The sequence below is a fragment of the Rheinheimera mesophila genome (assembly GCF_000986865.1).
Taxonomy (GTDB): Bacteria; Pseudomonadota; Gammaproteobacteria; order Enterobacterales; family Alteromonadaceae; genus Pararheinheimera; species Pararheinheimera mesophila.
This window is the reverse complement of sequence record NZ_LAVS01000003.1, coordinates 1-57,671: the sequence shown is the minus strand read 5'-3', so window position 1 is coordinate 57,671 and position 57,671 is coordinate 1. Positions and strand designations below refer to the sequence as shown.

General features: G+C 47.8%; 46 protein-coding genes (1 of these 46 running past the window's edge). 13 read left to right on the top strand and 33 right to left on the bottom strand.

Features of this window, described 5'->3' with window-relative positions:
* The 9 genes from SD53_RS02265 to metB all read right to left on the bottom strand — a co-directional run.
* Positions 1-382, bottom strand: partial view of an argininosuccinate synthase gene (locus tag SD53_RS02265; RefSeq protein ID WP_221621808.1) — the 5' end (the start) only. The gene continues 833 nt to the left of window position 1, outside the view; the window shows 382 of its 1,215 coding nt (coding positions 1-382); it begins with the start codon at positions 380-382; the stop codon falls past the left edge of the window.
* Positions 383-384: 2 nt separating this feature from the next.
* Complete coding sequence (locus SD53_RS02260; RefSeq protein ID WP_046518601.1) at positions 385-1,299, bottom strand: ornithine carbamoyltransferase; 915 nt, start codon at positions 1,297-1,299, stop codon at positions 385-387.
* Between the two features lie 274 nt (positions 1,300-1,573).
* On the bottom strand, positions 1,574-2,356 hold the full coding sequence (argB, locus tag SD53_RS02255) for an acetylglutamate kinase (RefSeq protein ID WP_046518600.1): 783 nt from the start codon (positions 2,354-2,356) through the stop codon (positions 1,574-1,576).
* Entirely contained in the window at positions 2,353-3,393 is a 1,041-nt protein-coding gene (gene argC, locus SD53_RS02250) for an N-acetyl-gamma-glutamyl-phosphate reductase (RefSeq protein WP_046518692.1), read from the bottom strand. The genes argB and argC overlap by 4 nt, the downstream gene beginning before the upstream one ends.
* A gap of 228 nt (positions 3,394-3,621) precedes the next feature.
* Entirely contained in the window at positions 3,622-5,376 is a 1,755-nt protein-coding gene (dauA, locus tag SD53_RS02245) for a C4-dicarboxylic acid transporter DauA (RefSeq protein WP_046518599.1), read from the bottom strand.
* 77 nt (positions 5,377-5,453) lie between these two features.
* A complete protein-coding gene (thpR, locus tag SD53_RS02240; RefSeq protein ID WP_068226331.1) occupies positions 5,454-5,984 on the bottom strand; it encodes an RNA 2',3'-cyclic phosphodiesterase in 531 nt (176 codons plus the stop codon).
* A 13-nt stretch (positions 5,985-5,997) separates the two neighbouring features.
* The gene (gene metF / locus SD53_RS02235) at positions 5,998-6,900 is read right to left on the bottom strand and encodes a methylenetetrahydrofolate reductase (protein ID WP_046518598.1); all 903 of its coding nucleotides are present in this window, start codon (positions 6,898-6,900) and stop codon (positions 5,998-6,000) included.
* Between the two features lie 8 nt (positions 6,901-6,908).
* Positions 6,909-9,296 carry a bifunctional aspartate kinase/homoserine dehydrogenase II gene (metL, locus tag SD53_RS02230; RefSeq protein WP_046518597.1) on the bottom strand — a complete coding sequence of 796 codons (2,388 nt, stop codon included), beginning with the start codon at positions 9,294-9,296 and terminating at the stop codon, positions 6,909-6,911.
* A 10-nt stretch (positions 9,297-9,306) separates the two neighbouring features.
* Positions 9,307-10,578: a cystathionine gamma-synthase gene (metB, locus tag SD53_RS02225; RefSeq protein WP_046518596.1), complete on the bottom strand. Its 1,272-nt coding sequence runs from the start codon at positions 10,576-10,578 to the stop codon at positions 9,307-9,309.
* A 211-nt stretch (positions 10,579-10,789) separates the two neighbouring features.
* Between metB and metJ the strand changes: the two genes are divergently transcribed.
* A complete protein-coding gene (gene metJ, locus SD53_RS02220; protein ID WP_046518595.1) occupies positions 10,790-11,125 on the top strand; it encodes a met regulon transcriptional regulator MetJ in 336 nt (111 codons plus the stop codon).
* 96 nt (positions 11,126-11,221) lie between these two features.
* Here the strand turns inward: metJ and SD53_RS02215 are convergent, their stop codons facing one another.
* Complete coding sequence (locus SD53_RS02215) at positions 11,222-12,472, bottom strand: malic enzyme-like NAD(P)-binding protein (RefSeq protein WP_046518594.1); 1,251 nt, start codon at positions 12,470-12,472, stop codon at positions 11,222-11,224.
* A 764-nt stretch (positions 12,473-13,236) separates the two neighbouring features.
* Between SD53_RS02215 and SD53_RS02210 the strand changes: the two genes are divergently transcribed.
* The gene (locus SD53_RS02210) at positions 13,237-14,949 is read left to right on the top strand and encodes a cation:proton antiporter domain-containing protein (RefSeq protein ID WP_046518593.1); all 1,713 of its coding nucleotides are present in this window, start codon (positions 13,237-13,239) and stop codon (positions 14,947-14,949) included.
* A 61-nt stretch (positions 14,950-15,010) separates the two neighbouring features.
* Here the strand turns inward: SD53_RS02210 and secF are convergent, their stop codons facing one another.
* From secF to queA, 5 genes are all read right to left on the bottom strand, one after another.
* Complete coding sequence (gene secF / locus SD53_RS02205; RefSeq protein WP_046518592.1) at positions 15,011-15,946, bottom strand: protein translocase subunit SecF; 936 nt, start codon at positions 15,944-15,946, stop codon at positions 15,011-15,013.
* Between the two features lie 9 nt (positions 15,947-15,955).
* Complete coding sequence (secD, locus tag SD53_RS02200) at positions 15,956-17,806, bottom strand: protein translocase subunit SecD (RefSeq protein WP_046518591.1); 1,851 nt, start codon at positions 17,804-17,806, stop codon at positions 15,956-15,958.
* Between the two features lie 12 nt (positions 17,807-17,818).
* Positions 17,819-18,157: a preprotein translocase subunit YajC gene (yajC, locus tag SD53_RS02195; protein ID WP_046518590.1), complete on the bottom strand. Its 339-nt coding sequence runs from the start codon at positions 18,155-18,157 to the stop codon at positions 17,819-17,821.
* A 52-nt stretch (positions 18,158-18,209) separates the two neighbouring features.
* Entirely contained in the window at positions 18,210-19,343 is a 1,134-nt protein-coding gene (gene tgt / locus SD53_RS02190; protein ID WP_046518589.1) for a tRNA guanosine(34) transglycosylase Tgt, read from the bottom strand.
* 109 nt (positions 19,344-19,452) lie between these two features.
* Positions 19,453-20,487 carry a tRNA preQ1(34) S-adenosylmethionine ribosyltransferase-isomerase QueA gene (gene queA, locus SD53_RS02185; RefSeq protein ID WP_046518588.1) on the bottom strand — a complete coding sequence of 345 codons (1,035 nt, stop codon included), beginning with the start codon at positions 20,485-20,487 and terminating at the stop codon, positions 19,453-19,455.
* 185 nt (positions 20,488-20,672) lie between these two features.
* Here queA and SD53_RS02180 point away from each other — a divergent pair, with 185 nt between their 5' ends.
* Positions 20,673-21,428, top strand: coding sequence for a substrate-binding periplasmic protein (locus SD53_RS02180; RefSeq protein WP_046518587.1), 756 nt, complete (start codon positions 20,673-20,675; stop codon positions 21,426-21,428).
* On the opposite strand, the gene SD53_RS02175 is transcribed toward SD53_RS02180, so the two are convergent.
* From SD53_RS02175 to SD53_RS02140, 8 genes are all read right to left on the bottom strand, one after another.
* The gene (locus tag SD53_RS02175) at positions 21,425-22,345 is read right to left on the bottom strand and encodes a hydrogen peroxide-inducible genes activator (protein WP_046518586.1); all 921 of its coding nucleotides are present in this window, start codon (positions 22,343-22,345) and stop codon (positions 21,425-21,427) included. The two genes, SD53_RS02180 and SD53_RS02175, sit on opposite strands and share 4 nt — an antisense overlap.
* A 136-nt stretch (positions 22,346-22,481) precedes the next feature.
* Positions 22,482-23,750, bottom strand: coding sequence for an inorganic phosphate transporter (locus tag SD53_RS02170; RefSeq protein WP_046518585.1), 1,269 nt, complete (start codon positions 23,748-23,750; stop codon positions 22,482-22,484).
* Positions 23,751-23,769: 19 nt separating this feature from the next.
* The gene (locus tag SD53_RS02165) at positions 23,770-24,444 is read right to left on the bottom strand and encodes a TIGR00153 family protein (RefSeq protein ID WP_046518584.1); all 675 of its coding nucleotides are present in this window, start codon (positions 24,442-24,444) and stop codon (positions 23,770-23,772) included.
* 151 nt (positions 24,445-24,595) lie between these two features.
* On the bottom strand, positions 24,596-25,306 hold the full coding sequence (phoU, locus tag SD53_RS02160) for a phosphate signaling complex protein PhoU (RefSeq protein WP_046518583.1): 711 nt from the start codon (positions 25,304-25,306) through the stop codon (positions 24,596-24,598).
* A gap of 151 nt (positions 25,307-25,457) precedes the next feature.
* A complete protein-coding gene (gene pstB, locus SD53_RS02155) occupies positions 25,458-26,270 on the bottom strand; it encodes a phosphate ABC transporter ATP-binding protein PstB (protein WP_206539884.1) in 813 nt (270 codons plus the stop codon).
* 55 nt (positions 26,271-26,325) lie between these two features.
* Complete coding sequence (pstA, locus tag SD53_RS02150; protein ID WP_046518581.1) at positions 26,326-28,005, bottom strand: phosphate ABC transporter permease PstA; 1,680 nt, start codon at positions 28,003-28,005, stop codon at positions 26,326-26,328.
* A gap of 15 nt (positions 28,006-28,020) precedes the next feature.
* Entirely contained in the window at positions 28,021-30,309 is a 2,289-nt protein-coding gene (locus tag SD53_RS02145) for an ABC transporter permease subunit (RefSeq protein WP_241481739.1), read from the bottom strand.
* Positions 30,310-30,497: 188 nt separating this feature from the next.
* Complete coding sequence (locus SD53_RS02140) at positions 30,498-31,478, bottom strand: PstS family phosphate ABC transporter substrate-binding protein (RefSeq protein ID WP_046518580.1); 981 nt, start codon at positions 31,476-31,478, stop codon at positions 30,498-30,500.
* A gap of 281 nt (positions 31,479-31,759) precedes the next feature.
* On the opposite strand from SD53_RS02140, the gene SD53_RS02135 reads away from it, so the two are divergent.
* The 5 genes from SD53_RS02135 to SD53_RS02115 all read left to right on the top strand — a co-directional run bounded on the left by SD53_RS02135 (position 31,760) and on the right by SD53_RS02115 (position 38,609).
* Entirely contained in the window at positions 31,760-32,260 is a 501-nt protein-coding gene (locus SD53_RS02135) for a glycine cleavage system transcriptional repressor (protein WP_046518579.1), read from the top strand.
* A gap of 114 nt (positions 32,261-32,374) precedes the next feature.
* Positions 32,375-34,495 (top strand): polyphosphate kinase 1, encoded by a 2,121-nt coding sequence (gene ppk1, locus SD53_RS02130; protein ID WP_046518578.1) that lies wholly within the window; start codon positions 32,375-32,377, stop codon positions 34,493-34,495.
* The gene (locus SD53_RS02125) at positions 34,492-36,072 is read left to right on the top strand and encodes a Ppx/GppA phosphatase family protein (protein ID WP_046518577.1); all 1,581 of its coding nucleotides are present in this window, start codon (positions 34,492-34,494) and stop codon (positions 36,070-36,072) included. The genes ppk1 and SD53_RS02125 overlap by 4 nt, the downstream gene beginning before the upstream one ends.
* A gap of 38 nt (positions 36,073-36,110) precedes the next feature.
* A complete protein-coding gene (locus SD53_RS02120) occupies positions 36,111-37,208 on the top strand; it encodes an AI-2E family transporter (protein ID WP_046518576.1) in 1,098 nt (365 codons plus the stop codon).
* Between the two features lie 90 nt (positions 37,209-37,298).
* On the top strand, positions 37,299-38,609 hold the full coding sequence (locus tag SD53_RS02115; RefSeq protein WP_046518689.1) for an amidohydrolase: 1,311 nt from the start codon (positions 37,299-37,301) through the stop codon (positions 38,607-38,609).
* Here SD53_RS02115 and SD53_RS02110 read toward each other — a convergent pair.
* Positions 38,578-39,537 (bottom strand): YeiH family protein, encoded by a 960-nt coding sequence (locus SD53_RS02110; RefSeq protein WP_046518575.1) that lies wholly within the window; start codon positions 39,535-39,537, stop codon positions 38,578-38,580. The genes SD53_RS02115 and SD53_RS02110 overlap by 32 nt on opposite strands.
* Before the next feature lie 95 nt (positions 39,538-39,632).
* On the opposite strand from SD53_RS02110, the gene SD53_RS02105 reads away from it, so the two are divergent.
* Entirely contained in the window at positions 39,633-40,490 is an 858-nt protein-coding gene (locus SD53_RS02105) for a LysR family transcriptional regulator (protein ID WP_046518574.1), read from the top strand.
* Positions 40,491-40,495: 5 nt separating this feature from the next.
* Here the strand turns inward: SD53_RS02105 and phoR are convergent, their stop codons facing one another.
* Both phoR and phoB read right to left on the bottom strand, forming a co-directional pair.
* The gene (gene phoR, locus SD53_RS02100; RefSeq protein WP_046518573.1) at positions 40,496-41,815 is read right to left on the bottom strand and encodes a phosphate regulon sensor histidine kinase PhoR; all 1,320 of its coding nucleotides are present in this window, start codon (positions 41,813-41,815) and stop codon (positions 40,496-40,498) included.
* Positions 41,816-41,963: 148 nt separating this feature from the next.
* Positions 41,964-42,650: a phosphate regulon transcriptional regulator PhoB gene (phoB, locus tag SD53_RS02095; protein WP_046518572.1), complete on the bottom strand. Its 687-nt coding sequence runs from the start codon at positions 42,648-42,650 to the stop codon at positions 41,964-41,966.
* A 390-nt stretch (positions 42,651-43,040) separates the two neighbouring features.
* Between phoB and SD53_RS02090 the strand changes: the two genes are divergently transcribed.
* Positions 43,041-45,719, top strand: coding sequence for a beta-helix domain-containing protein (locus SD53_RS02090; protein WP_046518571.1), 2,679 nt, complete (start codon positions 43,041-43,043; stop codon positions 45,717-45,719).
* A 110-nt stretch (positions 45,720-45,829) separates the two neighbouring features.
* The gene (locus SD53_RS02085) at positions 45,830-48,481 is read left to right on the top strand and encodes a TonB-dependent receptor domain-containing protein (protein ID WP_046518570.1); all 2,652 of its coding nucleotides are present in this window, start codon (positions 45,830-45,832) and stop codon (positions 48,479-48,481) included.
* 163 nt (positions 48,482-48,644) lie between these two features.
* Here the strand turns inward: SD53_RS02085 and soxR are convergent, their stop codons facing one another.
* Positions 48,645-49,127, bottom strand: a complete 483-nt coding sequence (soxR, locus tag SD53_RS02080) for a redox-sensitive transcriptional activator SoxR (RefSeq protein WP_046518569.1) — start codon at positions 49,125-49,127, stop codon at positions 48,645-48,647.
* 71 nt (positions 49,128-49,198) lie between these two features.
* Here soxR and SD53_RS02075 point away from each other — a divergent pair, with 71 nt between their 5' ends.
* Positions 49,199-49,609 (top strand): DUF4440 domain-containing protein, encoded by a 411-nt coding sequence (locus tag SD53_RS02075; RefSeq protein WP_046518568.1) that lies wholly within the window; start codon positions 49,199-49,201, stop codon positions 49,607-49,609.
* On the opposite strand, the gene SD53_RS02070 is transcribed toward SD53_RS02075, so the two are convergent.
* From SD53_RS02070 to SD53_RS02055, 4 genes are all read right to left on the bottom strand, one after another.
* A complete protein-coding gene (locus SD53_RS02070; protein WP_046518567.1) occupies positions 49,606-50,343 on the bottom strand; it encodes a substrate-binding periplasmic protein in 738 nt (245 codons plus the stop codon). The two genes, SD53_RS02075 and SD53_RS02070, sit on opposite strands and share 4 nt — an antisense overlap.
* Positions 50,344-50,504: 161 nt before the next feature.
* The gene (locus tag SD53_RS02065) at positions 50,505-51,206 is read right to left on the bottom strand and encodes an OmpW/AlkL family protein (protein ID WP_046518566.1); all 702 of its coding nucleotides are present in this window, start codon (positions 51,204-51,206) and stop codon (positions 50,505-50,507) included.
* 377 nt (positions 51,207-51,583) lie between these two features.
* Complete coding sequence (locus SD53_RS02060) at positions 51,584-52,264, bottom strand: response regulator transcription factor (protein ID WP_046518565.1); 681 nt, start codon at positions 52,262-52,264, stop codon at positions 51,584-51,586.
* Between the two features lie 2 nt (positions 52,265-52,266).
* Positions 52,267-53,847, bottom strand: coding sequence for a sensor histidine kinase (locus SD53_RS02055; protein WP_046518564.1), 1,581 nt, complete (start codon positions 53,845-53,847; stop codon positions 52,267-52,269).
* Between the two features lie 161 nt (positions 53,848-54,008).
* Here SD53_RS02055 and SD53_RS02050 point away from each other — a divergent pair, with 161 nt between their 5' ends.
* Positions 54,009-54,563, top strand: a complete 555-nt coding sequence (locus SD53_RS02050) for a metal-independent carbonic anhydrase family protein (RefSeq protein WP_046518563.1) — start codon at positions 54,009-54,011, stop codon at positions 54,561-54,563.
* A 76-nt stretch (positions 54,564-54,639) separates the two neighbouring features.
* Here SD53_RS02050 and SD53_RS02045 read toward each other — a convergent pair whose 3' ends face one another.
* Both SD53_RS02045 and SD53_RS02040 read right to left on the bottom strand, forming a co-directional pair.
* Positions 54,640-55,749 (bottom strand): OprO/OprP family phosphate-selective porin, encoded by a 1,110-nt coding sequence (locus tag SD53_RS02045; protein WP_106693122.1) that lies wholly within the window; start codon positions 55,747-55,749, stop codon positions 54,640-54,642.
* A 199-nt stretch (positions 55,750-55,948) separates the two neighbouring features.
* Positions 55,949-57,671: phosphoethanolamine transferase family protein (locus tag SD53_RS02040; RefSeq protein WP_046518562.1), on the bottom strand; the 1,723-nt coding region annotated here is incomplete at its 5' end.

Sequence of the window (57,671 nt, the reverse complement as noted above, 5' to 3'; positions counted from 1 at the left end):
GATCGTTACCTTTACCAGTACAACCATGGCATAACGCATCAGCACCTAATTTCAGCGCCAGCTCCACCTGAGCACGGGCAATTACAGGGCGTGCCATTGAAGTACCCAGTAAATACTGGCCTTCATACACTGCACCTGTTTTTAAGGTGGGGTAAATCACTTCTTTGATCAGTTCTTCACGCAGGTCGACCACATAACAGGAGCTGGCGCCTGACTTAATGGCTTTTTCTTCCACACCAGCCAGTTCTTCATCACCCTGACCTACGTTGGCGACAAAAGCTATGACTTCACAGTCATAGTTGTCTTTTAACCAAGGCACAATCGCTGATGTGTCCAAACCACCTGAATACGCTAACACTACTTTTTTGATACTCATGTCCAACCTCAACTAAATAAACTGACTAATACGGCATTCTGAGCGTGCATACGGTTTTCTGCCTGTTGCAACACTAAGGAATTATCACTGTCCAGCACTTCGCTGGTCACTTCATGCCCACGATGTGCTGGCAGGCAGTGCATAAAATGTTTGACGGCTAAACGCTGCATCACTGCAGTATTGATCTGGTAAGGCGCAAACAGGTTTTCCACCAGTTTAGGGTCGGCCTTCGCCCCCATCGACAACCAGGTGTCGGTGTAAATCGCATCAGCACCGGCGGCTGCTGAGACGTGCTGACTTAACGTCAGTTTAGCGCCGCTTTTTTCTGCGATGGCCTGAGCACGTAACAATACATGAGCATCAGGACCAAAGCCCTGTGGTGTGACCACAGTCAGCGTCATGCCCATAATGGCAGCACCTAACATCAGCGAGTGGCAGACATTGTTACCGTCGCCAACAAAAGCCAGATGCACCTTGCTTAAATCGCCATAATGCTCTTTTAAGGTCAGTAAATCGGCCAGCGCCTGACAAGGATGGTACAAATCACTCAGTGCGTTAATCACTGGTTTTTTGCTGCTTTGTGCCAGTTGCACTAATGTTTTCTGAGAATAAACCCGCGCCACTATGGCATCACACCAACAGGCCAGATTACTGCCAAAATCTTCTACGGATTCGCGTACGCCCATAGCTCCGTTTTGCTGATCCAGATAGACACTGTGACCACCTAATTTATTGATCCCTACATCAAAGCTGACTCGGGTTCGCAACGAAGGTTTTTCAAACAACAAGGCAATGCTTTTGCCTTTGAGTGCAGAGCTGTACTGCTCTGGGTTTTGTTTGATCTGAAGCCCAAGCTCCAGCAGGTCGGATAATTGTTTCTGGTCTAATTCAGCTAAACATAAAAGCTGGGTTAATTTACTCATAAAAACACACTGCATGTCCGCTAAGCGGCATCCTTATCGTTGCAACACACCCTTATGGTGTGTTTTGTTTCGGGATCAATAGACTCATCAAATCAATTGATGTGGCTATATACCCAAAGTAATTGAAGTTGCAGCGAGGCGACAAGGGCGTGAGACCCCAGGAGCATAGTGACCTATGCGCAATTGGATTGAAGCGAGAACTCTCAATTCAAACCAACCATCATAGACCCACAAACAACTGGGGCGAGAGCACGCAGTCTACAAAGCTGCAGCTTCAAGAACGAAGGGTATACACGATGCAAGTACCTACTGCTTCTTGTTGCATCAACTTTAATAAATCGTCCGGATGCTGCCATCCTGCCACTGTAATATTACGTTTCAGTGCCTGCGCGGTTTCGAGCGCGGCATCCAGTTTTACTTTCATGCCGCCTTTAATCACACCATCATGCACCAGTTGCTCTGCTTCTGCGGCAGTTAAAGTGGGGATAAGCTGCATATTGGCGTCGAGAATACCTGGCACATCGGTCAGTAAAACCAGTTGGCCCTGCACCAGCTGACAAATAGCAGCGGCTGCAATATCTGCGTTTACATTTAACAGCTGGCCTTCGGCACTTAAACCAATGGAGCTGAACACTGGAGTAAAACCCTGAGCTAACAAAGTAGTCAATAACAGTGGGTTGCCTGCTTTGGCTATACCCACAGCACCCAATTTATGATTAATGTCAAACTCCAGACTGCCACCTGCAGCCAGGCTTAAACCTACAGGATTTAATCCCTGCAACGTGGCGCGGGCCACCATATCTGCGTTGACAGCACCGTCTAAAGCACCGGTGATCACCGGCATTTGTTCGGCTGGTGATACCCGTTGGCCATCAATTTTCTGCGTCTCGAAGCCAAATTTAGCCAGCCACTGATCGACCTGATCACCACCGCCATGCACCAGTACGATCGGATACTGAGTTTTCAGCTCGGCACAAACTTTTAATAAGGCATCTAAAGCGGCCTGATCCTGTAATAAACGGCCACCCATTTTAAGAACTAAAGGTGTCTGGCTCATTCTGCTGCTCCTGCAAATAAACCTGCGGTTTCAGGTGCACCAAATTTAATATTGGCTGCCTGCATCGCCTGAGCAGCAGCACCTTTGAGCAAGTTATCAATAGCGGACACAATCACCAGTTGCTCACCGTCCTGTTGCCAGTGGATATCACAAAATGGTGTGCCAGCCACATCAGCCACATTGGGCGAATGATTGACTAAACGTACTAATGGCTTGGCAGCGTAAGCCTGCTGGAAAGCAGCAGCGACCTGCTCTGCATTAACACCAGATTTTAAGGTCACCACGCTGGTGGCCAGAATGCCACGCTTAAAGTTGCCTAAATGAGGCGTAAACACTACTTTGCGGCCCAAATTCTGTTCGATTTCAGGTCTGTGTCTGTGTTGAAAGAAACCATAAGCATTCAAGCCCACTTCACAAAATGAGGTGTTTAACGCTGCTTTACGGCCAGCCCCTGACACACCACTGGTGGCGTTAATCACAGGAATACAACCATCGGCCACTAAACCTGCTTTTAACAAGGGCAATAAGGCCAGCGAGCAAGCCGTTGGGTAACAACCCGGCACGGAAACCAACTGTGGTAACGGCTTATCTAACCATTCCATTAATGAATACACAGCTTGATCCAGCAGCTCCGGATGCTGATGCTCATAACCATAATACTTCGGGTACAAAGCCGGGTCTTTTAACCGGAAAGCGCCGGATAAATCGAACACAGCTATGCCTTTGGCCAATAATAAAGGCGTCACCGCTTCGCTGGCTTCGTGCGGTAAAGCTAAAAACGCCACATCCAGTTTGTCAGCTAAGTCTTCCACTAAATCGTCTGTCCACGGCTGAACCTGGATATCTACAACGCCCTGATAACGTGGATATAAATTAGAAAAAGGCTCAGCAGCGCGGCCAGCGGATGCAAAAGCGTAACTCAACTCAAAATACGGGTTCCGTGCCAACATCACGGCCAATTCAGCGCCGCTGTAGCCGGCAGCACCTAAGACAGCACTGCGCAGTTTGGTGGTAGAGGAAGTGGATTGAGTGGACATAGGTCGCTGAGTCTCCGAAAACAAAAATAATAAATGAAGGCCACGCCAAAAAAGTGTGGCCAGTGTAGTGGCTTCGCCATGCAGTTTCAAGAATTATTATGCTGAATTAGTGAATTTTTATTTTATTTGATTCATAAACTCAAACAAAGCTGGTCGAAACTGCACAAAGAGCACAGCTTAGACCAAAATAGTTAAAGGCAGAAGTCATACATAGCTGTACAGCTCACCTCATAAACCTACAGCTTCGCCCTGAGGGTCAATGCTCTGGCCGGGCAGACTGCTGAGTGCATCAGCTAAGCTTGAATAAAAACTCAAAATACCGGGTAAAGGTTGCACCCTGGCTTTGGCCAGCGTTTTGAGCGGTTGAAAGCTTAAATCTGTCACCAGTAAATGAATGCCCTGCTTTTCCGCCAGACTGACCAGCTTGGTAAAGGCTGAGAGCCCGCCCGCATCCATCAAAGTCACAGCATCCATCACTAAAATAGCGCCTTGCTGCTGTTTGAGTTTGAGCGACAACTCGCCAAAAACCCGGTCTGCTGCGGCAAAAAACAAAGGGCCGCTAATGCGAAATGCTTTCCAGCCTTCAGGCAAAGGTTCAGAAAGATATTTTCTGTTATGGCTGATATCAGCAACGCGGGTCATATCCGCCACTTGTTTCACAAAGAAAAAGGCCGCGATCACCATGCCACAGCTAATGGCAATGACCATATCAAACAGCACAGTACAACCAAAACAAATCAGGAAAATAATAATATCGTTACGGGGTGCCGTTTTTAACAGATGCACAGCTTTGGGCGCTTCACTCATATTCCAGGCCACCACCAACAGTAACGCCGCCATAGCCGCCATAGGCAAATAAGCCAAAACAGGGGCCAGCATCAGCAAAGCCAATAACACCACCAAGGCATGAACCATAGCTGCGACCGGCGATTGGGCCCCTGCCCTTACATTGGCTGCGGAGCGGGCTAAAGCAGCCGTCGCAGTAAAACCTCCTAAAAATGGCGCTACTATATTGCCAATACCCTGACCTAATAATTCACTGTTGGCGCTGTGCCTGCGTCCTGTCATCCCATCCAGTACCACGGCACACAGCAAAGATTCAATGGCCCCCAGCATGGCCATAGCAAAAGCTGCTGCCAATAAGTCTTTCACCAGTTGAGTGCTGAATTCTAACGCCTGACCATCAGGGCCTGGCTGTAACCAGGGCCAGCTGAATTCAGGCAGTACAGCCGGAATGCCCTGTCCTAAAGAACCATCAGGCAACAGATAACTAAATCGGCTGCCTATGGTATCCAGCTCCAAACCAAAGTGGGCCAACGCCATGGCTAAACAGGTCGCTACCACAATAGCAGGTAAATGCGGCGGTAAAGGCAGTTTGAGTTTAGGCCAGAGCAGCATCACAGTTAAAGTGACAGCAGCCACCAGCAAGGACGGCCAATGCAGATCAGGCAAAGCCAAAGATAATTGCTGCAGTTTTTCCAGATAGTGTTCAGATAGTTTGTCTATCGGTAAACCAAACACATCTTTAATTTGTAAAGTGGCAATCACCACAGCAATGCCGCTGGTAAAACCTAAGGTGACAGCTTCGGGGATGTATTCAATAAAACGGCCAAACCGCAAAGTGGCCATGATAATCAGCATCACCCCAGACAAAATGGTGGCCAGCAGCAGCCCTGCCAGGCCATAACTTTGTGCCACAGGGTACAAGATCACCACAAAAGCCGCGGTAGGCCCGCTAATGCTGTAACGCGAACCACCAGTCAAGGCTATCAAAAAACCTGCGATCACAGCGGTATACAAACCATATTGCGGCGCTACACCACTGGCTATCGCCAGTGCCATCGCCAGTGGAATGGCAATGATGCCTACAGTGATCCCCGCCAGCAGATCCAGTTTAAAAGTGCCAAAGCTATAGCCTTCGGCAAGGCACTCCCGCAGCGCATGACCAATACGCAAAGAAAACAAATAAGAGCGGTGCGACATCTGAATCTATCCGGTAGCCAAATACCAATTCAGTGTAACTAAGTTTGGCGACTAAGGTATTGATGCCGAACAAAGATTTAGTTGTTTGGGACTAAAGTATAAGTACACACTGGCTGATAGCTGACGCCAGAGTTTGTGCTGATGGAGTGATACAAAGCCACTTCAGTGCAAAGCAGGTGCAATGGCTCAACAGTTAAAGGAAAAGCATAGCCAGACTGAAACTTACGGGCAAGGGTCACATGAGGTACAAAAACTTCCGGCACAGGCGCATTCAGATAGGGCAAAGCCAGTTGCTGCAACTGCTGTTGCAATAGCAGCAAAGCAGCAGGCTCAGACAACCCCAGATACAACACTTTGGCCTTACTAAACTGATTTAACTGGTTAAAACAAAGTTCAATTGGACGGACATGTCGCAGCAGCTCAAGGCTTTGTGTCCATAATTGCTGCTGTACTGAGGCCGCTTGCTGGCCTAAAAACACCAGGGTTAAATGCAGATTATCGGCTGGATGCCATTTGGCATCCGGACACAGTTCATGCCGCTGATAAGCCCGCAATAGCTCCTTTTGTTGCGGGCTGAACTTCAAACTTAAAAAGCATCTGTCGTTCATCAGTTTAATGGCTTCATGCCACAGCAGCTTGTGGCCTGACACCTAACAAGTGGCAAATGGCGTAGGTCAGTTCACTGCGGTTTAAGGTGTAGAAATGAAAGTGATTCACCCCTTCACGGCTTAATACTTTGACCATTTCCATGGCTATATTGGCAGCGACCAGATTACGGGTGGTGGCGTCCTGATCCAAGCCTTCATAGGCTTTATTCATCCAGCCCGGTATAGCCACATTGGTCATTGCAGCGAATTTTTGCAACTGCTGGAAATTAGTCACAGGTAAAATGCCCGGTACTATTTCTACATCTATACCGACAGCAGCGCAGCGGTCGCGGTAACGTAAATATTTTTCCGGTTCAAAAAAGAACTGGGTGATAGCACGGGAAGCACCAGCATCGACTTTGCGCTTTAAGTTCAGTAAATCAAACTGAGCATTGGGCGATTCAGGGTGCACCTCAGGGTAAGCCGCCACTGAAATATCAAAGTCGGCCACTGAACGTAAAATTTCGACTAAATCCGCCGCATACAAAGCTGGTTTTTCTTTGTTGCCCGGCGGTAAATCACCGCGCAAAGCAACAATATGCCGAATGCCATTGTCCCAGTAGTCTTTGGCAATTCGCTCAAGTTCGCTGCGGCTGGCATCGACACAAGTTAAATGTGGTGCAGCTATTAAGCCGGTGCGTTGTTTAATCGACTTAATAATGTCGTGGGTACGGTCGCGTTCACCTGAATTGGCGCCATAAGTTACAGAAACAAAAGACGGTGCCAAAGGGGCTAAGCGTTCAATCGACTGCCATAAGGTGTTTTCCATTTGCTCGGTTTTTGGCGGGAAAAACTCAAAACTGACGTTGACCTTACCTGCTACATCCTGCAGGTTGCGATTGATGGACTCTAAATACTGTGCGCTGACAAAAGACATATTATTTCTCACTTTACCCAGGCTGCGGCCTGAGCCTGACTATGTTTAGCTGCTTTGGCAGCGGCAATTTTTTGTTTGGCTAAAATGGCTAAGTCGGCATGCACACCGCCAGCCGTGACCTGACGACCAGCGCCCGGGCCTTTTAATACCAAAGGATTCTGTTGATACCAGTCGGACTCAATGACAAAAATATTGTCACAAGGCAAAATGGCCGCCAGCGCATCCGTCTGTTCTACCGCCACTAAAGACACCCTGGCCTTAGCCTTGCCTGCTTCAATCTTTAAATCGGCGACATAACGTAACACTTTACCCGCCGCCTTGGCTTGTTGTTGCAGCGCGGCCAGTTGCTGATCCAGCACCTCGCGTCCAGCCCAAAATTCTTCTATGCTGCCAGTGCTTAACGACGCTGGTAATAAAGGCTCAAGTTCAATCTGGTCAATATCCAAAGCTAAATCCAGCTCACGGGCCAGTACCAGTAATTTACGTTGTACATCTTTGCCTGATAAATCATCGCGAGGGTCTGGTTCAGTCAGGCCTAATTGCTGCGCTTCCAACACAAAATCGGAAAAGGCTTTGCTGCCGTCAAATTTCGCCAGTAACCAAGACAAAGTACCGGAGAAAATACCGCTGATGCGCTGTACTGTATCGCCACTGCTTTTTAATTCCTGCAATACACGTTGTACCGGTAAACCTGCACCTACAGTGGTATTACTCAGCCACTGCACCTGTTGCTGTTCAGCCGCTAGTTTAATCTGTTGATACTGCGCCAGTGGCAAAGTCACCCCTTGCTTATTGGCGCTGATGAGGTCTAAACCTGCGTTGATAAACTGCGGATAACGCTCAGCAAAAGCACGGCTTGGCGTTAAATCCACCAACACTTTAGGTTCAGGTAACTGCTGCAGTGCCAGCTCCAACTGAGCTTCTGTATAAGCAGGAGCCAGAGCCAGCGCCTGTTGCCAGTGGTGAATATCAATGTTTTCAGCAAACAGCGCTTGACGGGAATTCAATACCCCCGCCAGTTTTAACTCAATTTGGCCAGCAAAGGCCTGTTGCTGTTTTGCCAATAAAGCTAAAAACTCAGCGCCTACATTACCTGTACCAGCGACGACCAGATTCAGTTGTACTTGAGTGGGCAGCAATAACTGATGCAGCTCGGTCAGTTCTAATGAGGTTAAGGCAGGTTGAAATAACCATAAAGCCAGTTGCTCATCTTCAAAATGAAAAGCGGCTTGCTGACGGTCTAGCCAACGCCCTGCTGCCGCATTGACTTGTTTCTGCTGACGAGCTGCAGGCTTAACCCAAACTACAGCATGAAAAGCCTGCGGATTGACCCGGGCAAACACTTGCTGTCCCGCCAGATAACTTAATAAGCTGTCGACCTGATGGCTGGCGACTATCCATTGATCCGCAGCTTTAGGCGCTGCAAACACGGTAATGTGTAAAGCTGAAGCCACAGTTGCAGCAGTTAACTTGCAACTTGCAGGCACAGTCACTAATGCCGCCTGGGGTAAGTCTGTTAGAAACTGCACTTCAATAGCGGCCTTTTGGCTAACTTTGCAGCCAGGGTGATTCGGCTCAAAACTGCTACGCACTATGAGATCCGCAGGTGCATCCAATAAAGGACTTAAAGTTTTGGCATGCAATACCGGGTTACCCAGTTGAGCCAAAGTGAAAGCCTGTTGCCATGGTACCTGACGGTAAGCCCGGGCAGACGGCACTTTGCGTGGGTCAGCGCTGTAAATAGCATCCACATCAGTCCAGATATGAATCGCCTGAGCTTTGACTAAACGACCCAGAATAGTGGCAGAATAGTCACTGCCATTACGGCCCAAAGTGATGCTATTGCCTTTTAAATCACGGGCTATATAGCCTGTTACTACCTTAATGCCACTGGTTTCAAAAGGCGCCAGCCATGACGAAGACACCTCGTATTGCACTTCACTGCCATCCAGACGCAAAAAATCACGGGCATCAATAGCAGTGGCAGTCAGGCCTTGTTGGTTCAATAAAGCCGCCAATAATTGACTGGATAAACGCTCACCTATCGCTAATACATCGTTGAATTGATTGGCAGCTAAAAAGCCCGGCGCTTCAGCCAGCCAGCCTTGTACTTGGCTGAGAAGCACAGCCGCATTTTGTTCATTTAAGGTGCGCTGAATAAGTAAGCCAAGTTTTTCATTCAGTTGCTGTAACAATGTGGCAAAAAGCTCTGGTTGTTCACGACTGTCAATTAAGGCTAATAATTCATCCGTGGTATCGCCGGGTGCTGACACCACCACCCAGGCTTCTGGCTCTTTGGCCAGAATAGCGGCAACGGCGGAAAACCGCTCAGCACTGGCTAAGCTGCTGCCGCCAAATTTATGCACTGTATTTTTTGGATTAAAAAAACTACTCATCACTCACCACCTACCACAACACACTCAGTGCCGGGTTTAATCTGAATTGCTGCTGTGCGCTTTTCTCTGCAGCAGTTGCAGATCCTGACCGTACGCTTGGTGTTTTAGCCTTTTGCTGTACTGCAGCTTCAACAGCAGCAAAAGCCTGCGCCAGATCAGCGATTAAATCCTGCGCGTCTTCAATACCTACAGATAAACGAATCAAAGTCGGGCCTATGCCTGCGGCTTTTTGCGTAGCAGCATCTAAAGAGGCATGCGTCATAGAACCCGGATGGCAAATTAAGCTTTCAATGCCACCTAAAGACTGAGCCAAAGTAAAACACTGTAGGGCTTCAAAAAATACCGCTAAATAAGCTTCATCGGCAGCCAAATCAAAACTTAACATAGAACCAAAACCGTGCTGCTGTGCTTTGGCAATGGCATGACCCGGATGATCTTTTAAGCCAGGGTAATAAACACGGCCTACCAATGGCTGTTTTTGCAGGAAATCGACTACCAGCTCCGCATTGTGCTGATGGTGTTTAATACGGGGTAACAAAGTACGCAGGCCGCGTAGGGTCTGATAAGCGTCAAAAGCACCACCTGTCACACCTAAACAATTGGCCCACCATTTCAGCTCATCGCCCACTGCGGCGTCTTTGGCAATCAAAGCACCACCTACGATGTCGCTGTGGCCGTTAATAAACTTAGTGGTGGAATGCACGACTATGTCAGCCCCTAAAGCTATAGGATTTTGCAAAGCCGGCGATAAAAAGGTGTTATCCACCACCAAAATCGCATTCAGTGTTTTCGCTAGCTCTGCAGTGGCTTTGATATCAGTAATTTGCAGCAATGGATTACTTGGGGTTTCGACCCAAATCATTTTAGGCTGCGCTGCTTTCACTTGATCTGCCCAGTCGGTTTGCTGGAAATTCACCACCACCAGCTTAAAGGCTTTTTTGCGATTCGCTAAATTCAGGAATAAACGATAACTACCGCCGTAACAGTCATGGGGGATCACTAAGGTGTCTTCAGGGCCAATCAGTTGTAGCGCCAACAGGCAGGCAGACATGCCAGTGCCGGTAATTAACCCCTTAGCCCCACCTTCCAGCTCTGCCAACGCATCACCTAACAAATCCCGTGTTGGGTTATTTGAGCGTGAATAATCGTATTTGCCCGGTTGTTTAAAGGCTTTGAGTTCATAAGTTGAGGTTAAATACAAAGGCGGCGTCACAGCACCATAGGCGGAGTCCTGCGCTATTCCGGCACGGGCCGCTACTGTGGCTGAATGTGGTTTGCTCATAAAAAACCTCAATTTTAGATGTTTAGACGTCTAAAAGTATACTCAGCAAAAATAAGAAGTCAAAACATTTAGACGTCTGTACTATTAAATCTTGCACAGAGTTTGTACTCAGGAGTATAAAGAAGTAAAATTTCGCTTAATTACGTTTACGTGCGCGACAACGTAGCAAAGGTCAGCAGACCCTATAACTAAATCTAATCAAGGTATCCCTATGGCAAAGTGGAATGGTGAGTATGTTCACCCTTATGCGGAACACGGAAAGAAGTCCGAACAGGTGAAAAAGATCACAGTCTCTATCCCGTTGAATGTATTGAAAGTATTAACAGATGAAAGAACCCGCCGCCAGGTGAACAACCTGCGTCATGCCACCAATAGCGAATTATTATGTGAAGCTTTTTTGCATGCCTTCACGGGTCAGCCGTTGCCGGCAGATGAAGATTTACGCAAAGACAATCCACATCAAATTCCGCTGGAAGTGCGTAATATTCTGACCAGCATGGGTAAGCCGATTCCTGTGATCCAGGAAGCAGAATCAGACGAAGAGTAACACCGGGTCAGAGCCTTGGCTCTGACCCACAGATCAGCTTGTCAATTCAAACCAGATTGTTCAATCCGGAGCGAATACCTTACATTGGGGTCAGAACTAAAGTTCTGACCCCATATAATTTTCAGGCATGGGCAAACGCGCCACTCCTGAGGCCACGGCAGCTTCGGCTACAGCGCGGGCGACACGGGATAATAACCTTGGGTCCATTGGCTTTGGAATAATATAATCGGCACCAAATTGCAGTTTATCCACTTGAGCCGCAGTTAATACCGCCTGAGGCACCGGCTCTTTGGCAATAGCCCGAATTGCCTGCACGGCCGCCAGTTTCATCTCATCGTTAATCACTTTAGCACGCACGTCCAAAGCACCACGGAAGATAAAAGGGAAACACAATACGTTGTTGACCTGATTCGGGTAATCCGAACGGCCTGTCGCCATAATTAAATCACTTCTCTCTGCATGCGCCAGTTCAGGTTTAATTTCCGGATCCGGGTTCGAACAGGCAAAAATCACCGGTTTATCCGCCATCAGTTTTAAGGTTTCGGCCGGTAAAGCATCGGGTCCTGAGACGCCCACGAATACATCAGCACCTTCCATGGCTTCTTCCAGCGTACGTTTGTCGGTATTGTTAGCAAACAGCTCTTTGTATTTGTTCAAATCGTTACGGCGGGTGTGGATCACACCTTTGGTATCAAGCATATAAATATGCTCGCGTTTAGCGCCACATTTAATCAGCAGCTCCATACAGGCGATAGCGGCAGCACCAGCGCCTAAGCAGACAATCACAGCGTTGCCGATGTCTTTGCCCTGAATTTCCAGCGCATTTAATAAGCCCGCGGCAGTCACTATGGCCGTGCCGTGCTGATCGTCATGAAACACCGGAATATTGCAGCGCCTGATCAGTTCTTTTTCAATCTCAAAACACTCAGGTGATTTAATATCTTCGAGGTTAATACCACCAAAGGTATCCGCGATATTCGCCACTGTGTCGATAAACTCTTCTGTGGTGCGGTGCGTCACTTCAATATCAATAGAATCGAGGCCAGCAAAACGTTTAAACAACAAAGCTTTGCCTTCCATCACAGGCTTAGACGCCATAGGGCCTAAGTTACCTAAACCCAAAATAGCAGTGCCGTTGCTGATCACCGCCACCAAATTACCTTTGCCGGTATATTTATAAACATCGTCTATATTGTTGGCGATTTCACGCACTGGCTCAGCCACTCCAGGGCTGTAGGCTAACGCAAGATCTTTAACGGTTTCAGCGGCTTTACTGATTTCAATACTGATTTTGCCCGGTTTAGGCTCGGCGTGGTACTTCAGCGCCTGTTCTCGAAAATCTGACATAAGTAGAGGTTCCATGAGTAGGTAAGTAGGATGCCCTGTGGGCTAGTTTCTTATATTTGTTGTGAGTTGTGGTGCAACCCAAAAGGTGGCTCATTCTAAAGAGCAAGTTTGCCCTTTAGAACCACTAATTTTCAGATCGTACCAGTATAAAGCCACAGTACTGCAGCACTCATTCCGATGCTTTCTCTGCTCCGTCAGGCATGAGACATACCTGCGCGAAGCTGGCTGTCGAAAACTTCGACAATTGAGCTATGCACCTCTGTTATAACAAGTTTAACTCAGAGCGCCAATAGCTCCCCTAAAACTGGACAGACCTCTTCAGACTGAAATTAACAACTATGCAGTTTTTCGGCATTTTTAAGCAGATAAAGATGCAGGCTCTTCAGCTGTTTATGCATAAAGCTCAGCCAATGAGATAAATAATTCATTAATTTCAATCAGATAGAACCAGTCTGTTTAAATATCAACCAAACAAGCTATGCAGATAATAAAAATATCTGGGTCACTAAGCCTCGTTCAAACAGCGGCTAATCTCTTTATGGAATAAAAACCAATATGCATATAACTATTGACGATTAAAAGTTCAGCAGGCAGAATAAAATTTATACGTCATTTCTGTCTTTTTACCACGCCCTGTGGTGACAGAAGCATTTCTTCCAACTCAAGTCTTATCACACCTGAGTCGCTGTGAATTAGTGTACGAAAACACTATCAGTTTTATAGTTTCAGGTCCCTGCGACAGGCTTATTACTTGAGGGCTCTGCATGGAACATAATGTCTCCTTAATTACCACTATTGCCGCCGCTTTTGGTCTGGCTTTAATTTTAGGTGTGATAGCTGCGCGCCTGAAACTACCCGCTTTGGTTGGCTATTTGCTGGCTGGTATCATCATAGGCCCGGCGACTCCGGGTTATGTTGCGGATCTGCATATCGCGTCCCAACTGTCTGAAATTGGTGTGATGCTGCTGATGTTTGGTGTTGGTTTGCACTTTTCGGTTAAAGATCTGATGTCGGTCAAAAACATCGCAGTGCCGGGTGCCATAGTGCAAATGGGTTTAGCTACTTTGCTTGGCTTTTTTGTCGCTCAGTCCTGGGGCTGGAGCTTTGGCGAAGCTTTGGTGTTTGGTTTGTGTTTATCTTGTGCCAGTACAGTGGTGCTGTTAAAGGCACTGGAAGCCAAAGGCGTACTGGAAAGCAGAAACGGCCAGATTGCGGTCGGCTGGCTGGTGGTGGAAGATTTAGCCACAGTCTTGGTGCTGGTATTACTGCCACCTTTAGCCACTTTGCTGGGCGGCACCGCAACAGTTGCGACCGAAACAGGTCCTTTATGGTGGACTATCAGCCAGACCTTGCTGCAAGTTGCTGCCTTTGTGGTGTTGATGCTGGTGGTAGGCCGCAAAGTGTTCCCCTGGTTGTTATGGCAGGTTGCCAGCACTGGTTCACGTGAACTATTTACTTTGGCCGTGATAGCCGGAGCTATCAGTATCGCTTATGGTGCGGCAGAACTTTTTCATGTGTCTTTTGCTTTAGGTGCATTTTTTGCCGGCATGGTAATGCGGGAGTCGGAGTTCAGCCACAGAGCAGCTGAAGAGTCTTTGCCGCTGCGAGACGCCTTTTCCGTATTGTTTTTTGCCGCTGTAGGTATGCTGTTTGAACCAGCGATTTTGCTGGAGCAACCGCTGCATGTACTGGTAGTACTGGCCATTATTGTAGTGGGTAAGTTTTTTGCGGCTTTTGTGCTGGTATTGCTGTTCCGCTACCCGCTGAATTCAGCACTGACAGTGGCTGCCAGTCTGGCACAGATAGGTGAATTCTCTTTTATTCTGGCAGGACTTGGCATGACACTGGGTTTATTGCCGCAGGAAGGCATGAGTTTAATACTGGCCGGAGCCCTGTTGTCTATCGCACTGAATCCATTACTCTTTGCTATAGTGTCGCCATTAAATAGCTGGGTATTAAAACGCTCAGCTTTGGCGCGTAAACTGGATAGCAGAACAGACCCTTTCAGTGAGCTGCCTATGGATACAGATAGAAAGTATCTGGAAAATCAGGTGGTCCTGGTCGGTTATGGCCGTGTGGGCCGCAGGATAGCGGCAGGTCTGTCGGCACAGAATATTCCTTTTGTGGTCGCAGACAAAAACCATGACAGAGTGGAAAAGTTGAGGGATCAAGGTATTCCGGCTGTGTTTGGTGATGCCACCGAAGTCGATGTATTGATCCAGGCGCATATTCTGCATGCCGCAGTACTGGTGATTGCCACCCCTGAAACTATAGATGTGCGTAAAACAGTACAAAGTGCCCGCCTGGTTAATCCTGGTATACAGGTGATATTGCGCACTCATAATGAAGATGAAGTAGAACCGCTAAAGCAGGAACAACTGGGGCAGGTCTTTTTAGGTGAGGATGAGCTGGCTCAAAGCATGACTCAAGCTACTCTGGCATATTTTGCCCCTGCAGCAAAAACACCTGGTCATTAATCTTCCGCCTGAGTGGTAAAAAAAGGGAGTGCAATGCACTCCCTGTTTAATTGGATCAGGATTAAAGCGAAGGCGTATTTTCACCCTCTTTTTCGATCACTTCAGGCAATAAATCCTCACGGCTTGCACCCAGGAATACTGCGATTGAACTGGCAACGAAAATAGACGAATAAGTACCTACAGCAATACCAAATAACAGCGCTGCGGCAAAACCGTGTAACAGAGGTCCGCCCATATAAAACAAGGCCACCAGTGATAAGGCGGTAGTACCTGAGGTGATAGTAGTACGGCTTAACGTAGAGGTAATAGCGTCGTTGACCGTTTCTTCCACTGTCGCATCCCGTAACTTACGGAACATTTCACGGATACGGTCAAAGACTACTATGGTGTCGTTAATGGAGTATCCGACTAAGGCCAGCAAAGCGGCCAGCACCGTCAGGTCAAATTCCATCCCGGTAATAGCAAACAACCCCATAGTGACAATTACGTCGTGCACCAAAGCCATTACAGCGCCTACTGAATAACGCCATTCGAAGCGGAAGGCAACATACATCATGATACCGATAAAGGATGCCAATAACGCCAGCATACCGTCTTCTTTCAGCTCATCACCTACTGAGGCACTGACGTTTTCAACGCGACGCTTGGTGACAGTCCCCTCTTCCACTTTCTGGATCACTTCGATGATCTGGCTACCCGCTTGCTCGATGTCCTCACGAGGAGCAATGCGGATCATGACTTCAGTGGTGGTACCAAAATACTGCACTATCGCATCAGGAAACCCATTATCTGCCAGCGCATCCCGAATTTTGTTCAGGTCAGCCTGCTGTTCAAAACCTGCCTCGACAACTAAACCGCCGGTAAAATCCAGACCAAAGTTAATACCTTTAGTGAATACAGCGAATAATGAACCTAATACCAGCAGGGTAGAAAAAACAATAGCTGGCCACTTAAAGCGCATAAAGTTGATTGGTTCTTTAAAATGAAGGAGTCTCATCATAATTCCTTATATAGGTAACTTATCAACTTTACGGCCACCCCAGATCAGATTGACAAACAATCTGGAGACTGTGACAGCAGTGAAGATCGAAGTGATAATACCCAAAGCCAAAGTGACAGCAAAACCTTTGACCGGACCAGAGCCTAAACCAAACAGTATTAACGCGACCAGGAAAGTCGTGATATTCGAGTCGGTAATAGTGGCAAAGGCTCTGTTATAGCCTTCATGGATGGCTTGTTGCACCGAACGCCCTGCTTCAAGCTCTTCACGAATACGCTCGTTAATCAATACGTTGGCATCTATCGCCATCCCTATAGTTAACAAGATACCCGCCATCCCAGGTAAAGTCAGAGTGGCACCCGGCACCATAGACAACACGCCAATCAGTAGCACGACGTTACTGGCCAGCGCCAGGTTACCCACCATACCTACGCCTTTGTAGTACACGCCCATAAACACAACAGTCAGGATCATCCCCCACATAATGGCGTTGGTACCCAGCTCGATATTTTCCTGCCCCAGGCTTGGGCCTATGGTACGTTCTTCTACAATCTGAATAGGAGCAATTAAAGCACCGGCTCTTAATAACAGCGCCAGATTTTGCGCTTCAGCAGGACTGTCTACCCCGGTAATCCGGAAGCTGCGACCTAAACGCGCCTGAATAGTGGCGACGTTGATCACTTCTTCTTTTTTCTCAAGAATAGTGCGGCCCTGGGCGTCTTTTTTATCCGTCGGTTTGTATTCGATAAATACAGTCGCCATCGACTTGCCTATGGCTTCTTTAGTCGCTTGCGAGAAGGTGTTACCGCCTTTGGCATCCAGGTCAATATTCACCTGAGGACGGCTGTACTCGTCGTAGCTGCTGTTGGCACCGATAATATGGTTTCCTGTCAGCATCACACGTTTTTGCAGCAATACCGGACGACCCTGACGGTCGGTATACAACTGGGCATTCGGTGGTACACGACCATCCAAAGCGCTCTGTAAATCACCTGCTTCATCTACCATTCGGAATTCAAGTGTCGCTGTTGCGCCTAAAATTTCTTTGGCGCGGGCTGTATCCTGTATCCCTGGTAATTGAACGACAATACGTTCAGCGCCCTGACGCTGCACTAAAGGCTCTGCGACCCCAATAGCGTTTACCCTGTTGCGGATAATGGTAATGTTCTGCGCCACGGCATCTTCACGTAAGGCTTTGATTTTCACTTCGCTAAACGCGGCGATCAGAGTCAAATCATCAGCCTCAGTAAAGGTCATATCACGGTCTTTACCGCTCAATAAAGTTTTAGCGGCCGCTAAATCTTCAGCACTGCGGAAACTCAGATTCACCCGTAAATTGGCCACATCTGCTGTCACAGCTCGGTAACGTACTTTACCTTCGCGTAAATCTGAGCGGTAGGCCTGTACCAAATCGTTAACGTTTTTTTCCATCGCGGTTTTCATGTCCACTTCCATCAGGAAATGCACACCACCCCGTAAATCCAGACCCAGTTTCATTGGGGCTGCACCTATAGCATCCAGCCAGGCTGGTGTTGCTGGGGCAAGATTTAATGCGGTGACAAAGTTATCTCCCAGAACTTTGTTAGCCAGCTCACGAGCTGCCAACTGATCCTCGGTATTTAAAAAACGTACCAGCAACTGGCCTTTTTCTAATACAGCAGACTTGGGAGTTAAACCTTGTTCGGTAAACGCTTTTTGCAGTTGATCCACAGTTTGCTGGGTGACATCAGCGCCGCGGGTTGCATTGATTTGTAAAGACGGGTCATTGGGATACAAGTTGGGCAGGGCGTACAGCATGCTGACGCCCATCACGATGATCACCAATAAGTACCGCCAGATGGAGTTCTGGTTTAACACATTAAAATCCTTTTACAGTGATTTCATCGTGCCTTTCGGCAGTACGGCAGCGATAGCTGACTTCTGCACTGTGACTTCAGTGCTGTCGTTTAATGCAATAGCGACAAAATCTTTATCTTCTGCGATTTTGGCGATACGACCAACCAAACCCCCCTGAGTCAGTACTTCGTCGCCTTTGCCCAAAGCAGCCATCAGATTTTTATGCTCTTTGACACGTTTGGCTTGTGGACGGTAGATCAGGAAATAAAAGATCAAACCAAAGGCCACCAGCATGATCAGTAAATCCCAGCCACCGCCTTGTGGTGCTGCAGCCGGAGTATTCGCATATGCATTGGCAATAAATAAACTCATTACATGTCCCCTAAAGTTTTAAATTAAAAAGTTAAAAATAAAAAATGAACTCTTATTGTTCTGTCAGGCTGACTTCCAGCGGCGGCACATCCATGCCCCGTTTCCGGTAAAACTCAGCCACAAAATCTTCCAGCTTTTGTTCAGCGATAGCCGCACGTAAGCCTTGCATCAGCTTTTGATAATGATGCAGGTTATGGATAGTATTTAACCGCGCACCTAAAATCTCATTGCATCTGTCTAAGTGATGTAGATATGACCGAGAATAATTTTTACAAGTGTAGCAATCACATTCTGGGTCTAAAGTTGAGGTATCGTCTTTGTGTTTGGCATTGCGGATCTTAATGACACCAGTGCTGACAAACAAATGACCATTGCGGGCGTTGCGGGTTGGCATCACACAATCAAACATATCTATGCCACGGCGCACGGCTTCGACTATGTCTTCCGGCTTACCGACACCCATTAAATAACGCGGTTTGTGCTGTGGCATTTGGCCTGTGGTGTGATTGAGGATGTTAATCATGTCCTCCTTTGGCTCACCGACAGATAAACCACCTATGGCATAACCGTCAAAGCCGATCTCCTCCAAGCCTTGCAACGAGACATCACGCAAATTCGGATACATACCGCCCTGAATAATACCAAACAGTGCGGCCGGATTATCACCATGCGCCTCTTTACTGCGTTTTGCCCAGCGCAGAGACATTTCCATCGACTTTTTCGCTTGCTGCTCAGTTGCAGGATAAGGCGTACATTCATCAAAAATCATCACAATGTCAGAGCCTAAATCACGCTGCACCTGCATAGAACGCTCCGGTGTTAACATGATTTTTTCGCCATTCAGTGGTGAGCGGAAGGTCACACCTTCTTCTTTGATTTTACGCAGTTCGCCCAAGCTGAACACCTGAAAACCACCGGAGTCGGTGAGGATCGGCTTGTGCCAATGCATAAAATCATGCAAATCACCGTGCTTTTTGATGATCTCTGTGCCTGGACGTAGCATTAAGTGGAAGGTGTTGCCTAAGCAGATTTGTGCACCTGTGGCTTCGAGCTCCTCCGGCGTCATGCCTTTGACTGTGCCATAGGTACCTACTGGCATAAATGCCGGAGTTTCAACAATACCGCGCTCAAATACCAGACGGCCACGACGGGCTTTACCGTCGGTTTTTAACAATTCAAATTTCACGTGCTACCTCAGTCTCTGCCAGAAAAACAGTCCGGCTTTTTCGCGCCTGATTGTAGCAGAACAAAAAGCCAAACCCCACAACTAAAGCGGGGGCTGGCTTAGCGGACAATTAGAGGATCAGCATCGCATCGCCGTAGGAATAGAAGCGATATTGTTGCGCTATTGCAGTGTGATAGGCGTGCATCACATAGTCTTTTTGACTGAAAGCACTGACCAGCATAATCAGAGTGGATTCAGGTAAATGGAAGTTGGTGACTAAGCCATCGATCACCTGGAACTGATAACCGGGGTAAATAAAAATTTTAGTATCGCCGCTGTAAGGCTGCAGTGTTTTGCCTTGTTGCAACGCAATCTGAGCGGCAGACTCCAGTGAACGCACAGAAGTTGTGCCGACGGCGACTACCCTGTTGCCACGGGCTTTACAGGCTGTAATTGCATCGACCACCGCCTGCTCCACCTCGATGTATTCGGCATGCATCTGATGATCCAGCACATTATCTACCCGCACCGGCTGAAAGGTACCAGCCCCAACATGCAAAGTGACATAAGTAAACTCTACCCCTTTGGCTTTCAGAGCCGCCAGCAATGGCTCATCAAAATGCAAGCCTGCGGTGGGCGCGGCGACAGCACCAGGTTTTTGGTTGTAGACGGTCTGATAACGCTGTTTATCCTCGTCGCTATCCGGTCTGTCTATGTAGGGAGGCAATGGCATATGGCCCAGTCTTTCCAACATCTGCAGCAAAGGCTCGTCACCCAACAGCTCCAGTTCAAATAAAGTATCGTGCCGCTGCAGCATTTTCAGCTTTGTGGTGTCATCCACTAAAATAGTAGTTTCTGGCTTTGGAGCTTTACTGGCACGGACATGGGCTAAAAAGCGCTGACTATCCAGCACCCGCTCAACCAGAATTTCAACTTTACCGCCTGATTGTTTTTGACCAAATAAACGGGCTGGGATCACCCGGGTGTTATTAAATACCAATAAATCGCCGCTGTTGAGTTGTGCCACTAAATCAGTGAATACCAAATGGGACAACTCACCGGTATGGCGCTGCATTTTCAATAAACGGCTGCTGGAACGTTCAGCCTTGGGGAACCGGGCGATCAGTTGCTCTGGCAGCTCAAAGGAAAAATCTTTTACTTGCATGTTCTCTAGTCCGCTTTACCGACAAACTTCATTTCATCGACCGCTCGTGTCGACACCACTGACGCTTTTACTGCGCGGCGGCAGTCTACAAACTAGTGTTTTTCAGCACAAGCTATTTTTCCAGCGCATCGCAGTATGCTGAATTTCAGCTAAGCTTTGGAAAAGTTCTGAAATATCACCCGACCATGCACCGTTTTTACCTGCTGTTTTGCCTGTTCGTTACAGCCCCCCTTTGGGCAGAGCACGCGACACAAAAAGTGCCGGCTCAGCTTCACATCAGTACGCCAGTGTGGCCAGGATTCACCAATGCGGATGGCTCTGGTGCTTACGCAGAGTTATTCCAATGGATTTATGCTGAGCAGCAAGTGACGCTGGTGTGGCATTTCAGTAACTTTGGTCGTGCTATTAATCTGGTGCAACAGGGCAAACATCATCTGGTTCCGGGACTTTCTGCCCACAGTTCAGCCAGTCAGCGACACGCACTGCTGCTTTCAGCTCAGCCTTTTGATTTTGATTTCATAGTGGCTATTTACAATCCGGAACATCTGGCTGCGCCTGATTTATCGACGCTGAGGCAACATAGACTGGCATGGGATCTGGCCTACGATTTACATCTGCTGCTGGGTTTACCGGAAAAGGGTTATGAGGTAGTCAGCATGCAGCAGGGGCTGGAGCTGGTCAAAAATGGCCGGGTAGATATTTATCTGGCCGAAAAAAGTGAGCTGTTGCAGTATTTACAAGGAGAAACGCCAATTAAACTGCAACCTCTGCGCTATCAGGAATTGCTGCGTGACGCCATTTATCTGGCCTTTGCAGACAATGAAGCAGGCAAAGCCTTTAAAACTATCTGGGATCAACGTTTTAGTGAATTACAAAAAACAGGTCAGTTGAAAACATTTTACCGCCGTTATCCCCAACTGACCTTACCGGCATTACCTTAACTGACTGCATCACTGCATTTTTGTTGCAGCACTTCGGTGATCAACTGCGCCATCTGACGGTAGCTGCGTAACTTACTGGAGGTTGGACGCCAGGCCACACCAATATCTCTGTACGCCTGACCAGAGCCCGGTTTCTGCGCTACTAATTCAGTGCCCCGCAGTAAACCACTGTTGATGGCCATCTGCGGCATAAAAGTGACCCCCAATTTGTTGTTTACCATCTGACTTAAGGTATGCAGACTGGTGGCAAAAAATGGATTCACTTTACGGTTATCATCCAGCTCACAGGCTTTAACGGCATGCCCTGTCATGCAGTGCTCCCGCTCCAGCAGGAAAATACTTTCATCCGGCCATTGGCTGATGTCGTGCTGAAAACCACGTTCCAGCCAGTCTTTGTGCAGCACCAATTTGAACGGGTCCTGCGCCAGCACTTCGGTGTGTAAGGTGCCGGTGTCGTAAGGCAAGGCTAACAAAACTAAATCCAATCGGCCTTCCGTTAAAGACTGCAAGGAGTTTTCCGTCGTATCTTCACGCAGTAATAACTGCAGTTCGGGAAAACGCTCGCGGGCCAGAGCCATCACTTCACTCAGTACAAAGGGGGCTATAGTTGGAATGCAACCCAAACGCAGCGGCCCCGCCATCGGCTTGCCCTGGCATTTGGCAAATTCGGTCAGCTCTTCACATTGCTCCACTATATAGCGGGCCTGACGCACCACGTCTTCCCCCAGCGGGGTAAAAATAAAGGTCTTGTGATCACGCTCCAGCAACTGCGCGTTCATAGTTTCTTCTAAGTTGGCAATAGCAGCACTTAAGGTAGACTGACCTATATAACAAGCTTCAGCAGCGCGGCCAAAATGTTGATGTTCATGCAAAGCCAACAAGTACTGCAACTGTTTGATACTAGGAACACGTTTCATCTCTTATTCCGATGATTAAACTAATTTCAAACCAATTTAATTGAATAAAAGAAAAAAGAAAAGCTCAATAACAGTTCATCTGAATAAAAAAAATCCCGGTATCAAACCGGGATTTCTTCATAAGCAACAAAAGGCATTAAGCGCCAAATATCGCCTTGATGATGTAGAAAAATACGATAGCTAAACCAGCGCCCACAGGCAAAGTGACAACCCATGACACAAAAATGTTCCGGATCACCCCCAGGTTCAGCGCTGCTATACCCCGAGCCATACCTACACCCAATACCGCACCCACCAGAGTTTGCGTGGTAGAAATAGGTAAACCTATACCTGAAGCGATCACCACTGTACTGGCTGCAGCAATTTCAGCGGCAAAACCACGACTTGGCGTCAGGTGAGTGATGTTTTCACCTATGGTGCGAATCACCCGGGCGCCTAATGTCGCCAGACCTATCACTATACCCACAGCACCTAAAGGCAGGATCCACCAGTCTAATGCCACTTTATCCAGAATTTGACCACCAGATTGGATAATACCGACCACAGCAGCTAATGGCCCAATGGCATTCGCCACGTCATTCGAGCCATGAGCAAAAGCCATACAGCAGGCAGTGAAAATCATCAGAATACCGAAGATCCGCTCTACGTTATTAAAATGCATTTCTTTGTCAGCTTCCGGATCAATCTTCAGACGGCTGATGGCAATTTTACCTATAACACCCACAACCAGTGCGATCGCGACACACAGCATAAAACCTTCATTGGGCGTCAGAGTCAGACCTACGTGTTTTAACCCTTTGCTGACGGTGACAAAAGCCATCATAAAAGCCGCAAACACCATGTAGAAAGGCACATATTTTTTAGCAGCTTCCAGCGGATTCTCAGTATCAAAGATCAGACGCTGAGCGCTCATAAAGATCAGGTAAGCCAGAATACCGGACAGCACGGGCGTCACAACCCAACTACCAACTATGCCCGTCACCTCGCCCCAGCGCACATATTCCATACCTACGCCAACCGAAGCAAAGCCGATAATAGCGCCAACGATAGAGTGCGTTGTAGACACGGGCCAACCGAAGTGAGTAGCGACTAACAACCAGGTTCCGGCTGCGAGCAAGGAGGCGATCATACCGAACACTAAAAGTTCCGGTACTGCTTTAAAAGCTTCAGCATCCACTATACCGCTGCGGATGGTCGAGGTGACTTCACCACCCGCTAACCAGGCGCCGGCTGCTTCAAAAATAGCGGCGATAATCAGTGCTTGCTTCAAAGTTAACGCTTTAGAGCCGACCGAAGTGCCCATAGCGTTGGCAACATCATTGGCACCCACGCCGTAGGCCATAATAAAGCCAAATACAGCGGCAGTAATAATCAGCAATAAGCCGTACTGAGAGAGAATTTCCATTATTGAATTACCTTAAGAATTAACGGGCTAACATGATTTCGAGTCGTGAACCTACTTTTAAGGCTGAATCGGCTAAATCACCAACCCACTCCAAAGTGCGGTACAGGAACATCACATCAACCGGATTCATTTCGGCTTCTGCTTTACGAACAAATTTGCGCAGACTGATTTGTAGTTGATCGGTGTCGTGCTCGATTTCATCGATACGTTCAACCATTTTGATCACTAAATCGACTTCGCGACCGCGGAAACCGGTTTCCAGCAGTTCATCCAATTCATTGATCGCTTCACAGGCTAATTCAACAGCGTCGATACAACGCTGTAAATAGGCTTTAAATTCCACCTGAATAGGCGCCGGAATTTCTAACTCACGGCCTAAAACACGACCTGTGATATCTTTAGCTTTGTTCGCGATTTTATCTTGTTGCGATACCAGCTCTAACAAGTCCGTTCTGTCGACAGGTAAAAACAATCCACGTGGCAAATGCACACGGATATCACGCTTTAATTTGTCAGCATCCTTTTCTAACGCTACGAGTGCTTTGCGAACTTCAGCCGCCTTCTCCCAATCTGTTAAAAACACTGCATCGAAAAACGGCAGTAATAACAGGCTGGCGTCAAACACCTTTTTAATATGTTCTTCTAAAGGCTTGATTGGTGATTTCGCAAAAACCGCCAAAAAGTGATTTGGCATAAGTGTGCCTCTTGCTGTTGAGTTAATGAAAACCGGCGCGCATTGTACTGCAATCAAAGTGTAATAAAAACTTCTTAAAAGCAGTAATGCAAAAAGCCTGATAAAACATAGGTTTTATCAGGCTTTTATGACAACTTTAACGCTGAGTTTTTTAACTGCGGGCGTCTTGCTCTAACTTTTCATCGTCCGCATGGCGCACATCTTTGCCTTTGACCAGAAACACTATGTACTCCGCCACGTTTTTACAACGATCACCGATACGTTCCATCGAGCGGGCTGACCATAACACATTCATGATCTTAGGAATAGAGCGCGGGTCTTCCATCATGTAGGTCATCAGTTGACGAGTGATGGCCTCGTATTCACGGTCCACTTTTCTGTCTTCACGGTGTACAGCTAAAGCCGCTTCCACATCCATACGGGCAAAAGCGTCTAATACGTCGTGCAGCATTTGCGCAACATGGCGGCCCATATTATCCAGATTCACCAGCAAGTCCTGCTGCGCACTATTAAAGGACTCCAACGCCACCTTCGCAATACGTTCGGCTTCATCACCAATGCGTTCTAGGTCAGAAATGGTTTTAATAATGGCCATAATCAGCCGTAAATCGCTGGCCGCTGGCTGACGTTTGGCAATAATACGGGTGCACTCGTGGTCAATTTTAATTTCCCAGTCGTTGACCTTTAAGTCATTGGCAATCACCTGACGGGCTAATTCCGCATCACTGCTGGCAATTGCATTTAATGCATCCGCCAATTGCTGTTCAATTAAGCCACCCATCGCCATCACATGATTACGAACCTGTTCAATTTCTTCATTGAACTGACTGGAAATGTGCTTCGTTAAATTCATTTTATCCATCGCGCTCTCCTCCAATACCCTTGATTCTTGCAGTTACAGCCGTGTTCACTGCTCTCTTTCGCCCCAATCACATCGTTTTCTATGCTCAGGGCCCTCACTCGTTTGTCGCCTTGCTGCAACTGCAATTACTTTGGGTATTCACTTTCATTAATTAACCAAAACGACCTGTGATGTAATCTTCAGTTTGTTGCTGCGATGGATTGGTAAACATCTTATTGGTGGCATCAAACTCAATTAAATCACCCATATACATAAAGGCAGTATAGTCGGATACCCGGGCTGCCTGCTGCATATTGTGGGTCACGATCACAATAGTGTATTTATCTTTAAGCTCATAAATCAGCTCTTCAATTTTTAGCGTGGAAATCGGATCCAAAGCCGATGCTGGTTCATCCAGCAACAACACCTCTGGTTCAATCGCGATAGCACGGGCAATCACCAGACGTTGCTGCTGACCACCAGACAAACCAAAGGCATTGTCATGCAAACGGTCTTTGACTTCATTCCATAAAGCCGCACCTTTGAGCGACGTTTCTACCACTTCATCCAGAATACGTTTGTCTTTTACACCTTGCAGGCGCAAACCGTAAGCGACGTTTTCATAAATACTTTTTGGAAACGGATTCGGCTTCTGGAACACCATACCGACCTGACGGCGCAGTTCAGCCACGTCCACTTTCGGGTCATAGATATTCTGGCTGTCCATTAAAATCTCGCCTTCAATACGACAAATATCGACTAAGTCGTTCATCCGGTTAAAACAGCGTAACAAAGTCGACTTACCGCAGCCTGAAGGACCGATAAAGGCTGTGACACGTTTCTCCGGTATTGTCATATTGATGCTTTTGAGTGCCAGTGCATCACCGTAATACAGCTTCAGATCATTGACCTGCAGCTTGATTTTTTCATCCGATAATTTTAATTCGGTCTCTACCGGTGGAGCTGTTAATTTATCTTGATTCATCTTCGTTACCATTCTGTGAAATTCTGTTATCAACTACCTGCATATCAGGCGAGGTCTAGTCAGCATCGCTGCGGTATTTTTCACGTAATCTGTTACGCATATAAATTGCTGCCATATTCAGCACCACAATCAATAACACCAGCACCAGCGCCGTGGCGTAGAGCAAAGGACGCGAGGCTTCGACATTTGGACTCTGGAAACCCACATCGAACACATGGAAACCTAAGTGCATGATCTTCTGATCTAAGTGAATAAAGGGGAAGTTGCCATCTATAGGTAAAGTCGGAGCTAATTTCACGACCCCTACCAGCATCAAAGGTGCGACTTCACCGGCAGCACGGGCCACAGCTAAAATTAAGCCCGTCATCATAGCCGGAGTTGCCAGTGGCACAACCACTTTCCATAAGGTCTCAGATTTAGTCGCGCCCAGCGCCAGACTGCCCATCCGGATGGTACTAGGAATACGGGATAAGCCTTCTTCGGTCGAGACAATCACTACAGGCAGGGTTAACAAGGCCAGGGTTAATGAAGCCCAGAATAAACCCGGAGTACCAAAAGTCGGACTCGGCAGGGCTTCAGGATAAAATAGCTGGTCTATACTGCCGCCCATAATGTAGACAAAAAATCCTAAACCAAACACACCGTAGACAATGGAAGGTACACCAGCCAGGTTGTAGACCGAAATCCGGATAATCTTTAGCAAAGGTCCCTGTTTAGCATATTCACGCAGGTAAATAGCCGCCAGCACGCCAAAAGGGGTAACGATGATGGCCATCAGGATCACCATGGTGACAGTACCAAAAATAGCCGGGAAAATACCGCCTTCGGTATTGGCTTCACGCGGTTCCTCGCTCAGGAAACCTGCTATGCCACTGAAATAGTGGCGGGTCTTTTGCCAGACTGACATGTCGTTTGGCGCATAAGCGTTGACTATATTGGCCAGCGAAATACTGACTTCACGTCCCTCAGCCGTGCGGGCAATCAGGGTATCGCGGTTGGACTCTGCACGCAGTTGATCCAGTTTTTGCTGGATCACTTCGTACTCATCGCTCAATACTTTGTTTTCTGCCGCAGCCTGAGCTTTAAACTCAGCCAGTTCGGCTTCTGACACTTGCTCCAGCACCAAACGACGTTCAGTTAAACGCAACTTTTCAATCTGATTGTTGATGCGACTGATGTCATTTTTTTCAATATCTTTCATTTGCTGGAAGATAGTATTGGCGCGCTCCACCCGTTGCAGCAGCTCTGGCCACATGGCCACACCTTCTGCAACCAGCTTATCGCCTTCGGTCAGCTTTAATGGAAACCCATAAAAGTTACCCCGCTCGCGGCGCTCCAAAGCAATGGCGCCTTCAGGCACAACCCAGCCAGTGATCTCATAATCCATATACCAGGAGAAGTCGCGACCATACACATCACGGTTACCTACTTTCACCAGATAACGGGTGACAGACTCGAGCTCGGCCGGCACAGTAGCTCCGGATTCACGCAACATCACAGCAGAGACAGTTTCTGAGCGCACCAACTCGCCCATAATGGTTTTTTTCTGACCCGATTCAGGTGACCACTCGGTCTGCTGCAAATCTGCTGGCCAGAAGTGACTGCCGCCGCGTACCACTATTAATCCTAATACACCGACCACCATCACCAGACAAAGTGCGATAGCGCCGGCGTTTAACCAAATCCAGGGAGTCCCTGATCTGAACCAGGCTCTTACGCCAAATAAAGATTTCATCAAAGTGCCCCTTAATTACAGATTGCTGAAGCGTTGACGTAAACGCTGCCGTATCACTTCGGCTAAGGTATTAAACACAAAGGTAAAGACGAAGAGCACCAGCGCGGCCAGGAACAAGACCCTAAAGTGCGTGCTGCCGACTGCAGTTTCAGGCAGTTCAACCGCTATATTGGCGGATAAAGTCCGCATACCTTCGAAGATATTAAAGTTCACCACAGGGCTGTTACCTGTGGCCATCAGCACAATCATGGTTTCACCCACAGCACGGCCAAAACCCACCATCACTGCGGCGAATACACCAGGACTTGCCGTTGGCAGAACCACACCGACCATGGTTTGCCACGGTGTGGCACCCAAAGCCAATGAGCCCTGAGTTAAATGACGGGGCACGTTAAAAATCGCATCTTCGGCAATAGAGAAGATATTTGGAATCACAGCAAAGCCCATAGCGATACCGACAATCAGCGCATTCCGCTGGTCGTAGTTAATACCATTGTCGGTAAACCACTGACGTAAGCTACCATCAAAAAAGGTGTTGTCGATCATCGGGCTGGCGCTGACTGCCAAATAACCAAACAGAATAATCACCGGCACTAAAAACGCCGCTTCCCAGCCTAAACCAAAGCGGTTACGAATGGATTCCGGCATATAACGCCACAAATAAGCGGCCGCCAGCATCATAAATGGCATCAGTAGCAAAATGGCAAACACTGCACTTAAGTACTCTTCGACAAAAGGGGCCAACCACAAGCCCGCGAGGAAACCTAAGATAACCGTAGGTAAAGCGGCCATGATTTCAATGGTCGGTTTCACCTTGCCGCGCAGCACTGGAGTCATAAAGTAGGCGACATAAATCGCACTCATAATGGCCAAAGGAGTGGCGAACAGCATGGCAAAAAAGGCAGCTTTTAGAGTACCAATCGCCAGCGGCACCATACTCATTTTGGCTTCAAACTCATCAGAACCCGCCGAGGCCTGCCAAATGTATTTGCCTTCGTCACGGCCTTCGTACCAGACTTCATTCCAAAGTGCAGTGTAGGACACATCGGGATGCGCATTTTCCAGCTCAAACTTATGCATCTGGCCTTGATCGTCCAGCATCAGGAAATTAGTGTTGATAGGAGAAATGGCAATTTGTCTGGCTGTCAGCCCATGATCAAAAGCTTCCAGAAACAAAGTACGGGCAGAGGTTCCGTAATGAATGCCTAAATGACCTTTGTCATCTATCGCCATAAAACCTTTGCGTGAGTACTCCGCATCAATCTGAGTGATGGCACCCGGGTGCTGCTCAAAATCACGGATTTGTTTTAAGTCGAAGTTATTGTGCTGATCACGCACTAAAAACCATTGGCTTAATTCACCTGTAGATGAACCCACAACCAAAGACACAGTACCCACCAGAAACTCCATGGCGGTGATCTGAGCACCAGAAGAAACCGCATTCACGCTTTGGACTAAACGCGCTTCTTGTGGGTTATTAATAGCGTAATAATGAATATGACCAGCCTTGTCTGCGACAAACAAGTTCTGGAAGGTGTTATCAATCAGAATTTTGCTGGCAGACTTTGGCGCATCAGGCAAAGTGTAATCAGTGCGGACTACTGTAGTTTCACCAGTCAGGAAGGCCGTTTCTGCCACCATATTGGATAAAACTAAACGACCATCGGCCGTGTATGCACTGAGCATACGGTTTTCGTCTTTTTCCTGAATGGCAATAGCCACCAGCGCCTGACCTTGCGCATCCACCTGCAGCGGCGCTTCACCGAGCGGATAACTGACCTTTGGATTGACCTGGCGTTTGTCATTCGGGTAACTCAGCAGGTACTCGTGCTTCGCAATTAACGCCTGACCGTTCGATAACCCCAGAATCAAGGTGCCGGTACGGGGATCGGCTTTAGCAAACGAGGTGACGCTAGCCCCTGCTGGTAAAGCCAGTTGCACCTGCTGCTTCAGTTCACCCGTTTCGGCATTAAAAAACTGCAGCTTCGCATCAGAGCTCACCGTTAACCCCACCTCGCCATAGCGTTCAATACTGCTGTGCAGCGGCTGAGCGACAGGACTTTGGTAGCTGGTTTTCTGTTCCACTGAAGCGGAAGAAAACAAAGGCCCGACTTCAGAAAACAGATAAACAAATATAGTGGCAAAAGCCAGCACCACACTAATGCCGGCAAAGCTGATGCCATATTTGGAGATTTTATCTTTAACAGCCCGCCAGCGCCGTAAACGGGCCCGACGTTCACCAGTTGGCAGCAAAGAACGCGGAGAATCACCGACAGACTGCTGACTTGGATGGGTTGAATGCATAGTTGCGATACCACCAGTTACTTTTAGATGCTGGCAACTATAGTAGAGTTTTATGACGAAAATATTACAGAGTGGTTTTTTGTCATATTAATGACACATTTCAAATAAAAATCACTGACCAAAACAAATGCTTCATGTCAGAAAACAAACAAGGCACCCTGAAGGTGCCTTGTGTTGATCAGACCGGGTTACTTGATACCTAAGTCTGCCAGTGCTTTGGCTGCGACTGAGGCAGGTACTGGCACATAACCGTCATGAGCAACCACGTCCTGACCATTTTTGGACAACACGAAGCGAACAAATTCACGCTCTAACGGCAGCATATCTTTGTTCGGGTGTTTGTTCACATACACGTACAGGAAACGTGATAACGGGTACTTGCCATCTAACGCGTGATCCGCATTTGGCGCATAAAATGGCTCGCCTTCTTTTTTCGCTAAAGGTAAGGCTTTGACGCTTGACGTGATATAACCAATGCCTGAGTAGCCGATGCCGTTAATAGACTCACTGATCCCCTGCACTACAGACGCAGAGCCAGGTTGTTCGTTGATACTGGATTTAAAGTCACCGCCACACAGCGCCACATCTTTGAAGTAACCGTAAGTACCGGATACTGCATTACGGCTATACATAGTGAAATCGCGGTTTGCCCAGGCACCTTCCATACCCAACTGGCCCCAGCGGGTCACGTCTTCTTTGTAACCACATTTACGGGTCGCAGAAAAAATCGCATCGACCTGAGCAATAGTTAACCCCTGTAATGGGTTGTCTTTGTTAACATAGACAGCCAATAAATCGATAGCCACAGGAATAGCCATTGGTTTGTAGCCGTATTTAGCTTCAAAATCCTGTACTTCGGATGGCTTCATCGCACGGCTCATAGGACCGAAGTTTGATGTGCCTTCCGTCAACGCTGTAGGCGCTGTGGAAGAACCTGCACCCTGAATTTGGATATTGACGTTCGGGTATTGCTTACGGAACTCTTCAGCCCATTTGGTCATCAGGTTGTTTAAGGTATCAGAACCTATACTGGAAATATTGCCTGAAACACCGGTGGCTTTTACATAAGCTGGTAATTTAGGGTCGGCTTCGATAATGGCCGCCTGAGCTGTCAGACCTAAAGTGGCTGCAATCAGACTTAATGAAGTTAATAACTTTGCTACTTTCACGTTGCTCTCCTCACAACAGACGACATGTCTGTTCGTGGTTCAGGTTGTTTTCTACGACTCATCATAAGAAAGAAATATGACACTAATATGACGAAATAAAACAACATCAGGATTTGAACTGCGACAATTTTTTAAAATTGTCCGGAGAATTGCGACGACTTGACTGTCAAAAACCGGCCAGCGGTCTACAATGGGGTAAGCCAAATCTGGCTAACTCACTGTTTTTTCATAAATGTTTTGCATTTTTATCAGTTTTCCGCCGTTTCCGGGAGTAAGGTTGTATGAAGCAGTTAATTTTAACCGTTATAGGTCAAGATAAAGCAGGTTTAGTAGAACAGCTCGCCACAGTGATCTCCAGCCATCAGGGCAACTGGATGGCCAGTAATTTAAGTCATTTGGGTGGATACTTCGCGGGTATATTGCAACTGGAAGTCCCTGAAGAGCATCTGTTTGCCTTAACCACTGAGCTGGAGCGTATGTCTGATCTGGATATCAAAATTCAGCAAGGCCTGGATTCACAAATGCATCCGGATAAACAACTGCAATTTGTGATTACGGGCAATGACAGGCCAGGCATAGTGCGCGAGTTATCCAGCGTGATCAAACATAAAGGCGCCAATATCACCCATTTTGAAAGCTCCAAACAAAGCGCACCGAACTGGGGTGTCCCGTTATTTCACGCCATAGCGACAGTCGAACTACCTGCCGGGCTGAATAAAGACGAAGTCGTCAAAGCACTGGAAGCGATAGCCTCTGACGTCGTGGTGGATGTTGAACATTAAAACAGCATTGACAATCAAATAGTGATGCAAATGAAGGATCAAGCCCTTGATCCTTTCATCAGTCTGTCATAAAACTGCCATAGAGTAGCTCCACTTGCCGATCTGGAGCGCGTTATGGTCATTACAGAGCTAATACATACTGTGAGCGATACGAATTATTTTCCCCGTGAATTGAGCTGGCTGTCCTTTAATGGCCGTGTGCTGCAGGAAGCAGCGGACGAACGTAATCCGCTCATTGAACGTTTACGTTTTTTAGGTATTTACTCCAACAACATGGATGAGTTTTTCCGGGTCAGGGTAGCGGATGTCAAACGCCGGATCCTGCTGAAAAAATATCATGCCGATGAGCAGGAAGATGCGGAGCAATTACTGCACGATATTCAGCATATAGTGCTGAAGCTCGGGGATCGTTTTAACAAAATTTATGACGACTTACAGCAGGAACTGCGCAAACATAACATTGAGCTGATTGATAATTTTAAGCTGACCGATGCTCAGGCACAGTGGGTCAGAAGTTTCTATCGCAGCGAAATACAGCGGCATTTATCGCCTATTATTCTATCTGCGGAAGAGGTCAAACTCGCCAAGCATTTAGAAGATAACGCAACCTATCTGATGGTTGAGATGACGGGTGCCAACAAAGCCGAATACGCCATAGTGCAGGTCCCTACCGATGCGATGTCACGTTTTGTGGAGCTACCGCTGCATTTAAACAAAAGTAAAAAGAAAGGCCGCTACCGTCGGCAAATCATTTTGCTCGACGACATCATAGTGCACTGCTTAAAAGATTTATTTAATGGCTTTTTTGACTTCTGTGAAATTCAGGCATTCTCCCTGAAACTGACCCGTGACGCCGAATACAATATCAGTGACACCCTGGATCAGTCGTTGATCGATAAGATGTCCAAAGGCATTAAACAACGCTTAAAGTCTGAGCCTGTGCGTATGGTGTATGACAGCCATATGCCAGAGCATATGCTGAAAATGTTGAAAAAGCTGCTCGGCTACAGCTCTTACGATTCGTTAATTCCGGGCGGTAAATACCGCAACTTCAAAGACTTTATCGGTTTCCCGAACATCGGGCATCCCTCTTTGGAGTTTCCGCCTATGCCGGTGTTAAAAAGCCCGGAATTTGAGCGCCATACCACCAGCTTTGAAGCGATCCGTACTTCAGATATTTTGTTGTACTACCCGTATCACAGCTTCAGTTATTTCACCGAATGGGTGCGTCAAGCCTCGTTTGACCCCAAAGTTACCAGCATTAAAATGACCATGTACCGGGTGGCGAAAAACTCCCGGGTGATCCACTCTTTGCTCGACGCAGTGCGTAACGGCAAACAAGTGACAGTAGTGGTGGAGCTGAAAGCCCGTTTTGATGAAGAAAATAATATCAACTGGGCACGGCGTATGACCGAGGCCGGTATTGAAGTGATCTTTGGTCTGCAGACCTTAAAAATTCACTCCAAGCTGTGTTTAATCACCCGGCAGGAAAAAGGCAAAATTCAAAAGTTTGCTCATATCGGCACAGGTAACTTTAACGAGAAAACCGCCCGTGTATACACAGATATGAGCTTGTTCACCTGCCACAGTGAAATTTGTGATGAAGTGGATCAGGTATTTGAGTTTATTCAATACAGCTACAAACCCTTCCAGTTTAATCATTTAATTGTGTCTCCAACCTGGAGCCGGCCTAAGCTGAGCGCTTTGATTGAACGGGAAACCCGTTTTGCTACTTCAGGCCGTAAAGCGGAGATCATCCTGAAAGTGAATAACCTGGTCGACAATCAAATCATCGATTTATTGTACAAGGCCAGTATGGCCGGGGTGAAAATCCGCATTATGGTACGCGGCATGTGTTCACTTATTCCGGGCGTTAAAGGCTTGAGCGATAACATTCATGTCACCAGCGTGCTGGACCGATTCCTTGAACACGCCCGGGTGTATGTTTTTAACAATGGTGGCGAAACGGATTTGTATATCTCGTCGGCCGACTGGATGACCCGCAACCTGGATCAGCGGGTCGAAGTAGGCGTGCCTATTTATGATGCAGCGATCAAACAGCAAATTCTGACGACTCTGGATATTCAGTGGCATGACAACGTCAAGGCGCGGATTATTGATAAAGATCAAAGCAACCACTATGTAAAAAGAGGCAATAAGCGTAGCATTCGCTCCCAACAGGAAATCTACGATTATTTTGCTGTGTTACAGCAATCCACTCAGGCCGGATCATGACCCACTGGACCAGCGCAGATGCGACCACAGAAGCCCGCAATGCCAGCTACATGGCGGCTGTTGACTTAGGTTCCAATAGCTTTCATATGGTGATAGCGCGGGTTGTTGACGGTGCTTTACAACTGTTACACCGTGAAAAACAAAAGGTGCAACTGGCCGAAGGTCTGACAGAAGATTTGCTGCTCAGCGAAGAGGCTATGCTGCGTGGTCTGGCTGTGTTAGCTCAATTTGCCGATACCTTAAAACCTGTGCCAACTCAATCAGTGCGGGTTATTGCCACCTATACCTTAAGACGCGCCAAAAACAGTGCGATGTTTTTACGTCGGGCTCAGGCGGTATTCCCCTACCCGATTGAAGTCATTTCAGGCCAGGAAGAAGCCCGGTTTATTTATCAGGGCGTGGCGCATTTTGAGCATTATCAGGGTCGGCGACTGGTGATGGATATAGGCGGCGGCAGCACGGAGTTTGCGATAGGTGAGGGCTTCCAGCCATTGAAGCTGGCTAGCCGCAATATGGGCTGCGTCAGCTATGCCAAACTGCACTTCCCAAATGGCCGGATCAGCACAAAGAGGTTTGAACGGGCTATTTTACAGGCGGAGCAGGAACTGGAGCCTATAGTCTCGGCCTACCGTGAAACCGGCTGGCAACAGGCGGTGGGTACTTCAGGCACCATCAAAACCATCCGCGATATTATTGTCGGTTTAGGCTGGCATCCGGTGTGTATTGAACTGGAGCATCTGCTGCAATTAAAACAGCTTTTGATCGCACAGGAAAACAGCCTGCAACTGGATTTACCCGGTTTAGCAGATGATCGTAAGCTACTGATTTGTTCAGGTTTAGCTATTCTGATCGCCGCCTTTACTATGCTTGGCATCACACAAATGTATTATGTCGATGCCGCTTTGCGTGAGGGGGTGCTGTATGAAATGAGCGACCGTTTGCATCATCATGATATTCGCGAGCATACCATTGAGAGTCTGATCAAAAGATACAGCATAGACATAGCTCAGGCCAACAGAGTGCGCCGTACCGCGCTGGAGTTGTTCGCTCAGTTGCGCGGCAGTTGGGACTTAACCGATGAAATGGCCGATTTGTTAAGCTGGGCCGCCACTGTGTATGAAATTGGCCTGCATATCAATTCCTCCAGTGTGCAGCGGCATTCGTCTTATATATTAAAAAATGCCAATTTGCCCGGCTTTAACCAGGAACAGCAGCAACTGATCGCTACCCTGGTGCGGTCCCACCGCCGTAAAATCAAAACTGAAGACCTGTCGCAGTTTTATCTGTACAGTGCCAGCACAGTCGTCTCCTTACTGGTGCTACTGCGTCTGGCCGTATTACTGAATCAAAAGCGTCGTGACGATTTTTTACCTGAACTCAAAGCGCAGGGCCAGAATCAACAATTGAGCCTGCACTTGCCAAAAGTCTGGCTGGAGCAACAGCCGTTATTAGTCGCTGATCTCCAGCAGGAGCAATTGCATCTGAAAAAGATTGCCTTTGTGCTCGACTGCCCCTATTTAGTAGAGTGCAGTCTGCAAAGTCCGGGGTTCGACCCCGCCAGCGCAGAAGACGACTAGCCGTAAAATGCCATCACAGGCAAAAGGAAAAGTTACAGATGCCACAAATTTTTAGTAACGACGCCATTAGCAGAGCTCTATTGCTGGTGATACTCGGTGCAGGAGTATTCTTTTTTATCGGTTTTCTGGTACCTGTACTGGCCGCTCTGATTATCTGCTTTGCCAGTTGGCCTCTGTATCGCCACTTACTGAGTTATTGCCGTCACAACTCCACCTTAGCTGCTAGCGTCGCTATTGTGGCTATCGTCTTGGGTCTGGTGATCCCGCTGGCTATGGTATTCAGCTATGCCATGGAAGAGCTCAAAGCCTGGATAGAATGGCTGAAATATGCCAATGAACATGGCGCCGCAGTACCTGAATGGCTTAAGGCTCTGCCCGGTGTTGGTGACACCCTGGCCGGCTACTGGCAAATTTACTTAGGCGAGCCTCATCAGTTGGGGCAGGTGGTGAGTTTAGTCAGCGGCGAACAAATTGGCGGTATCTCCAAATGGGTACTGAATTTTGGCTGGACCACCGCAGGTTTTATGCTGACCCTGCTGTTTATGCTGATCACCTTATTTTTTCTCTATAAAGACGGCGAACGCCTGGCATGGCAACTGGACACAGTAGGCGAGCGTATTTTACCGGACCGCTGGAACCGTTTCTCCCGCGTAGTGCCTGCTACCGTTAGCTCTACCGTGATAGGAATGACCATTATCGCCATAGGTGAAGGCGTGGTGCTTGGTATAGCCTACTGGATAGCAGGTGTGCCCTCCCCTGTGGCTTTTGGCGTATTAACAGGTTTTATGGCGCTGATCCCGGGTGGAGCCCCGTTATCTTTTACCCTGATCTCTATTTATCTGGTCGGTACTGGTGATCTGACTGCAGGCGTTGGGCTGTTCTTATGGGGCAGCATTGAGCTGTTTATTGTTGATAAAACCATCAGACCGACGCTGGTAGGTGGGCCAGTCAAATTGCCGTTTTTACCCACCTTTTTTGGATTAATAGGGGGAGTGCAAACCATGGGCATGGTCGGTTTGTTTGTTGGTCCTGTGCTGATGGCACTGTTGGTCGCAATTTGGCGCGAATGGCTCAGGGAACCTACAGCAAATAGCCCACAAGGCGAACTGCTACAGGGCCGCACTGATCCCGATTAAGGCTCTGTTGGTCGGACAAAAGATCATAGCCTCTTTGCTTTTGAGTCAAGACTCAGTATGGTAGTGCGCAAAAGCTTTCAGGATGGCAGCATGATCAGAACTCTCATTTCACTATTGGTGGCCGGTGTTTTTTCCGCTCAGGCCAGCACAGATTTAAAACCTCAAACCGAATCGGCCATTCGAGACATTCAGCCCCAGTTGCTGCAATGGCGTCGCCATTTTCATCAGTACCCTGAACTGTCAAACCGCGAAGTCAATACAGCGAAAAAAGTCGCAGCGCATTTAAAATCACTGGGTTTAGAGGTGCAGACAGGTATAGCTCATCATGGTGTGCTTGGTGTGTTAAAAGGGGCTAAACCCGGTCCCACGGTGGCACTGCGGGCCGATATGGACGCCCTGCCAGTGACTGAACAAGTGGATTTACCTTTTGCCTCTAAAGTACGCAGCACCTTTAACGATCAGGAGGTTGGCGTGATGCATGCCTGTGGTCATGACGCCCACACCGCTATGTTGATGGCCACAGCCTCCGTGCTGACGCAGCTAAAATCAGAACTTACCGGTACAGTGTTATTTGTATTCCAGCCTGCCGAAGAAGGCCCACCAGCAGGTGAGGAAGGGGGGGCCAAGCTGATGCTCAAAGAAGGCGTATTTGCCAAATATAAACCTGATGCCATTTTTGGTCTGCATGTCTGGCCCGGTCCTGCAGGTCAGTTACAGGTCAAGAGTGAAGGCATTATGGCTGCCGCTGACAGTTTTAATATCACAGTGAAAGGCACACAGGTGCATGGTTCCAGCCCATGGCGTGGGGTCGACCCTATAGCGGTGACCGGCCAACTCATTAGCGCTTTACATCAGATCCCAGCCCGTCAATTGGATGTCACCCAAGCGCCTGCCGTGCTCTCTGTCGGTCAGGTGCATGGTGGTGTGCGTTGGAACATTATTCCGGATGAAGTAAAACTAGAGGGCACAATCCGCACTTTTGATCCACAGATGCGTGAGCAGTTATTGCAAAAAATGCAGCACACCTCAGAGCATATAGCCGCAGCCAGTGGCGCCAGCGCCGAATTTCATCACCATGGTTTTGCCGCTGTCACCTGGAATGACGCCCAACTAACCGAATGGGCTATGCCAACCTTGCGGTGGGCCGCTGGTAAAGCCGGTGTAGCTCCGATCAAACCTATTACCGCTTCTGAGGATTTCTCGTTTTTTCAGCAGCAAGTACCGGGGGTATTTTTCTTTTTGGGTATAGCACCGGACAACACCCCAGTCGACAAGACAGCACCTAACCATTCGCCCTATTTTCAGATCAATGAAAAAGCATTGGAAAATGGAGTGCGGGCTTTCACTGGCCTAGCGCTGGATTATTTAGCTAACCCGGCAAAAACAGCAACGCAAGACTAAAAAGAAAAATCATCACCACAACGGCAAAACTAAACACTTTGCCGCTGCATTGCTTTACATCCTGCCAGCGGGTTAACAGCCCTGTGACTAACATCGCGAAGATCAGACAGCATTGTGATACCACTGCAGCAGCCTGACTAAACCAGACAGGCAGAGCAAAAGCTATCTGGATCAGCAATACCGCAATAAACCCCAGTATAAACCACGGAAAAACAAAGTCCTGTTTATCTTTGCCGTTAAAACTGAGCAGAACTAAAAAAGGCACAAATAAACAAACCCGGAATAGTTTAGCAATCACAGCTTGAGGCGCGGCATCTCCCAATTGACTACCGGCCGCTACGGCTTGGGAGACTTCGGGTGCTGTGCTACCAATCAGCCAGGCCAGTTGAGCTTCAGGCAATACAGCAGTGTGCATCACTACTGAATAACTCAGCAACGCCAGCAAGCCCATCAACAGCACCACAGCCAGACTTTGAGTTAAAGTCGCTTCGTCACTTTTGCGCACAGACCAGGTGGCAAAAATAGCTGAAGTACCGCAAAAACTTAAACCGCAACTGACTAAAAGCACCAATTCTTTCGGCAATTTGAACAGTTTAATCCCAAGCCATAGTGCCGCAGCCAGCAGCAGCACCACCAAGGCTGCCAGCTTGAATAAAGCCAGCGGGCTGGTTTGCAGCACCAGTTCTGCATCTACACTAAAAGCAAAGCACACTATGCCAAACCGCAAAGCTTTTTGCTGCAGCATTGCCAGTTTTCCCAGTTGGGACGCCAGCAGCTCAGAAGGCCGAATAGAACATAAAGGCAAGACAAAGGCGGCTGACAGTCCCAAAACTAAAGCCACAAACACAGGGCTGATCCATTGGTGCAACACAGGAACCGCCAGATAACAGAGCTGTAACAGCAAACTAAGCAGAAGCAATACCAACATAAGAATGTCATCTTTGATCGGGAAACAGCGCTATTGTACTGACCAACAAAAATAAGAATAATGGATTTATCTTATTCGTCACATCAGATAAACCTATGAATTATCCCAGCCCGCGCCACTGGTTGTTGTTGGACGCCATTTGTCGCCAGCACAGCCTGACCAAAGCGGCAGATCTGCTGGCGTTAAGTCAACCGGCTGCCAGTCAGGCGCTGAAAGAACTGGAACAACGTGTAGGTCAGCCGCTGTTTTTAAGGCAAGGCCGCCAACTTATTCCAACCCAACATACCCTGGACCTGCTACCTAGGCTGCAGCTATTTCTTGATTTACAGCAGGAACTAGTGAATTCAGATCCCGACAAAGGTGAGCTCAGGCTGGTGGCCAGTGAGACTGTAGGCTGTTATTTATTGCCTGGGTTATTGGCGCAATTTACTGCGCTTTACCCACAGGTTGAGTTTAAATTGAGGCTGTGTAACAGCAGCGAGGTGCTGCATCTGATGCACCAGCAACAAGCTCAACTGGGTTTTATTGAGGGGCCGGTTTTGAGCGCCGAATTCCATATCCAGCACTGGCGACAGGATCTGACAGTATTGTTTGGTCACCCCAGACTGCATCAGCATTTATCGACCGGGCAGTTATTGGCACAGCGCTGGATAGTACGGGAACCTGGCTCAGGTACCAGGGCTGTGCTGGAACATGAATTGGCGCGCTTGCACTGGACACCCCAGCATCTGCTGGAACTGGAGCGGCCTGAAGCTATTAAGCAGGCTGTGAAACAAGGATTAGGTATTGGGTGTTTACCTTTACTGGCGGTGCAGGATGAGGTGAATTCAGGTCAGTTAATAGTGCTGGACAGCCCTTTGCAACTGCAGCGACACTTCCGGCTGGTACAACATAAAAATTATCAGCCGCCTTTGCTGCAAAAGTTTTTGCATTTTTTGCACCACGGCGACTGACTTGGTTAGCTGATTTTTGCCGCTTTAGATTTTGGTACCGATTCGGCTGGCAAACTAAAAGAGAAGCTGCTGCCTTTTTTCGGCTCACTAAAAATCATCAGTTTGCTGTTATGGCGTTGCAGCACATGTTTGACTATGGCTAAACCTAAGCCTGTGCCGCCTGTGGCACGGGCTCTGGCCTGATCAACACGGTAAAACCGCTCAGTCAGTCGCTTGACATGCTGAGGCGCTATGCCTTCACCATTGTCTGTGACACTAAACACCGCTTTTTGATGTTGCCGAACCCAGCTCACCTGAATTTCGCCCCCATTGGGCGTGTATTTAATCGCGTTGGTGATCAGGTTCGAGAAGGCACTGCGTAGCTCTTCGCGAATACCGGACACCACTAAAGCCGGGTCTACAGTAAACTGGATCTGGTGTTGCTTATCGCGATTTAAGGTATGGGATTCCTGCTCCAGCATCGCCAGCATAGCGGGCACGTCAATATGCTCTTCAAACTGCACTTTAGCCGCGGCTTCAATGCGAGACAGCGTTAATAACTGTTGCACCAGCGCATCCATACGCTTGGTTTGCTCCAGCATCACGGTATGAGCTTTTTGCCAAATGCCGGCTTGAGGCAAATTGTCGGCGTCCATCACCTCCAGATAGCCCTGCAGCACAGTCAAAGGAGTGCGCAGCTCATGAGACACATTCGCGACAAAGTCTTTGCGCACCTGCTCCAGCAATTTTAACTGAGTGATGTCGCGCACGATCAGCAAATGCTGATCCTCACCGTATTGCAGCATACGGTACTCCAACACCAGATCTTCATTGACCGGAGATGAAAGTTCCAGCGGTTGGTCAAATTGCTTCTGCTGAATATAAGTTTGAAATTCGGGGTTACGGATCAGGTTATCAATACGCTGGCGTTCATCCTGTGGCCAGCGCAACCCAACCAGTTGCTGGGCCAGTTTATTGCACCAAATAATGGTCCAGTCGTGATTCAGTACCACTATGGCATCCGGCAAGGCTTCGGCACCGTCGCGAAATCGCCGGATCAGAGCACGTAATTCTTTATTTTTTTTGCGGGCTTTGCGCTGACGGTAGTAAATGCCATCAAAGACTTGTTGCCAGCTACCATCCCCTGCCGGAGGCGTCAGCTTTTTATCCCGCCATAACCATTTATCTAAGATGAAAATATGCCGGTAATTCCACCCCAGCAACACTAAAGAGGTCGCCAATAAAGCAGGAAACAGCAGGTCAAGTAACCAGCCGATGAATGCAACGATAAAAAACAAAAGGAAGATTTTACTGAAAATCTTCCTCTTCGACAGTAACAAACGCATAGCACCTACTTATTACCCGTCATTGCTGAAACTGCCGCTTTATCACCCCGCTATCTCAGGGTTCCCCCTTTGCTGCGAAAGCCAGGTTGTTTGCGGCTCTGCGATTTCATTTTACTAAGGGTAAATCACCAAAGTAATTGCGGAGAAGTTATTTCGCTGAAAACCTGTAACCCGAGCCGCGTACAGTTTGCACTAAACGGTCATGTCCGGCCAGTGAAATGGCTTTGCGTAAACGGCGGATATGTACGTCTACCGTTCTGTCCTCGACATAGACATTGGTACCCCAGACATGATCCAACAACTGTTCGCGGCTGTAAACCCGCTCTGGATGGGTCATAAAAAAGTGCAATAAACGAAACTCTGTCGGTCCCATATCCACGGCTTGCTCAGAGGCCGTCACACGGTGCGACACAGGATCCAGTTTTAAGCCCTGCACCTCGATCACGTCATCTAAGCTGGTCGGGGCCACACGGCGGATCACCGCTTTGATACGGGCCATCAGCTCTTTGGGTGAAAAAGGTTTAGTGACATAGTCATCCGCCCCTACTTCAAGGCCCCGAACTTTATCTTCTTCTTCACCACGAGCCGTAATCATGATGATAGGGATGCTACGGGTCAGCTCATGCCCTTTCATTTTTTTAGCAAACTGAATACCGCTGCCACCGGGCAACATCCAGTCCAATAACACTAAATCCGGGTAAGGTTCTACCAGCATATTCACAGCGGAATCAAAATCTTCAGCCGTGCTGGCCTGATACCCATTTTGTTCCAGTACAAAACATAACATGTCACGGATCGGTGCTTCGTCTTCTACGACCAGGATTTTTCTAGACATAACCCTCTACCAATTCAAGCTAATTTATTGATTGTGACCAGTATGGCGTTAATTTATGACAGTTTTATGAAAGCAAAACAACCATTCTGCCGCCAACTGACCCATGCCCGGGTTGAGCGACACCGCATGCAGTGCCTATGACTCTGTTGCCTTCACAAAGCGAACCACTTGCAATTTGCTTACATTTTTCTAATAAACCAAAACGTCTTTCAGATGACACTTTAATGAACCTTTTTTGACAACATCGCCGCTATGCCACGCCAGCCGTGGTCTGCTGTTTAAGTTCCGTTACATCCGCAGTCACTGTAATAAAACAGTCATTAAGCCTGAGTATGGTTGGCCCCAGCTTTTTATAACAACAGCATTCATGTGATTATTGGAGATTAAGTGATGGCTTTACGTAACTTTTTAAAATTGAGCGCAATTGCCTCAGCTTTAGTTCTGGCTGGTTGCGGCGGTGGCGATATTAATATCGACACTGGCTCTGGTGGCAACGACGGTGGTAATGGCGGCGGCAATCCTCCGGTCAGCGCTTGCCCGGCTTTTGCGACTGAAGCCGCAGCCTTAGCTGGCGTAACGACTCCGGTATGTGAAATAAAAGGTGTCATCACCAGTGATGTAACGTTAACAGCAAATATCGCCTGGGCTTTGTCAGGCAAAGTGACTGTAGGTAACGATAATGCCAACAGCGCAACCTTAACTATCCAGCCAGGTACCAAAGTCTTTGGTAAAAGTGGTGCTGATTATTTAGTGGTAGCCCGGGGTTCAAAAATTCAGGCTGTAGGTACGGCAACGAACCCTATTATTATGACGTCAGTCAATGACATGCTGGGTTTATCTGATGATGAATCTGCCGCTGAATGGGGTGGCTTAGTTTTATTAGGTAAAGCACCAACCAACAAATGTAATGCAGCGGACCTGGCCAATTGCCAGGTGGAAGCTGAAGGTGAAGCAGGTCCATACGGTGGCGCAAACCCAGACGACAACAGCGGTGCGTTAAAGTACGTACAAGTACGGTACGCCGGTTTTGAAGTGATCCCGGACAACGAATTAAACGGTATTACGTTTGCCGGTGTCGGTCGCGGCACTACAGTGGAATACATTCAGGTGCACAACAATCTGGATGACGGTGTGGAGTTTTTTGGCGGTACTGTTGATGCTAAATACGTGGTGTTAACAGGCAACCGCGATGACTCTTTAGACTGGGCTGATGGCTGGACTGGCCGTATGCAGCACGTTTTAATCCGTCACAATCCAAATGATACCAAAGCAAACCGTGCTATCGAAGGTGACAACCAGTCAGGTAACTTCACTGCTGAACCTATCAGCAAGCCTCAGATTTCTAACATGACTATCATTGGTAACAACTTTGATGGTGAAGACGATTCAGAGGGTATTTTATTGCGTGCCGGTACTGCTGCTGAGTTATACAACGTAGTAGTTACAGGCCCAGCTAATATGGGAGAGTGTTTTGACATCAACTCACAAGAATCTGTAGATAACGCAAACTCAGGCGAAATCGTATTCCGCAATTCTATCCTTGATTGTGCAGAGCCGGTGAAGAATGCAGAAGACGATGCAGGTAACGAAATACTGGACACTGCAGCCTGGTTCTCAGCTCAACCAAACAACCTGGTGGGTGATGCGTTATTAGGTGGTTATATTCCTGCCCCTAACTCTCCGGCTTTGGCTAATGGTTACAACGTAGCTAACGAAGTAAACGGCTGGTTTGACGATGTGGACTACATAGGTGCTTTTGATGGTACCACCGACTGGACCAAGGGCTGGACTGTCAGCCTGCATCCTGAAACAGGCACAGGTTTAGACTCATGCCCAACTGGTACTACTGAAGTTGCCAGCTTAACAGGCAACTTAAACTGCCAGTTAACAGGCGATATCACCACTAACGTGACTTTAGCTGCCGGTGCTGACTATGTATTAAGTGGCCGTGTTCGTGTGGGTGTGGACAATACCACCAGCGCGACTTTGACAGTAGCGCCAGGCGTGACTATCTACGGTAAATCAGGTGCTGATTTCCTGGTTATTACCCGTGGTTCGAAAATTATGGCCGAAGGTACTGCGGCTAACCCTATTACGATGACTTCAGTACAGGACGTGATTGGTTCACCGACAGCCGCTGGTCAATGGGGCGGTTTAGTCTTACTGGGCAATGCACCAACCAACAAATGTGCGGACCTGAATAACTGCGGTATTCAAGCTGAAGGCGATGCAGGCCCATACGGTGGTCCAAACGCAGCAGATAGCAGCGGTTCACTGAATTATGTTGTGGTAAAACATGCAGGTTACGAAGTTATTCCGGATAACGAATTAAACGGTATCACTTTTGCCGGTGTAGGTTCAGGTACTAAATGCTCCAATATTCAGGTGCACCAGAACGTCGATGACGGTGTGGAGTTCTTCGGTGGTAGCGTCAGTTGTAAAAACGTTGTGCTGACTGCAAACGGCGACGATTCAGTCGACTGGGCAGATGGCTGGAACGGCAAAATGCAGTTTGTGTTAGTAAAACATGCAGCAGACAACGCCAAAGCGAACCGCGGTATTGAAGGTGACAACCAGTCAGGTAATTTCACTGCACTGCCAATATCTAACCCAACTATCGCCAACATGACCATCATAGGTAACAGCTTTGATGGTGATGACGATTCAGAAGGCGTTTTGCTGCGTGCTGGTACTAACGCTCAATTAGCTAACTTCGTTATTACCGGTCCTACTGGTATGGGCGAATGTCTGGAAATTGAATCTGCTGAATCTCAGGCTTTCGCTGCAGCAGGTACTTTAACCATGACGAACTCTGTCATTTCTTGCCCTGAGGCAGTGAAAGGTACAGTAGCAACTGACGTAACTACCGAAGCCTGGTTCTTAGGCCAAACTGCGAACAAGCTGGTTGCTGACAGCAGCACTGTGGTCAACGGTATCTTCACTATCGATACGAACCCAGCAAAAGATATGAAAACCGTGGATGCCTTCTTCGATACCACCACCTTTGTTGGAGCCGTCTCACAAAGCAACAACTGGACTGCTGGTTGGGCTGTAGGTCTGGACGACTAAGCCACTGAAACTGCTGGCTTGCCGGCAGTTTTCTATTCACTTAGTGCCGGGCCTCCTTTGGATAAGCCCGGCACATTGATGTACGAATTAGCTGATAGGACCAAGTTCAAATGAGCAGCAAGCAACGTTTTAAAATCAGTCAGGTTGGCCGCAGTGTGTTGCTGGCTTTAACCGCATCAGCCAGCATGATGCCTGCACTAGCCCAGGAAGCACCCGCAGAGTCTGCGGAACAAGAGCAGAGCGTAGAGCGTATTGAAGTCTCTGGCCGTCTGATGAGTTCTGCCGCTTCCGCTGCTGCGGAACGTCGTGAACAACCTTATGTCGCAGAATTATTAGGCATGGAGCAAATCTCCAGAGCAGGCGACAGCAACGCAGCCACAGCACTTCGCCGGGTGACGGGTTTAACTTTAGTCAAAGACAAGTTTATTTATGTGCGTGGTTTAGGGGAACGTTATTCAAGTACCTTGTTAAACGGCGCTATGGTACCAAGCCCGGATCCAACCCGGAACGTGATCCCTTTGGATATGTTCCCTGCCGGTATTATTGAAAGTTTAGTGGTGCAAAAAGCTTATTCACCTGAATTACCCGCTGCTTTTGGTGGCGGTAGTGTGAATATCCGGACCTCATCTATTCCATTACAACCTAGCTTTAATGTCTCTGTAGGCACAGGTTACAGCAGTCTGAACAGTGATGATGCTTACACTTACAACGGTGGTGGCGATGACTGGAAAGGCAGTGACGATGGCACCCGCGCCCTGTCGCCGGAATTACGCGCAGCTTTGGATCAATACGGCACCATCAGCCAGATCAACATTGCCGAAGCTCTGGGTGGCATTAATCAGGGCAATCTGGCCCAGGCCGCTACGATAGTGCGTGAGCTGGGCTTAAACTTTAACCGCGATGTAGACGTACAGCGTGAAAATATCAAACCTGACTTTGATGGCAGTGTGTCTTTTGGTGACAAGTTTGATGTCGGCTCCTCCGTATTTGGTGTAATGGCGGGCGTAAGCTACGACAGATCAACGCAGAATATTGAAGAGCAGGAGCGTTATTTCTCTGTCTCAGGCGACGATTTAGTACCTTTGAATATCTATGACGATATCAAAGGCACAGAACATCAGGTCAAACTGTCCGGTATGCTGAACTTTGGTTTAGAACTGGATGAAAACCACAGATTCGAAACCGCTTCTATTTATCTGCGGGATACCAAAGATGAAGTCAAAGTGAAAAACGGTGACAGTATAGAGACGGTGAACGAAACGGACCGCTTTAATACAGACACCTCCATCCGCTACGAAGAACGCTCCATGTTCAGTAACCAAATTCGTGGCCGCCACAATTTGCCCTGGTTGTATGACATCAGCGTCGACTGGCAATACACCGATGCTAAAGCAGAACGTGATGCTCCGGGTGAGATCGAATACCGTTACGTCAACGAGTTACAGGCGGATGGTGCTTATACATCTTTCCTGCGCCGTAACCAAAATGCGGTGAACTACAGTTTTGGCAAAATGGAAGACGATACAGAAAACGGTAGCTGGAACGCTAAACTGCCGTTCACTTTAGGTAAAGCGGAAATGGTGCTCAACGGCGGGTATTCTTACTTTGAACGTCAGCGTGAGTCTGAGACCAACCTGTTTAACTTCAGTACAGTCGGCTATAGCCTGGAACAACTGAGTCAGAAGTTCTCAGAAATCTTCTCGGACGAGAGCATTCTCAATACCGCCAATGGTTTCCAGATTTCCAACGTCACCACTCAGGCCGACGATTACATCGCAGCACAGATGATCGATGCGGCTTATGTCGGCATGGAAATGAACTACGACTATCTGTATCGCCTGAACTTTGGTGTCCGCTATGAAGATTTCCGTCAGATTTCTGTGCCACTCAATGCAGATGGTGAAGTCAGCGGCAATATTGAAGAGTTCCCATTGCAGGAAGATGGTTTTTATCCGTCTATGTCTTTCACCTGGTTTGTCAGCGAAGAGTTACAAGCGCGCTTTGGCTACAGCAGCACTGTGGTGCGTCCAGACTTACGTGAAGTGACGCCAGTGCTGTTTATCGACCCTCTGACCGACTTTAAAGTGACAGGTTTTTCTGGTCTGCAAAGTACCGATGTCAGCAGCTACGACGCCCGTTTAGAGTGGTATTACGATGAAAGTAACTACAGCGTTGGTGTGTTCTATAAAGATTTAGAAAATCCGATTGAATCCATCGAGCTGTCAGGTTCGGACGGTAACTTGCTGATGTCGTTCCGAAACGCCGATTCAGGTGAAGTTTATGGTGTAGAAGCTGAATTCCTGCAACAACTGAATATGTTTGAAGGCGAAAGCTACAACTGGCTGGATAACTTCTTTGTCGCCGGTAACTTCACCTACAGCGAATCAGAAATTACCATCCAGCAGTTCGCCGGAACCAACCTGACCAATCTGAAACGTCCACTCAATGGCCACTCTAAGCATGTAGTGAACTTCCAGTTGGGTTTTGATTCAGACAACGACGAACATAACGCCACGCTGACCTATAACGTGTTCGGAAAACGTATCGCTTTTGCCGGTGTTAACGACAAAGACGACGCCTACGAGCAGCCGTTTAACTCGTTGGATTTTGTCTATTCGTACACCCCGTTTGAATCCACCTCCGTCAAACTGTCGATGAAAAACCTGTTGGACGAAGACGTTGAGATTATGCAGCAAGGCGAGTTGTTACAGCGCCGCGTTGAAGGCCAAAGCTATGGTTTAAGCTTTAGTTATAAATACTGATCCCGCCTGAAAGGCAGAGTAAGTTCCTCAGGTCACTTACTCTGCTTTTTTATTACCATCAAAATACAAATTCCCAGTTCCCACCACATGCATAGTTACTGAACCCGATCCTGCAGTGGACTGCGGTTACGACGTATACCCAACTATGGAGTCCTTGGTCTGATCACAGACTGCTGTCTGTTAACTCATCAGCCACAGGATAAAAATGCGCACCAGCCCCGTGTGCCGCCAGCCTGTCCTGTGGATTACGTAAGGGGCAATGTGTCATAGATAAACAACCACAACCTATACACATGCTCAATTGATCGCGTAAATCGGTCAGTTGAGCGATGCGTAGATCCAGATCCACTTTCCATTGCTCCGACATCTGTTGCCAATGCTGCTGATCGGCATTTTGCCCCGGCGGCAGCACCGACAAAGCCTTGCCTATTTGTTCCAGTGGAATACCGGTGCGCTGCGCCACTTTAATAATGGCCACCCGCCTTAAGACGTCCCGACTATAACGCCGTTGGTTACCAGCATTACGCTGGCTCTGAATTAAGCCTTTTTGCTCATAAAAATGTAAGGTCGCCACTGAGACTCCACTACGTTTTGCCACCTCTCCTACCGACAACATCACTTTTTTTGCATCACATTTTAAAGACATAAAAAAACACTTGACCTTAACCTTACTTGAGGTTCTAGCATAACCGCAATTTCATCACCGGAGAAGTTTTTATGCTGGAACAAGCGGTATATGCGATAGGAACGGCATGCCGTTCAGAACAAGACTGCGCGCAGCAATTATTAAATCGCTTACAGCGCGCTATTAACCAACGCAACTGGGCTTTATTCGGCGAGTGTTTTACCCATGACGTGCTGTTGATCAATTTACTGGGGCAACGTCTGTCAGGACGGGCTGAACTCAAAACTTATCTGCAGCAACTGATGGAATTGCATCAGGACAGAGTTTGGGTGTATCAACTGCTGCATTGGCAACAACTGGATTTGGATACGTTTTTAATCAACGCCGAGCAGCGCTGGTTGCACAGAGAAAGCCAGCATAAGGTTGGACTGTGCAGCACTCCGCTTTATGTGGTGAAACGCCGGGGCAACCAATGGCAGATCTGTGCGGGCAATATGCTTTAAATCGACCTGTGGGCCCAGCGTTGCAAGGCTTTATCTATCACACCTTGCTGTTGCATCAACACAAAACTTTTTTGGATCTGTTCAACCTGCAGGCGGTGATGCGGATTCAAGGCGCAATAGACCTGGGCTGGTTCAGCCCAAAGTGGATCAACAGCAAGTTTTGAGCTATCAAAATGCCGCTGGTAATGGCCAAAGCTTAAATCAACCGTCATCACCAAATCGACTCTGCCTTGTTGCAATCGTTGAATGTTCTTTTCCAATGACTCGGCGTCATCACGCACTGCGGCATTGGTTTCAAACAAGGGTTGTAGTTCGGGATAAGAAAACCCCCGGGTGGTGCCTATACGTTTATGCAATAGATCTTGATTGGAGCGCACCGGATTATCTGCTATCCGCCGCACTATGTATTGACGGGTATGAAAAAGCACCGGAGTCCAGCTTAGTTTGTAGGTCACGGGGATCCATTCTGGATTAAGAAAACAACTGATATCCGCTTTATCTGTGATCAGCCATTCCACGACCCGCCCTCTGGGCAAATCCAGATATTGCACCGGCCTGTTTAATCTGGCGGCGACTGCATCCAGCAAATCTTTGGCGATGCCATCAACTAAACGCTGCTGCTGATCAAAAATAGCATAAGGTGCGGTGTTGGTTTGACTGACCACAGCACGTAACGGCTCTGCTGCAAAAAGCAGAGTGGGCATCAATAGCAAGGTACAGACAAACTTCAGCATAGGTGCCCACTCAGCTTTCTAAGAGACATTAATTATCATAACCAAGTCATTATAAATTACCAGAGTTAGCAGGTAAGACGTACCTCAGGAAAGTATGAGCGTGATAACGAAAACCATAAAGCCAGCGAAGAGCTGGCTTTATCCAAATGAGAAAGATAGGTTCAGAAGCTATAACGCACGCCAGCCATCCAGACTAGAGGATCGATTGCCACATCAACTGACTGAATAGTCGATCCATCCAATTGTACCTGTCCTGTGGTATCAATATCGATCTGACTGAGCATAAGGTGAGCGCCCCAAGAATCTGTTAACTTCAGATTCATGCCTGCGCGCCATGCCAGACCAAAAGAATTATCCAGCTTCAGACTCAGATCTTGATTTGAGTTGGTTATCACCTCAAGCTCAGTCAGGGCTTGTCGTAATTCAGAGTCCACGTCCTCACTAAAAAAGATTGTATAGTTCAGACCTGCACCAATAAAAGGCTGAATAAAACCAGCCAGTTCGGGCAAATGGTAGTTAGCAAATAAAGTCGGCGGCAAATGTTTTGTATTACCGATGGCCAGGCCATCAATCGCCGAACCACTAACTTTTATATCATGGCTAAAAGGTGTGGCCGCTACCAAACTAAAGCTCCAGTCCTTACTGTACTGATAGTCCACAATTAATCCTAATTGGGTGTTACTGTTGACTGTAACCCCAGCGGAGTTAGCTGGTAAATCAGCAACGGACTCCACAACATTAAGGTAACTACTTGATTCTTTAGTCGACACCCCTAGCAAACCCGCATTAATTGACCAGCTGCCTACCTGTGATGCGGACGCACTAAAAGCGGCCAGAGATAAACTCAGGCAAATTGCTTTCATCTTTCACCTCTTCAGTTGTGATTTAAGTGACGATACGCCTGCTGGCCAAGTTCTGACGATCAGCAAAACGCAATCGACTTTTGTTTCTCCTTGCGTAAAGCCGGACTGACCTGCGTTTGCCCTGAGCTTTAGCATGCCATGCAGTCTGAGCCCAACAGATGAACAGCTCCCACCCAGATAAATTAAAAAGACCATGCACACAGATGACAACAAGATGACAGGGAACACTCGGCAGTTTCGATTCCGACTTTTCAGGAGAGACGTAAAGAACTAGCACTTCTGCTGAAGTGCTACAGGTTCAAAGTTCACAAGAAGAGACAAGAGGCGTGAAGAGTGAGCTGACCGCAAAGGCAAGTTCAGCACTGTTCAACCTTACCCTAAGCCTCATGGATAGCAAGGTAATAGCCTATTCCACGCAAGGTATGAATGTATTTTGTTGCAAAAGGATCATCTACTTTTCTGCGTAAACGACGAATATATACATCAACCACATTGGTAAGAGGGTCTTCGTTAATTCCCCACACATTGGTCAGGATTCGTTCACGACTAAATACCTTTTGTGGCGCACTCATCATCAACTCCAGCAAGGCTAATTCTTTTGCCGTTAGCTGGAGTGCCTGACCGTCGCGTCGCGCCTGCATTTGTTCCAAATCAAGCTCTAATTCACCAACTTTTAGAATTCTGATGATTTTGTAATCACCCTCACGTTTACTCAAGACCTCAATCCGGGCCAGTAGCTCCTCAAAGGCGAAAGGCTTGACCAGATAATCATCAGCTCCAGCCTTTAATCCATCGACTCTATCCTGCACCTCAGCCATAGCAGATAGCATCAATATTCTGGTACTCATCTTCTGCGCTCTGAGTAAGCGACATAATTGCAGACCATCCATATTCGGTAGCATTCGGTCGAGGATTACAAGGTCCGGATTCTGCGTCGTAATATACTGCATAGCACTATGTCCATCCGCCACAACTTCAGCAAAATGTCCTTCAGCTTTCAGCCCACGTTGCAAAAAGGTAGCGACCCGTTGCTCATCTTCAACTATTAAAATCCGCATCCTTATTCGTGCTCCACCAAAGGTAATAGAATTTCTGCCACAGTACCCTGCCCTTCACGACTTTTCAGATTGAACTCTCCATGCTGTGCCTGCAGTAAGGTATGGCAGAGTGACAAGCCAATCCCTAAGCCATCAGGTCTGACTTTGCGGGCATTAGCAGCACGGAAATAACGATGTCCAACCCTGCTAAGATCCTGCTCAGGAATGCCTATACCATGATCACGGACCCGAATGCAGCATTGCTCAGTAAGTTCTAGCTCAAGGCTGACCAACTGGCTGATGTCACTGTATCGAAAGGCATTATCGAGTACGATTTGCAGCACCTGGGTTAACTTATCGTGGTCAATAAATAACTGAGCGTCGCAGTCCGTTAAGACCGGCGGATGTAACTGTAATTCACGGTTCTGGCTGGCAGCTATCCGTCTGGCAACCTCAGCAAACTGACTCCAGATTTCAGACACCGCAAAGACTCGTTGACGTAGTTGCAACTGAGCAGGCCCCCGCACCAGCATCAACAAATCGTCAATTCGCTTAGATAAAAATACACTGGTTTCAACGATACGTGCTAAGGTCTCTTTATAAAACTCAGCATTTTTATCTAAGCCCCTCAAGCCAATTTCTGCTTCCCCACGAATTGCAGTCGCTGGAGTACGCAGCTCATGACTCACATCAGCAAGGAAACGTTGCTGCATTTGCTCAGCTTGTTGTAATTGCTCGATAGCATGTTGTAACTGCTTAGTACGCTCAGCCACCTCTTGCTCAACCCTTCGAGTATGATCCTCCTCTTGCTGTTTACCACGTTGCAGTTCCATCGCCATCTGATTAAAACTTCGAGCCAGGGTACTAAACTCAGAATGCCCTCCCTCAGGCAACCTGTGATCAAGCTGACCATAGGCGATTGCGGAAGTACCATGCAGTAGTTGTTGAATAGGCCGGTATAAAGCACGGGATAACAACAATGCCAAGAGGACAGCACAAATAACTCCAACTCCTGCGACCAAAGCTGTCAGAAGCTGTACTCGATTCAATGCATCTTCAGCCTTAGATTCAGCCAAAGCAGAACGGGTTCGCTGCAAATCAATAGATGCCGCTATCAAACGCTTAAGATCAAGACCCTCCAGATTATCGAAGGTTTGGATCAAAATACGCCAAACATCTCCCTCCTCTTTGGGCAACACCTCTTTATTTTTCAGACTACGCTCTAACGCAGCCACGTTCGTTTCAAGGATGGATAGTGATTTAAGTTGCTGACTGATCTCGGCATAATCCTGCTCCTGCTCAGCCAGTTGTTGATCCCGTACCAGCAACTCGTTCAGATTTGTCAGATTTTGTTGCATTTGCAACAGGTAACGATCACGCTCAGCGAGAGGCGCTTCCTTTACTAGCAGATACTGCGCCAACCAGACTTTCAAACGTTGTTTATCTGCTCCCAAAGCAATAAATTCTGCCAGCATTTCGTTAGCAACTCTGCTGCGTTCAACATGATAACGCGCCAGTCCCGAGGCCCAAATTGCCAAAGCGGCCTGTACCAAAGTGATCACCAGGAGCAAGGCAAACGCCTGATAAAGTTTGCTACGAAACATGATATGACCCTCACCTATACAACCCAATCAACATCATATCAGCAACTTGAATTGTTCATCTGATTTTAATCCAACTGTCGGATTGTGTTCATTGGCACGCTTGGATCGGGTTCATTTGTCTGTTCCATACTCTGTCTCGCTAACTAACCGAGGAGATTTGTATGAAGCTATCAACTGCAAGCATGATGATTGTAGCATTGGTAGTCAGCCCGCTGACTATCGCATCGACTGTTGTTAATACATCAATAAGTGCAGAGGAGCTTAAAGCTGCTCAGGATGCATGGGGTAAAGCATTGATTCAAATTAGCTCAGCGAATGACAAAGGTGGTCAGAAACAAGCCACTGAAACAGCAAAACAAGTTCTGGATCAAGCTTATGGCTACAAGCATGGTGCTGTTTTGTTCAAGCCCACTTTAACCTCTGGTGAGCAGACCTTCAGAACAACCTACGACGGAGCCTTGGCCTATTTCGTTGGCGGCAACAGCAAGTTTCCAAATGACAGTGGTTTCGCTCTCAAAGGCTGGACAGATTACAAGTATGAAAACGCTGCTGTTTACATGAATGGAGACTTGGTATTAACAACAGGAAAAGTTCACCTGACAGGCAAAGACGGCAAAGTGACTACTGTTGATAAAACTTGGGGTTTTAAGAAAGACGATGAAGGCAAGCTACGGATAGTATTGCACCATTCATCTCTGCCTTACAGCTCAAACTAAACATCCCCCCTTTGACGTAGTTCCCTGTTTTGCCCTGCGTATTCGCGCAGGGCTTTTTTATCGCACCAATCCTACTTTAGAAATGGAACTGAGCACGAAACGCTAACACTTCAGGCTTGTCTTTGGTTTGATCCGGTAAGGTGGCATCGACAAAAATCAGGTTACCCATGAAACGTATCCTTTCCGTCAGATAGTAGTTCACGCCCAACGTGATATTTTGTTGCTCACCGCCAATCACCATCCGGTCCGTCAGGTTAGTATCGCTGTAGCGAACAGCCAGCTCCCAGGCACCCGCTGTGCTGTTCGGTTTTACTCCACCTAAAATAGCATTTTTGTATGCACGACTCTCACCAGTTAAAAAGTAACTCGCTTGCAAATGCATACCATCGAAGCTCAAATCTCCAGTCAGATCGGAATTAAGATCCAATTTAATGTATTCAGCTTCTGCAGAGAATGGGCCCTGACGCATCGCAAGCTCTAAGCCGTAACGCGCTGTTGAATCGACATCGTCTAAGCTACCGGTATCAATCAGCCGAATACTATCAGCAATTCGTACCTCAGGACGCTCTCTGATACGAAGCGAGTTGTAGTCACCCATAGTTTGTAAGGCTACAGCGCCACCTATGTGATACAAAGTGTCATTTACAGTTGGGTGAAAGACTAAACGCTGAGCACCACCGGCAGATTGATCTTTCTCATCTCCGTCACTGTCACCCATAGTGCGACCAAACAACATAGATTGCGAGGTCAGATCACCATTAGTGACATCGTAACGTACGCCCAATTTACGATCTAATGTCAGGGCTGCCGTTGGGGAGGCGCGTTCCATAAAGGTTATAGAGTTAGCGCTAGTTAACAGATTCAAGCTAAAAGGGACACGCTGATGTCCAATAGTAACAGTACCTGGACCTAAATTACGTCTGAATAACGCATCTGCAGCTTCTGCATCACCATCGTCTCCAAAATCATACTCGATAACAAAGGACCAATCCTGATCCAATTTACCTTCGACACCGATCCGAGCGCGACGAACATTAAAACCATCACCAAATTCAGTTTGGTCTTCATTATGAACGCCACCATCTAACTGGAATCGACCTCTGGGTTTAATTTCAATATCTGCGGCTGAAACTGCTGCAGAACACAGGGCTGCACCCAGTGCGGTCATCACGATACGTTTTTTCATGCTGCTACCTTTGTCTTTGATTAATCGGTACTTCTAGTTTTGAGCATAGTCAATTTGCCTTAAGAATGGAAATTGACTCAGTACTGCACCACCCATTCATCTATGAGAGTGTTGTTATGCCCCAAAGAGGCCTATAACAATGGCTCGGTTCAGATAGGGCGCCATAGTATGAAAAATTCATGACAAAAATATGACAATTTCATGGCGTTAGTTCAGCGCATACAGGATCCCGTTTCGCAAGATCAAAATCCAGCCCCTGTTGCAGGATACGGGAAGAAGGGCGCCACTGCGGGCTTACCCAACTTTTAGTCAACTTTTGATCCGGATACTCAATACCGGCCAGGTCCAGCAAGGAGTGAAACACATTACTTGTCATCAAAGGTTGCTCACGGCGTTGTTCCGCATAAGATTTTTTCTGGGGATACTGCAGGTTGTAGAGCTCAGAGGTCCACAGAAGAGCCGCCACTCTGTAATCCCGCTCTGTGTTATGACCATGACCACTTTTATTACACTGGCCATCAAAAATATTTTCGCCATGGTCTGAGACATAAAATAAGCTGCTGATACTGTCGGTCTGTTCTAGCTGCTTGATCAGGTTAAACAGAATAAAATCGGTGTAGGCAACACTATTGTCATAGGCATTATTCAGCAACAGGCTAGAGCTTTGGTCATGCATACTGATCGACTGGCCTTTGCCCGATGGCGTGAATAAGTCAAAAGCTGGTGGGTATCGGTCGGCATAACTAAAGTGACTGCCCAGTGTGTGTACTACGATCAATTGTTTTTGCTGGTTTTGCTGTAACACCCGTTCAAAAGCAGGTAACAGAATATCGTCGTAAAATCCTTCTTTTTTATAACCCACAGGATTTAAATACTGCACCTGATCGGCCTCACTGGCATGCAGAGCAATGGAAGAATCATGCACTCCCAACGGACTTTGAGTCGACAACCAGGCGGTGCTAAAACCAGCTTCTTTAAAGGCGGCCACCACCGAGGTCTCGGTGGGAAAATAACGCTGATCCGTGGCACTTTTGCGCGACAGGATCACAGGCACAGACATCCGGGTCCAGGCCCAAGGGCTGACCATATTGGTGTAACTGATCAGATTTTTAGTGCCGGATAACCGCGGAGTTGTGGCTCTGTTGTAACCATTGAGCTGCAATCTGTCGGGGCGCAGGGTTTCCCCTATCACTAACACGTAAATTTGTCGTTGGGCCGGAGCATCGGTCTGGCGGGCAGAAAACTTAAATAAAGCAGTCGATTCAGCAACATCAGCCACAGCTTGTTTTTGCTTTACAAATTCGTTCAGCGCGATCAGCATATTTAACGGATAAGTGGCATGAAACTTCTCGTAACTGTAGGGCAAGGGACGCTGCACAAAGACATTTTCTTCCGGATTGCTGCGCTGTTTTGCTTTATTGATTTGCTGATATTGCCATTCATTCCAGCTCAGGCTGGCCGCTACCCCAATACAGATCAGCCAAATCACCGGCCTTAATCCCTTCTCCCACTGCCAGCGACCTTGCCAGGCACTGCGCAGCAGATACCACCACAAAAGTACAATAGCCACTACAGCCAAAGCTAAAAACAGGCCTATCCCCGTTAGATAACCCAAAGCTTCATTCAGATCGGTTTCGGCCACTATCGCCATGGCATGAGCATCGGTGCTTTTTTGATAGGTCAGTAGATAAAACACCTCCTGCGGCACCAGTAATGCGGCAGGCAATAACAACAGTAGACCCGGCCAGAAAGAGCGGAATAAAGATAACACCAACATGTAAAACCAGACTGCCGCGATCAGCTTCCACTGCAGATAGGGCACCAGATCCTGCGCAGGCCATTGCACCAGCACAGGAGATAACAACAGCAAGCCAAACACGACTAACCCAACAGCACGCAACAACGAATGCACTAACGACTGG

What these genes read in the sequence shown, in the direction of transcription:
- SD53_RS02260 (WP_046518601.1), bottom strand. Translation starts at nt 1,299, where the DNA reads ATGAGTAAATTAACCCAGCTTTTATGTTTAGCTGAATTAGACCAGAAA.
- argB (WP_046518600.1), bottom strand. Translation starts at nt 2,356, where the DNA reads ATGAGCCAGACACCTTTAGTTCTTAAAATGGGTGGCCGTTTATTACAG.
- argC (WP_046518692.1), bottom strand. Translation starts at nt 3,393, where the DNA reads ATGTCCACTCAATCCACTTCCTCTACCACCAAACTGCGCAGTGCTGTC.
- dauA (WP_046518599.1), bottom strand. Translation starts at nt 5,376, where the DNA reads ATGTCGCACCGCTCTTATTTGTTTTCTTTGCGTATTGGTCATGCGCTG.
- thpR (WP_068226331.1), bottom strand. Translation starts at nt 5,984, where the DNA reads ATGAACGACAGATGCTTTTTAAGTTTGAAGTTCAGCCCGCAACAAAAG.
- metF (WP_046518598.1), bottom strand. Translation starts at nt 6,900, where the DNA reads ATGTCTTTTGTCAGCGCACAGTATTTAGAGTCCATCAATCGCAACCTG.
- metL (WP_046518597.1), bottom strand. Translation starts at nt 9,296, where the DNA reads ATGAGTAGTTTTTTTAATCCAAAAAATACAGTGCATAAATTTGGCGGC.
- metB (WP_046518596.1), bottom strand. Translation starts at nt 10,578, where the DNA reads ATGAGCAAACCACATTCAGCCACAGTAGCGGCCCGTGCCGGAATAGCG.
- metJ (WP_046518595.1), top strand. Translation starts at nt 10,790, where the DNA reads ATGGCAAAGTGGAATGGTGAGTATGTTCACCCTTATGCGGAACACGGA.
- SD53_RS02215 (WP_046518594.1), bottom strand. Translation starts at nt 12,472, where the DNA reads ATGTCAGATTTTCGAGAACAGGCGCTGAAGTACCACGCCGAGCCTAAA.
- SD53_RS02210 (WP_046518593.1), top strand. Translation starts at nt 13,237, where the DNA reads ATGGAACATAATGTCTCCTTAATTACCACTATTGCCGCCGCTTTTGGT.
- secF (WP_046518592.1), bottom strand. Translation starts at nt 15,946, where the DNA reads ATGAGACTCCTTCATTTTAAAGAACCAATCAACTTTATGCGCTTTAAG.
- yajC (WP_046518590.1), bottom strand. Translation starts at nt 18,157, where the DNA reads ATGAGTTTATTTATTGCCAATGCATATGCGAATACTCCGGCTGCAGCA.
- queA (WP_046518588.1), bottom strand. Translation starts at nt 20,487, where the DNA reads ATGCAAGTAAAAGATTTTTCCTTTGAGCTGCCAGAGCAACTGATCGCC.
- SD53_RS02180 (WP_046518587.1), top strand. Translation starts at nt 20,673, where the DNA reads ATGCACCGTTTTTACCTGCTGTTTTGCCTGTTCGTTACAGCCCCCCTT.
- SD53_RS02175 (WP_046518586.1), bottom strand. Translation starts at nt 22,345, where the DNA reads ATGAAACGTGTTCCTAGTATCAAACAGTTGCAGTACTTGTTGGCTTTG.
- SD53_RS02170 (WP_046518585.1), bottom strand. Translation starts at nt 23,750, where the DNA reads ATGGAAATTCTCTCTCAGTACGGCTTATTGCTGATTATTACTGCCGCT.
- SD53_RS02165 (WP_046518584.1), bottom strand. Translation starts at nt 24,444, where the DNA reads ATGCCAAATCACTTTTTGGCGGTTTTTGCGAAATCACCAATCAAGCCT.
- phoU (WP_046518583.1), bottom strand. Translation starts at nt 25,306, where the DNA reads ATGGATAAAATGAATTTAACGAAGCACATTTCCAGTCAGTTCAATGAA.
- pstB (WP_206539884.1), bottom strand. Translation starts at nt 26,270, where the DNA reads ATGAATCAAGATAAATTAACAGCTCCACCGGTAGAGACCGAATTAAAA.
- pstA (WP_046518581.1), bottom strand. Translation starts at nt 28,005, where the DNA reads ATGAAATCTTTATTTGGCGTAAGAGCCTGGTTCAGATCAGGGACTCCC.
- SD53_RS02145 (WP_241481739.1), bottom strand. Translation starts at nt 30,309, where the DNA reads ATGCATTCAACCCATCCAAGTCAGCAGTCTGTCGGTGATTCTCCGCGT.
- SD53_RS02135 (WP_046518579.1), top strand. Translation starts at nt 31,760, where the DNA reads ATGAAGCAGTTAATTTTAACCGTTATAGGTCAAGATAAAGCAGGTTTA.
- ppk1 (WP_046518578.1), top strand. Translation starts at nt 32,375, where the DNA reads ATGGTCATTACAGAGCTAATACATACTGTGAGCGATACGAATTATTTT.
- SD53_RS02125 (WP_046518577.1), top strand. Translation starts at nt 34,492, where the DNA reads ATGACCCACTGGACCAGCGCAGATGCGACCACAGAAGCCCGCAATGCC.
- SD53_RS02120 (WP_046518576.1), top strand. Translation starts at nt 36,111, where the DNA reads ATGCCACAAATTTTTAGTAACGACGCCATTAGCAGAGCTCTATTGCTG.
- SD53_RS02115 (WP_046518689.1), top strand. Translation starts at nt 37,299, where the DNA reads ATGATCAGAACTCTCATTTCACTATTGGTGGCCGGTGTTTTTTCCGCT.
- SD53_RS02110 (WP_046518575.1), bottom strand. Translation starts at nt 39,537, where the DNA reads ATGTTGGTATTGCTTCTGCTTAGTTTGCTGTTACAGCTCTGTTATCTG.
- SD53_RS02105 (WP_046518574.1), top strand. Translation starts at nt 39,633, where the DNA reads ATGAATTATCCCAGCCCGCGCCACTGGTTGTTGTTGGACGCCATTTGT.
- phoR (WP_046518573.1), bottom strand. Translation starts at nt 41,815, where the DNA reads ATGCGTTTGTTACTGTCGAAGAGGAAGATTTTCAGTAAAATCTTCCTT.
- phoB (WP_046518572.1), bottom strand. Translation starts at nt 42,650, where the DNA reads ATGTCTAGAAAAATCCTGGTCGTAGAAGACGAAGCACCGATCCGTGAC.
- SD53_RS02090 (WP_046518571.1), top strand. Translation starts at nt 43,041, where the DNA reads ATGGCTTTACGTAACTTTTTAAAATTGAGCGCAATTGCCTCAGCTTTA.
- SD53_RS02085 (WP_046518570.1), top strand. Translation starts at nt 45,830, where the DNA reads ATGAGCAGCAAGCAACGTTTTAAAATCAGTCAGGTTGGCCGCAGTGTG.
- soxR (WP_046518569.1), bottom strand. Translation starts at nt 49,127, where the DNA reads ATGTCTTTAAAATGTGATGCAAAAAAAGTGATGTTGTCGGTAGGAGAG.
- SD53_RS02075 (WP_046518568.1), top strand. Translation starts at nt 49,199, where the DNA reads ATGCTGGAACAAGCGGTATATGCGATAGGAACGGCATGCCGTTCAGAA.
- SD53_RS02070 (WP_046518567.1), bottom strand. Translation starts at nt 50,343, where the DNA reads ATGCTGAAGTTTGTCTGTACCTTGCTATTGATGCCCACTCTGCTTTTT.
- SD53_RS02065 (WP_046518566.1), bottom strand. Translation starts at nt 51,206, where the DNA reads ATGAAAGCAATTTGCCTGAGTTTATCTCTGGCCGCTTTTAGTGCGTCC.
- SD53_RS02060 (WP_046518565.1), bottom strand. Translation starts at nt 52,264, where the DNA reads ATGCGGATTTTAATAGTTGAAGATGAGCAACGGGTCGCTACCTTTTTG.
- SD53_RS02055 (WP_046518564.1), bottom strand. Translation starts at nt 53,847, where the DNA reads ATGTTTCGTAGCAAACTTTATCAGGCGTTTGCCTTGCTCCTGGTGATC.
- SD53_RS02050 (WP_046518563.1), top strand. Translation starts at nt 54,009, where the DNA reads ATGAAGCTATCAACTGCAAGCATGATGATTGTAGCATTGGTAGTCAGC.
- SD53_RS02045 (WP_106693122.1), bottom strand. Translation starts at nt 55,749, where the DNA reads ATGAAAAAACGTATCGTGATGACCGCACTGGGTGCAGCCCTGTGTTCT.